50 protein-coding genes, 2 tRNA genes and 3 rRNA genes are annotated in these 52,928 nt (G+C 37.4%); 54 read left to right on the top strand and 1 reads right to left on the bottom strand.

Annotated elements, in window-relative coordinates; genetic code table 11:
- Nucleotides 1–9 precede the first annotated feature (9 nt).
- The 11 genes from ACYFX0_RS30035 (at nucleotide 10) to rsmI (ending at nucleotide 9,746) form a co-directional block, all read left to right on the top strand.
- A 23S ribosomal RNA gene (locus tag ACYFX0_RS30035) occupies nucleotides 10–2,931 on the top strand.
- 49 nt (nucleotides 2,932–2,980) lie between these two features.
- Nucleotides 2,981–3,096 (top strand): 5S ribosomal RNA (gene rrf / locus ACYFX0_RS30030).
- A 188-nt stretch (nucleotides 3,097–3,284) separates the two neighbouring features.
- Nucleotides 3,285–3,464, top strand: coding sequence for a sigma factor G inhibitor Gin (locus ACYFX0_RS30025; protein ID WP_000776279.1), 180 nt, complete (start codon nucleotides 3,285–3,287; stop codon nucleotides 3,462–3,464).
- A gap of 71 nt (nucleotides 3,465–3,535) precedes the next feature.
- Nucleotides 3,536–4,957 (top strand): aminotransferase class I/II-fold pyridoxal phosphate-dependent enzyme, encoded by a 1,422-nt coding sequence (locus ACYFX0_RS30020; RefSeq protein WP_106082527.1) that lies wholly within the window; start codon nucleotides 3,536–3,538, stop codon nucleotides 4,955–4,957.
- A 1-nt stretch (nucleotide 4,958) separates the two neighbouring features.
- Nucleotides 4,959–5,585 (top strand): dTMP kinase, encoded by a 627-nt coding sequence (gene tmk, locus ACYFX0_RS30015; RefSeq protein ID WP_000677218.1) that lies wholly within the window; start codon nucleotides 4,959–4,961, stop codon nucleotides 5,583–5,585.
- A 35-nt stretch (nucleotides 5,586–5,620) separates the two neighbouring features.
- Nucleotides 5,621–6,604 carry a DNA polymerase III subunit delta' gene (holB, locus tag ACYFX0_RS30010; protein ID WP_000978578.1) on the top strand — a complete coding sequence of 328 codons (984 nt, stop codon included), beginning with the start codon at nucleotides 5,621–5,623 and terminating at the stop codon, nucleotides 6,602–6,604.
- 5 nt (nucleotides 6,605–6,609) lie between these two features.
- Entirely contained in the window at nucleotides 6,610–7,437 is an 828-nt protein-coding gene (locus tag ACYFX0_RS30005; protein ID WP_000272429.1) for a PSP1 domain-containing protein, read from the top strand.
- A gap of 14 nt (nucleotides 7,438–7,451) precedes the next feature.
- Nucleotides 7,452–7,802, top strand: coding sequence for a DNA replication initiation control protein YabA (gene yabA / locus ACYFX0_RS30000; RefSeq protein ID WP_000412064.1), 351 nt, complete (start codon nucleotides 7,452–7,454; stop codon nucleotides 7,800–7,802).
- 82 nt (nucleotides 7,803–7,884) lie between these two features.
- Nucleotides 7,885–8,625 (top strand): tRNA1(Val) (adenine(37)-N6)-methyltransferase, encoded by a 741-nt coding sequence (locus tag ACYFX0_RS29995; protein WP_001055358.1) that lies wholly within the window; start codon nucleotides 7,885–7,887, stop codon nucleotides 8,623–8,625.
- Nucleotides 8,612–8,902, top strand: a complete 291-nt coding sequence (locus tag ACYFX0_RS29990) for a GIY-YIG nuclease family protein (protein WP_000414353.1) — start codon at nucleotides 8,612–8,614, stop codon at nucleotides 8,900–8,902. Before ACYFX0_RS29995 ends, ACYFX0_RS29990 begins: the two co-directional genes overlap by 14 nt.
- On the top strand, nucleotides 8,871–9,746 hold the full coding sequence (rsmI, locus tag ACYFX0_RS29985) for a 16S rRNA (cytidine(1402)-2'-O)-methyltransferase (protein ID WP_000267816.1): 876 nt from the start codon (nucleotides 8,871–8,873) through the stop codon (nucleotides 9,744–9,746). The genes ACYFX0_RS29990 and rsmI overlap by 32 nt, the downstream gene beginning before the upstream one ends.
- Before the next feature lie 20 nt (nucleotides 9,747–9,766).
- Here rsmI and ACYFX0_RS29980 read toward each other — a convergent pair whose 3' ends face one another.
- Nucleotides 9,767–10,051: an AbrB/MazE/SpoVT family DNA-binding domain-containing protein gene (locus tag ACYFX0_RS29980; RefSeq protein WP_000843036.1), complete on the bottom strand. Its 285-nt coding sequence runs from the start codon at nucleotides 10,049–10,051 to the stop codon at nucleotides 9,767–9,769.
- Between the two features lie 486 nt (nucleotides 10,052–10,537).
- Between ACYFX0_RS29980 and metG the strand changes: the two genes are divergently transcribed.
- The 43 genes from metG (at nucleotide 10,538) to ACYFX0_RS29765 (ending at nucleotide 52,913) form a co-directional block, all read left to right on the top strand.
- Nucleotides 10,538–12,520 (top strand): methionine--tRNA ligase, encoded by a 1,983-nt coding sequence (gene metG, locus ACYFX0_RS29975; RefSeq protein ID WP_000134138.1) that lies wholly within the window; start codon nucleotides 10,538–10,540, stop codon nucleotides 12,518–12,520.
- Nucleotides 12,521–12,686: 166 nt separating this feature from the next.
- Nucleotides 12,687–13,454, top strand: a complete 768-nt coding sequence (locus ACYFX0_RS29970; protein WP_000895845.1) for a TatD family hydrolase — start codon at nucleotides 12,687–12,689, stop codon at nucleotides 13,452–13,454.
- 215 nt (nucleotides 13,455–13,669) lie between these two features.
- Complete coding sequence (gene rnmV, locus ACYFX0_RS29965; RefSeq protein ID WP_000692842.1) at nucleotides 13,670–14,227, top strand: ribonuclease M5; 558 nt, start codon at nucleotides 13,670–13,672, stop codon at nucleotides 14,225–14,227.
- The gene (rsmA, locus tag ACYFX0_RS29960) at nucleotides 14,224–15,102 is read left to right on the top strand and encodes a 16S rRNA (adenine(1518)-N(6)/adenine(1519)-N(6))-dimethyltransferase RsmA (protein ID WP_000651548.1); all 879 of its coding nucleotides are present in this window, start codon (nucleotides 14,224–14,226) and stop codon (nucleotides 15,100–15,102) included. Before rnmV ends, rsmA begins: the two co-directional genes overlap by 4 nt.
- A gap of 110 nt (nucleotides 15,103–15,212) precedes the next feature.
- A complete protein-coding gene (yabG, locus tag ACYFX0_RS29955) occupies nucleotides 15,213–16,076 on the top strand; it encodes a sporulation peptidase YabG (protein WP_001173734.1) in 864 nt (287 codons plus the stop codon).
- Between the two features lie 226 nt (nucleotides 16,077–16,302).
- The gene (gene veg, locus ACYFX0_RS29950; protein WP_000044347.1) at nucleotides 16,303–16,563 is read left to right on the top strand and encodes a biofilm formation stimulator Veg; all 261 of its coding nucleotides are present in this window, start codon (nucleotides 16,303–16,305) and stop codon (nucleotides 16,561–16,563) included.
- Nucleotides 16,564–16,654: 91 nt separating this feature from the next.
- Nucleotides 16,655–16,834 (top strand): acid-soluble spore protein SspF, encoded by a 180-nt coding sequence (sspF, locus tag ACYFX0_RS29945; RefSeq protein WP_002094215.1) that lies wholly within the window; start codon nucleotides 16,655–16,657, stop codon nucleotides 16,832–16,834.
- 196 nt (nucleotides 16,835–17,030) lie between these two features.
- Nucleotides 17,031–17,900: a 4-(cytidine 5'-diphospho)-2-C-methyl-D-erythritol kinase gene (gene ispE, locus ACYFX0_RS29940; RefSeq protein WP_000772104.1), complete on the top strand. Its 870-nt coding sequence runs from the start codon at nucleotides 17,031–17,033 to the stop codon at nucleotides 17,898–17,900.
- Nucleotides 17,901–17,954: 54 nt separating this feature from the next.
- Nucleotides 17,955–18,803: a pur operon repressor gene (purR, locus tag ACYFX0_RS29935; protein WP_000702467.1), complete on the top strand. Its 849-nt coding sequence runs from the start codon at nucleotides 17,955–17,957 to the stop codon at nucleotides 18,801–18,803.
- Nucleotides 18,804–18,923: 120 nt separating this feature from the next.
- Complete coding sequence (locus ACYFX0_RS29930; protein WP_000869823.1) at nucleotides 18,924–19,298, top strand: RidA family protein; 375 nt, start codon at nucleotides 18,924–18,926, stop codon at nucleotides 19,296–19,298.
- 152 nt (nucleotides 19,299–19,450) lie between these two features.
- Nucleotides 19,451–19,744 (top strand): septation regulator SpoVG, encoded by a 294-nt coding sequence (gene spoVG, locus ACYFX0_RS29925; protein WP_000454041.1) that lies wholly within the window; start codon nucleotides 19,451–19,453, stop codon nucleotides 19,742–19,744.
- A 311-nt stretch (nucleotides 19,745–20,055) separates the two neighbouring features.
- Nucleotides 20,056–21,435: a bifunctional UDP-N-acetylglucosamine diphosphorylase/glucosamine-1-phosphate N-acetyltransferase GlmU gene (glmU, locus tag ACYFX0_RS29920; protein ID WP_000071039.1), complete on the top strand. Its 1,380-nt coding sequence runs from the start codon at nucleotides 20,056–20,058 to the stop codon at nucleotides 21,433–21,435.
- 18 nt (nucleotides 21,436–21,453) lie between these two features.
- Nucleotides 21,454–22,407, top strand: coding sequence for a ribose-phosphate diphosphokinase (locus ACYFX0_RS29915; RefSeq protein WP_000107420.1), 954 nt, complete (start codon nucleotides 21,454–21,456; stop codon nucleotides 22,405–22,407).
- A 72-nt stretch (nucleotides 22,408–22,479) separates the two neighbouring features.
- Entirely contained in the window at nucleotides 22,480–23,040 is a 561-nt protein-coding gene (gene pth / locus ACYFX0_RS29910) for an aminoacyl-tRNA hydrolase (RefSeq protein ID WP_106082528.1), read from the top strand.
- 70 nt (nucleotides 23,041–23,110) lie between these two features.
- Entirely contained in the window at nucleotides 23,111–23,335 is a 225-nt protein-coding gene (locus ACYFX0_RS29905) for an anti-sigma-F factor Fin family protein (protein WP_000399438.1), read from the top strand.
- A 105-nt stretch (nucleotides 23,336–23,440) separates the two neighbouring features.
- Complete coding sequence (gene mfd / locus ACYFX0_RS29900; RefSeq protein WP_000579721.1) at nucleotides 23,441–26,971, top strand: transcription-repair coupling factor; 3,531 nt, start codon at nucleotides 23,441–23,443, stop codon at nucleotides 26,969–26,971.
- A 136-nt stretch (nucleotides 26,972–27,107) separates the two neighbouring features.
- On the top strand, nucleotides 27,108–27,644 hold the full coding sequence (gene spoVT, locus ACYFX0_RS29895; RefSeq protein WP_000648306.1) for a stage V sporulation protein T: 537 nt from the start codon (nucleotides 27,108–27,110) through the stop codon (nucleotides 27,642–27,644).
- Between the two features lie 230 nt (nucleotides 27,645–27,874).
- Complete coding sequence (locus ACYFX0_RS29890) at nucleotides 27,875–29,476, top strand: putative polysaccharide biosynthesis protein (protein ID WP_106082525.1); 1,602 nt, start codon at nucleotides 27,875–27,877, stop codon at nucleotides 29,474–29,476.
- Nucleotides 29,477–29,488: 12 nt separating this feature from the next.
- Nucleotides 29,489–30,949: a bifunctional methyltransferase/pyrophosphohydrolase YabN gene (gene yabN, locus ACYFX0_RS29885; RefSeq protein WP_061666994.1), complete on the top strand. Its 1,461-nt coding sequence runs from the start codon at nucleotides 29,489–29,491 to the stop codon at nucleotides 30,947–30,949.
- A 14-nt stretch (nucleotides 30,950–30,963) separates the two neighbouring features.
- Nucleotides 30,964–31,239, top strand: coding sequence for an RNA-binding S4 domain-containing protein (locus tag ACYFX0_RS29880; RefSeq protein ID WP_001234876.1), 276 nt, complete (start codon nucleotides 30,964–30,966; stop codon nucleotides 31,237–31,239).
- Nucleotides 31,240–31,297: 58 nt separating this feature from the next.
- Nucleotides 31,298–31,606 carry a sporulation protein YabP gene (gene yabP, locus ACYFX0_RS29875; RefSeq protein WP_001059105.1) on the top strand — a complete coding sequence of 103 codons (309 nt, stop codon included), beginning with the start codon at nucleotides 31,298–31,300 and terminating at the stop codon, nucleotides 31,604–31,606.
- On the top strand, nucleotides 31,603–32,256 hold the full coding sequence (yabQ, locus tag ACYFX0_RS29870) for a spore cortex biosynthesis protein YabQ (protein WP_000059770.1): 654 nt from the start codon (nucleotides 31,603–31,605) through the stop codon (nucleotides 32,254–32,256). Before yabP ends, yabQ begins: the two co-directional genes overlap by 4 nt.
- Complete coding sequence (divIC, locus tag ACYFX0_RS29865; protein ID WP_001208739.1) at nucleotides 32,253–32,612, top strand: cell division protein DivIC; 360 nt, start codon at nucleotides 32,253–32,255, stop codon at nucleotides 32,610–32,612. Before yabQ ends, divIC begins: the two co-directional genes overlap by 4 nt.
- Nucleotides 32,613–32,699: 87 nt before the next feature.
- A complete protein-coding gene (locus ACYFX0_RS29860; protein ID WP_000021451.1) occupies nucleotides 32,700–33,185 on the top strand; it encodes a S1 domain-containing RNA-binding protein in 486 nt (161 codons plus the stop codon).
- Nucleotides 33,186–33,344: 159 nt separating this feature from the next.
- Nucleotides 33,345–33,418: transfer RNA gene (locus tag ACYFX0_RS29855), tRNA-Met, on the top strand.
- A 13-nt stretch (nucleotides 33,419–33,431) separates the two neighbouring features.
- Nucleotides 33,432–33,503: transfer RNA gene (locus ACYFX0_RS29850), tRNA-Glu, on the top strand.
- A gap of 258 nt (nucleotides 33,504–33,761) precedes the next feature.
- The gene (gene spoIIE / locus ACYFX0_RS29845; protein ID WP_001123551.1) at nucleotides 33,762–36,233 is read left to right on the top strand and encodes a stage II sporulation protein E; all 2,472 of its coding nucleotides are present in this window, start codon (nucleotides 33,762–33,764) and stop codon (nucleotides 36,231–36,233) included.
- A 230-nt stretch (nucleotides 36,234–36,463) separates the two neighbouring features.
- Nucleotides 36,464–37,894, top strand: coding sequence for a tRNA lysidine(34) synthetase TilS (tilS, locus tag ACYFX0_RS29840; protein ID WP_106082524.1), 1,431 nt, complete (start codon nucleotides 36,464–36,466; stop codon nucleotides 37,892–37,894).
- Nucleotides 37,891–38,433, top strand: coding sequence for a hypoxanthine phosphoribosyltransferase (gene hpt, locus ACYFX0_RS29835; protein WP_000981846.1), 543 nt, complete (start codon nucleotides 37,891–37,893; stop codon nucleotides 38,431–38,433). Before tilS ends, hpt begins: the two co-directional genes overlap by 4 nt.
- Nucleotides 38,434–38,518: 85 nt before the next feature.
- Complete coding sequence (gene ftsH, locus ACYFX0_RS29830) at nucleotides 38,519–40,420, top strand: ATP-dependent zinc metalloprotease FtsH (protein WP_001079668.1); 1,902 nt, start codon at nucleotides 38,519–38,521, stop codon at nucleotides 40,418–40,420.
- A gap of 244 nt (nucleotides 40,421–40,664) precedes the next feature.
- A complete protein-coding gene (locus ACYFX0_RS29825) occupies nucleotides 40,665–41,453 on the top strand; it encodes a type III pantothenate kinase (RefSeq protein WP_000578366.1) in 789 nt (262 codons plus the stop codon).
- A 6-nt stretch (nucleotides 41,454–41,459) separates the two neighbouring features.
- Complete coding sequence (gene hslO / locus ACYFX0_RS29820) at nucleotides 41,460–42,335, top strand: redox-regulated molecular chaperone HslO (protein ID WP_000656369.1); 876 nt, start codon at nucleotides 41,460–41,462, stop codon at nucleotides 42,333–42,335.
- A gap of 104 nt (nucleotides 42,336–42,439) precedes the next feature.
- Nucleotides 42,440–43,363: a cysteine synthase A gene (gene cysK / locus ACYFX0_RS29815; protein ID WP_106082522.1), complete on the top strand. Its 924-nt coding sequence runs from the start codon at nucleotides 42,440–42,442 to the stop codon at nucleotides 43,361–43,363.
- Between the two features lie 222 nt (nucleotides 43,364–43,585).
- Nucleotides 43,586–44,983, top strand: a complete 1,398-nt coding sequence (trpE, locus tag ACYFX0_RS29810; RefSeq protein WP_106082521.1) for an anthranilate synthase component I — start codon at nucleotides 43,586–43,588, stop codon at nucleotides 44,981–44,983.
- Between the two features lie 5 nt (nucleotides 44,984–44,988).
- Nucleotides 44,989–45,576: an aminodeoxychorismate/anthranilate synthase component II gene (gene pabA / locus ACYFX0_RS29805; protein WP_000602284.1), complete on the top strand. Its 588-nt coding sequence runs from the start codon at nucleotides 44,989–44,991 to the stop codon at nucleotides 45,574–45,576.
- Nucleotides 45,570–46,442, top strand: coding sequence for an aminodeoxychorismate lyase (gene pabC, locus ACYFX0_RS29800; protein ID WP_000909860.1), 873 nt, complete (start codon nucleotides 45,570–45,572; stop codon nucleotides 46,440–46,442). The genes pabA and pabC overlap by 7 nt, the downstream gene beginning before the upstream one ends.
- Nucleotides 46,417–47,277 (top strand): dihydropteroate synthase, encoded by an 861-nt coding sequence (gene folP, locus ACYFX0_RS29795; RefSeq protein WP_002084136.1) that lies wholly within the window; start codon nucleotides 46,417–46,419, stop codon nucleotides 47,275–47,277. Before pabC ends, folP begins: the two co-directional genes overlap by 26 nt.
- Complete coding sequence (gene folB, locus ACYFX0_RS29790) at nucleotides 47,278–47,640, top strand: dihydroneopterin aldolase (RefSeq protein WP_000358066.1); 363 nt, start codon at nucleotides 47,278–47,280, stop codon at nucleotides 47,638–47,640.
- Nucleotides 47,637–48,152, top strand: coding sequence for a 2-amino-4-hydroxy-6-hydroxymethyldihydropteridine diphosphokinase (folK, locus tag ACYFX0_RS29785; protein ID WP_001059447.1), 516 nt, complete (start codon nucleotides 47,637–47,639; stop codon nucleotides 48,150–48,152). Before folB ends, folK begins: the two co-directional genes overlap by 4 nt.
- Nucleotides 48,104–48,307 (top strand): helix-turn-helix domain-containing protein, encoded by a 204-nt coding sequence (locus ACYFX0_RS29780; RefSeq protein ID WP_000387030.1) that lies wholly within the window; start codon nucleotides 48,104–48,106, stop codon nucleotides 48,305–48,307. The genes folK and ACYFX0_RS29780 overlap by 49 nt, the downstream gene beginning before the upstream one ends.
- Nucleotides 48,308–48,330: 23 nt before the next feature.
- Complete coding sequence (dusB, locus tag ACYFX0_RS29775; protein WP_000912244.1) at nucleotides 48,331–49,329, top strand: tRNA dihydrouridine synthase DusB; 999 nt, start codon at nucleotides 48,331–48,333, stop codon at nucleotides 49,327–49,329.
- A gap of 159 nt (nucleotides 49,330–49,488) precedes the next feature.
- A complete protein-coding gene (lysS, locus tag ACYFX0_RS29770; protein WP_460272044.1) occupies nucleotides 49,489–50,988 on the top strand; it encodes a lysine--tRNA ligase in 1,500 nt (499 codons plus the stop codon).
- Between the two features lie 373 nt (nucleotides 50,989–51,361).
- Nucleotides 51,362–52,913 (top strand): 16S ribosomal RNA (locus ACYFX0_RS29765).
- The last annotated feature ends 15 nt before the right edge of the window (nucleotides 52,914–52,928 follow it).

Genomic DNA, 52,928 nt, shown 5'->3' with positions numbered 1-52,928 from the left:
TTTTAGTTTGGTTAAGTTAGAAAGGGCGCACGGTGGATGCCTTGACACTAGGAGTCGATGAAGGACGGGACTAACGCCGATATGCTTCGGGGAGCTGTAAGTAAGCTTTGATCCGAAGATTTCCGAATGGGGAAACCCACTATACGTAATGGTATGGTATCCTTACCTGAATACATAGGGTATGGAAGACAGACCCAGGGAACTGAAACATCTAAGTACCTGGAGGAAGAGAAAGCAAATGCGATTTCCTGAGTAGCGGCGAGCGAAACGGAACATAGCCCAAACCAAGAGGCTTGCCTCTTGGGGTTGTAGGACATTCTATACGGAGTTACAAAGGAACGAGGTAGACGAAGCGACCTGGAAAGGTCCGTCGTAGAGGGTAACAACCCCGTAGTCGAAACTTCGTTCTCTCTTGAATGTATCCTGAGTACGGCGGAACACGTGAAATTCCGTCGGAATCTGGGAGGACCATCTCCCAAGGCTAAATACTCCCTAGTGATCGATAGTGAACCAGTACCGTGAGGGAAAGGTGAAAAGCACCCCGGAAGGGGAGTGAAAGAGATCCTGAAACCGTGTGCCTACAAATAGTCAGAGCCCGTTAATGGGTGATGGCGTGCCTTTTGTAGAATGAACCGGCGAGTTACGATCCCGTGCAAGGTTAAGCTGAAGAGGCGGAGCCGCAGCGAAAGCGAGTCTGAATAGGGCGTTTAGTACGTGGTCGTAGACCCGAAACCAGGTGATCTACCCATGTCCAGGGTGAAGTTCAGGTAACACTGAATGGAGGCCCGAACCCACGCACGTTGAAAAGTGCGGGGATGAGGTGTGGGTAGCGGAGAAATTCCAATCGAACCTGGAGATAGCTGGTTCTCCCCGAAATAGCTTTAGGGCTAGCCTTAAGTGTAAGAGTCTTGGAGGTAGAGCACTGATTGAACTAGGGGTCCTCATCGGATTACCGAATTCAGTCAAACTCCGAATGCCAATGACTTATCCTTAGGAGTCAGACTGCGAGTGATAAGATCCGTAGTCAAGAGGGAAACAGCCCAGATCGCCAGCTAAGGTCCCAAAGTGTGTATTAAGTGGAAAAGGATGTGGAGTTGCTTAGACAACTAGGATGTTGGCTTAGAAGCAGCCACCATTTAAAGAGTGCGTAATAGCTCACTAGTCGAGTGACTCTGCGCCGAAAATGTACCGGGGCTAAATACACCACCGAAGCTGCGAATTGATACCAATGGTATCAGTGGTAGGGGAGCGTTCTAAGTGCAGTGAAGTCAGACCGGAAGGACTGGTGGAGCGCTTAGAAGTGAGAATGCCGGTATGAGTAGCGAAAGACGGGTGAGAATCCCGTCCACCGAATGCCTAAGGTTTCCTGAGGAAGGCTCGTCCGCTCAGGGTTAGTCAGGACCTAAGCCGAGGCCGACAGGCGTAGGCGATGGACAACAGGTTGATATTCCTGTACCACCTCTTTATCGTTTGAGCAATGGAGGGACGCAGAAGGATAGAAGAAGCGTGCGATTGGTTGTGCACGTCCAAGCAGTTAGGCTGATAAGTAGGCAAATCCGCTTATCGTAAAGGCTGAGCTGTGATGGGGAAGCTCCTTATGGAGCGAAGTCTTTGATTCCCCGCTGCCAAGAAAAGCTTCTAGCGAGATAAAAGGTGCCTGTACCGCAAACCGACACAGGTAGGCGAGGAGAGAATCCTAAGGTGTGCGAGAGAACTCTGGTTAAGGAACTCGGCAAAATGACCCCGTAACTTCGGGAGAAGGGGTGCTTTCTTAACGGAAAGCCGCAGTGAATAGGCCCAAGCGACTGTTTAGCAAAAACACAGCTCTCTGCGAAGCCGTAAGGCGAAGTATAGGGGGTGACACCTGCCCGGTGCTGGAAGGTTAAGGAGAGGGGTTAGCGTAAGCGAAGCTCTGAACTGAAGCCCCAGTAAACGGCGGCCGTAACTATAACGGTCCTAAGGTAGCGAAATTCCTTGTCGGGTAAGTTCCGACCCGCACGAAAGGTGTAACGATTTGGGCACTGTCTCAACCAGAGACTCGGTGAAATTATAGTACCTGTGAAGATGCAGGTTACCCGCGACAGGACGGAAAGACCCCGTGGAGCTTTACTGTAGCCTGATATTGAATTTTGGTACAGTTTGTACAGGATAGGCGGGAGCCATTGAAACCGGAGCGCTAGCTTCGGTGGAGGCGCTGGTGGGATACCGCCCTGACTGTATTGAAATTCTAACCTACGGGTCTTATCGACCCGGGAGACAGTGTCAGGTGGGCAGTTTGACTGGGGCGGTCGCCTCCTAAAGTGTAACGGAGGCGCCCAAAGGTTCCCTCAGAATGGTTGGAAATCATTCGTAGAGTGCAAAGGCATAAGGGAGCTTGACTGCGAGACCTACAAGTCGAGCAGGGACGAAAGTCGGGCTTAGTGATCCGGTGGTTCCGCATGGAAGGGCCATCGCTCAACGGATAAAAGCTACCCCGGGGATAACAGGCTTATCTCCCCCAAGAGTCCACATCGACGGGGAGGTTTGGCACCTCGATGTCGGCTCATCGCATCCTGGGGCTGTAGTCGGTCCCAAGGGTTGGGCTGTTCGCCCATTAAAGCGGTACGCGAGCTGGGTTCAGAACGTCGTGAGACAGTTCGGTCCCTATCCGTCGTGGGCGTAGGAAATTTGAGAGGAGCTGTCCTTAGTACGAGAGGACCGGGATGGACGCACCGCTGGTGTACCAGTTGTTCTGCCAAGGGCATAGCTGGGTAGCTATGTGCGGAAGGGATAAGTGCTGAAAGCATCTAAGCATGAAGCCCCCCTCAAGATGAGATTTCCCATAGCGTAAGCTAGTAAGATCCCTGAAAGATGATCAGGTTGATAGGTTCGAGGTGGAAGCATGGTGACATGTGGAGCTGACGAATACTAATAGATCGAGGACTTAACCATATAATATGTAGCAATGTTATCTAGTTTTGAAGGAATATGCCTTCAATAGTTTGGTGATGATGGCAGAGAGGTCACACCCGTTCCCATACCGAACACGGAAGTTAAGCTCTCTAGCGCCGATGGTAGTTGGGACCTTGTCCCTGTGAGAGTAGGACGTCGCCAAGCAACTAAAACACGAGTCATTTGACTCGTGTTTTTTTGTATTGTTAAAAAGAATGGGAAAGAAGTAATGGTAATACAAACACGTTGCCCAAGAGTTAATCATATTATATAAGAGATGGGTGTATATTTTTCTGGAAATTGTTAAGGATTAGAAGTATAAAATAGGTTCACTTAAATAGGGAGGGAAGGTTATGAAATTACAAAGTGAAGTTTGTATTGTTTGTGAGACAAAAAGAAAAGAAGGTATATATGTTTATAATAATTTAATATGTTATGAATGTGAAAAGGATATGGTGAACACAGAGACAGATGATCCAAAATATATACATTATTTAAAGCAACTTCGAAAATTAGAAGTATCATATTTTTAAATAGGCATATGCCTATTATTTTTTTTGTTCTGTATAATAGATGGAGAATGAATTATAAGGAAGAGATGTAGATGAATCAAAATCATATGCCTTTATATGAGGCGTTAATAGAGTTTAAAGAAAGAGGGTCGTTATCTTTTCATGTTCCAGGTCATAAGAATGGTTTAAACTTCCCTCAGAAGGCAATAAGAGAGTTTAAAGATATTCTATCTATTGATGTAACTGAGTTAGCAGGACTGGATGATTTGCATAGTCCGTTTGAATGTATAGATGAGGCACAACAATTATTGACTGAAGTGTATGATACAAAGAGAAGTTATTTTTTAATTAATGGTTCAACAGTCGGGAACTTAGCAATGATTTTGTCTTGTTGCAGGGAACATGATATTGTTCTTGTACAAAGAAATTGTCATAAATCAATTATTAATGGTTTAAAACTAGCGGGAGCAAATCCCATTTTTTTAGATCCATGGATTGATGAAGCTTATAACGTACCAGTGGGAGTTCGTAATGAAATTATTAAGAAAGCAATTGGAAAATATCCAAATGCGAAAGCACTCATTTTAACGCATCCTAATTATTATGGTATGGGGATGGATTTAGAGGCAATCATTGCTTTTGCACATGCACATAAAATCCCTGTTTTGGTAGATGAGGCACATGGGGCACATCTTTGTTTGGGAGAACCATTCCCAAAATCAGCATTAACATATGGTGCAGATATTGTAGTTCATTCTGCACATAAAACATTACCCGCAATGACAATGGGTTCCTATTTACATATAAATAGTCACTTAGTAGACGAAGAGAAGGTTACTACTTATTTAAGTATGCTACAATCTAGTAGTCCATCGTATCCAATTATGGCTTCCTTGGATATAGCACGCTTTACAATGGCGCGTATAAAAGAAGAAGGACATGGTGAAATTGTTGAGTTTTTACGGAGATTTAAGGAACAGTTACGTTCTATTCCACAAATCGCCATTTTAGAATATCCGTTGCAAGACGAGCTAAAGGTTACCGTACAAACTCGTTGTCAGTTATCAGGGTACGAATTACAGTCCGTATTTGAAAATGTCGGTATATATACAGAGATGGCTGATCCGTACAATGTCCTATTTATTTTACCCCTGCAAGTAAATGAGGAGTATATGAAGGTTATAGAGATGATCCGAGTAGCATTGCAACATTATGACGTGAAAGACAAGAGGGAATCTATTCGTTATACTTATAAAGGTGAATTCTCTCCTTTGCCGTATACGTATAAACAACTAGAAGGATATGGAACAAAGATAGTATCTATAGAAGAGGCTGTTGGAATGATAGCGGCGGAAATGGTAATTCCGTATCCACCTGGAATTCCATTGGTTATGTATGGAGAGAGAATTACTTCAGAGCATAAAGAGCAAATTATGTATTTAGAGAGAGCAGGAGCTCGTTTTCAAGGTAATACGAAATATATGAAAGTGTATGATATAGAAAGTAGGTTTTAGGATGAAGGGATTATTTGTAACAATTGAGGGTCCAGAAGGTTCAGGTAAAACAACGTTAATTAAAAGCTTATTACCATATTTTGAACAAAAAGCACAAAAGGTAATGGCGACAAGGGAACCAGGTGGTATTGCAATTTCTGAGGACATTAGGACGATTTTACATAAACAAGAATATACGATGATGGAAGCACGTACAGAAGCGCTTCTTTATGCTGCTGCGCGCAGACAGCATTTAGTAGAAAAAGTTATGCCAGCACTTAATGAGAACTATCTCGTGCTATGTGATCGTTTTATAGATAGTTCTTTAGCATATCAAGGCTATGCAAGAGGGTTGGGTATGGATAAGGTATTTGAAATAAATCGTTTCGCAACAGAGGACTGTATGCCTAGTTTAACAATTTATCTAGACATTGAGCCTGAGGTTGGTTTGGCTCGAATTGAAAAAGATGCAGGACGTGAAGTAAATCGACTAGATATGGAAGATATCTCTTTCCATAAACGTGTGCGCGAAGGGTATTTACAAGTTGTAGAACGTTTCTCGGATCGTATTGTATTGGTAAATGCTGATCAGCCGATGGAAAAACTTATAGAAGAAGTTGTTCAGATTATAGAAGATAAATTGTTATAATAGAAGGAAAGAATGAAATAAGTGAGGTATGCATTATGATGAAGACGTGGGAGCAGCTTTCTGCTATACAACCCATCGGTGTAAAAATGTTGATGAATAGCATTGCAAAAGAGCGTATATCCCACGCTTACTTGTTAGAGGGAGGGAAAGGTACGGGAAAGTTTGCGACAGCAATTCAAATGGCAAAGAGTTTCCTCTGTTCTCAGCGGAATGGAGTAGAGCCCTGCCATGTATGCACAAATTGTAAGCGAATTGATTCAGGTAACCACCCTAACTTACATATTGTAAAACCAGACGGATTATCTATTAAGAAGCAGCAAATTCATGATTTACAAGAAGAGTTTTCAAAAACAGGATTAGAGGCAAATAAAAAATTATATATTATTGAGCACGCAGATCGTATGACAGCAAATGCGGCAAATACACTTTTGAAATTTTTAGAAGAACCAAGTAGTGATACAACCGCTATTTTACTTACTGAACAAAGTCATCAAATTTTAAATACGATTTTATCTCGCTGCCAAGTTGTTACGTTTAGACCGTTACCTACGGAATCTTTAATTAGAAGATTACAGGAAGAAGGTATTACAGCATCTTTATCGACACTTGCTGCTCAACTCACAAATAGTTTTGATGAAGCTTTAGCTTTATGTAGTGATGAATGGTTTGCACAAGCACGAGCTTTAGTGATAAAATTATGTGAAGCGCTCGAAAAAGATAAAACCTCTATTTTTTTTGTACAAGAAAAATGGGGAAAACACTTTGGAGAGAAAGAACAATTACAACAAGGTTTAGATATGTTACTCCTTATTTATAAGGATTTACTATATGTTCAACTTGGAGAAGAAGATCGTCTTGTTTTTCATGAGCAGAAAGAGATGTTTGAATCGTTTTCCTATGCTCAGAAGCGCATTGTATCAGCTCTCTTTAATATATTAGAGGCAAAAAATAGAATCAACGCTAATGTAAATGCGCAGCTTGTGTTCGAACAGTTAGTGTTGCGGTTGCAGGAGGGATGACCGTTTTGTATGATGTAGTAGGTGTTCGCTTTAAGAAGGCCGGAAAGGTATATTACTTTGATCCAAATCAGTTCGATATCTCTGAAAATGAGTTTGTCATTGTAGAAACGGTAAGAGGTATTGAATACGGAAAAGTAGTTATTACCAAAAAGCAAGTTGATGAAAACGACGTTGTATTACCGCTAAAAAAGGTTATTCGTATTGCAAATGAAAATGATCGTACCATTGTTGAAGAGAACAAACATGCTGCAAAAGAAGCATATCAAGTCTGTCAACAAAAGGTAGTAGAGCATAATCTTGATATGAAACTTGTAGATGTAGAGTATACATTCGATCGTAATAAGATTATTTTCTATTTTACTGCGGATGGTCGGATCGATTTCCGCGAACTAGTGAAGGACTTAGCGGCAATTTTTAGAACAAGAATTGAACTAAGACAAATTGGTGTTCGTGATGAAGCGAAGATGCTAGGTGGTATTGGTCCATGTGGTCGTATGCTTTGTTGTTCTACTTTTTTAGGAGATTTTGAACCTGTATCCATCAAAATGGCAAAGGATCAAAATTTATCATTAAATCCTGCAAAAATCTCTGGTTTATGTGGTCGCTTAATGTGTTGCTTAAAATATGAGAATGATGAATATGAGGCAGCAAAGGAACAACTTCCTGATTTAGATCAACGTATACAAACCCCGCATGGTACTGGCCGTGTTATCGGATTAAATATTTTAGAAAGATTAATTCAAGTGGAACTAGTAGACAAGGAACGGATAGTAGAATATACGTTAGATGAGTTAGTGAATAAAGGGGTCGTTTCGAGTCAAACCACAGATTAATGAGGTGGGTGCTTGTGGAGAAAAAAGATATTTTTGAATCGGTTTCTAGTATGGAAGAGCAAATTGGACATTTATACAAACAGTTGGGAGAGTTAAAACAGCATCTTGCAGAGTTGTTGGAAGAAAACCAGCATATAAAAATGGAAAATAACAATTTGCGACGCCGTTTTGAAGAAGTGCAGAATAAAGAAAAACAAAAACCTCAAAAACGTAAAGAAGTGAAGCCGAAAACAGATATTGGTGAGGGCTATGACAATTTAGCGAGACTGTATCAAGAAGGTTTTCATATTTGCAATCTACATTATGGAAGTGTACGTAAAGAGGGAGATTGTTTGTTCTGTCTGTCATTCTTAAATAAAAAGTGAAATTACCTTTCCAATTATAATTGGAAAGGTAATTTTTTATACATGAAATAGGGTAGGTTAAGGGTAAGAAAAGGAGCAGTATATGAATTTATATGAAGATGAACGTTTAGATTACTTATTAGCGCAAGACATGAAGATTATACAAAGCCCATCAGTATTTAATTTTTCTTTAGATGCGGTTTTACTTGCGGATTTCGCATGGGTACCAATTCAAAAGGGGAATTTACTTGATTTGTGTACAGGTAACGCGGTTGTCCCCCTTTTATTAAGTACAAGAACAAAAGGAAAGATTACTGGTGTGGAAATTCAAGAACGCTTATATGATATGGGAGTAAGAAGTGTTCAATATAATGGGCTGAAAGAAAGAATTCACCTCATACATGGAGATTTGAAAGATATGCCAGAGAAACTCGGGCGTCACCAATATGATGTTGTTACATGTAATCCACCATATTTTCAAACACCTCAAACTTCAGAGAAAAATATGAATGAACATTTAGCGATAGCTCGTCATGAAATTATGTGTACATTAGAAGATGTTGTATCTGCAAGTAGTCAGTTAGTAAAACAAGGCGGGAAAGTAGCATTTGTACATCGTCCAGGACGATTACTCGACATCGTCACATTAATGCGTAAATATAAAATTGAACCAAAGCGTGTGCGATTTGTTTATCCTAAGGTTGGAAAAGAAGCAAATACATTGTTAATTGAAGGAATTAAGGATGGGAATGCAGATTTGAAAATTTTACCACCCCTCGTTGTATACGAGAACAATAACGAATATACAAAGGAGATACGTTCAATTTTATATGGAGAAGAATAAGCATTTTTTTTATGTGGTAGAGTGCTCTGATGGAAGTTATTATGCTGGATATACAAACCATATCGAAAAACGAATTCAGACTCATAATAGCGGCAAAGGAGCTAGGTATACACGCGTCAGGCGTCCTGTCGTTTTAAAGTATGTAGAGACCCACGATGATAAGCGTACAGCTATGCAAGCGGAGTATTATTTTAAGCAATTAACGAGAAAACAAAAAGAGGCATATATGCAAAAAGGAGAACGCTATGTGGCAACAAAAAAGCTTTCAACAAAATGAAAAGGGAGTTTTATATTTAGTACCAACTCCTATTGGAAATCTAGAAGATATGACATTTCGTGCAATCCGAATTTTAAAAGAAGTTGATTTAATTGCTGCTGAAGATACGAGACAAACGAAAAAACTTTGTAATTATTTTGAAATTGAAACACCTGTCACGAGTTATCATGAGCACAATAAAGAAGTAAGTGGGAAGAAAATATTAGAGAAATTAGAGGATGGAAAGAATGTAGCACTTGTTAGTGACGCTGGTATGCCGTGTATTTCTGATCCAGGTTACGATATTGTTGTTGAGGCAGTAGCTGAGCAATATCATGTAATTCCGCTTCCTGGAGCAAATGCAGCCCTTACAGCATTAATTGCATCTGGTCTTGAAACAAAGCAGTTTTATTTCTATGGTTTCTTGCAGAGAAATAAAAAGGAACGAAAGATGGAGTTAGAAAAGCTTCGTTATGTACAAACTACAATGATGTTTTATGAAGCGCCTCATCGTTTAGATGATACTTTAATTTCGATGCAGGAAGTGTTGGGAAATAGAGAGATTGTATTATGTCGGGAGTTAACGAAAAAATTTGAGGAATTTATTCGAGGAACAGTCGAAGAAGCAATTGAGTGGACGAAGCAAAATGAGGTACGTGGTGAGTTTTGTATTTTAGTAGCTGGTTCGACAGAAGAACCTGCTCCAGAAGAACAATGGTGGGAATCTCTTTCAGTATATGATCATATTGAACACTATATAAATGAAAAAGGTATGAATTCAAAAGAAGCGATTAAAACAGTCGCTAAAGATCGAGATTTGTCGAAAAGAGATGTATATCAAATCTATCATGTCGATAAAAAATAAGCTTCTCATAATTGAGAAGCTTATTTTGCTGTTTCGATATAATCTTGAAGTTCGTTTAAGATTTGCTCAGCGCCTTCTTTGCTTAAGATGATTTTACCTTCAGCTAAAGAAAGGTTACCGTCAGATACTTCACCAGTTACTTGGCAAGTCATGTTTGGTTTATATTTTTTTAAGATGATTTTCTCGTCATCAACATAGATTTCAAGAGCATCCTTTTCTGCAATACCTAAAGTACGGCGTAATTCGATTGGAATTACTACACGACCTAATTCATCAACTTTACGAACAATACCAGTAGATTTCATAATTTTTTTCCTCCTAAATAAATAGTTTATAAGTTTCGAGTCTATTTTTAGATTCGTCATTTTTCGACAAAATACCCTATGGACATATGATACCAATCATTTACATTTCCGTCAATTCTTAAATTCTATATTTTTTAAAAAGATTTATAGATTTCTTATTTCTTATATATAATAGATTGAGAGGAAATTCCACAATTATTTACATTGTTTTCTGAAAAATTAACAAATTTTAAGTGGAGATTGTATATTTTTTTGGAATATGAGCAATAGATGATAAAGATATCGAGCATTAAGAACCCAAATTCAAAATTAGGTTGGGGTAAAGAAGATAAGTGAGATTCGGGCTGCTCGTAAAAGCCCGATTGATGTGGGCTAATAATCAGTGGGGATGAACAAAAACCCCGCTGATTAAAGTTTCACTTTATATATGAGTTTTTGATATACTGTTTATAAATACATATGAGGTTATTCGGGAGGTCCAAAACAATGACAGAGGAAAATAAGTCCTTTTATATTACTACCCCAATTTATTATCCAAGTGGAAAATTACACATTGGACATGCTTATACGACAGTAGCAGGAGATGCAATGGCACGATATAAGCGTATGCAAGGATACAATGTTCATTATTTAACAGGAACTGATGAGCATGGACAGAAAATCCAAAAAAAAGCAGAAGAATTAAATATTACACCACAAGCATATGTGGATAATATTGTTGCAGGAATTAAAGAACTTTGGGAGAAGATGGATATCTCTTATGATGATTTTATTCGTACAACTGAAGATCGTCATAAAGATGTTGTTGAAAAAATCTTTAAGCAACTAGTAGATCAAGGTGATATTTATCTTGATGAATATGAAGGTTGGTATTCTGTACAAGATGAGACATTCTATACGGAGCATCAATTAGTAGATCCAATTATGGAAGGTGACAAAGTAGTTGGAGGAAAAAGTCCAGATAGTGGTCATGATGTAGAACTTGTTCGTGAAGAATCATATTTCTTTAGAATGGGTAAATATGTCGACAGACTATTAAAATTCTATGAAGATAATCCACATTTCATTCAGCCAGAGTCTCGTAAGAATGAAATGATTAATAACTTCATTAAACCAGGCTTAGAAGATTTAGCAGTTTCTCGTACTTCATTTGACTGGGGAGTTCGTGTTCCAGGTAATCCGAAACACGTTATTTACGTATGGGTTGACGCATTATCTAACTACATTACAGCATTAGGTTATGGAACAGAAAATGAAGAGATGTATAAGAAATTCTGGCCGGCAGATGTGCATTTAGTTGGAAAAGAAATCGTTCGTTTCCATACAATTTATTGGCCAATCATTTTAATGGCATTAGATTTACCTCTTCCGAAAAAAGTCTTTGCTCATGGCTGGATTTTAATGAAGGATGGAAAGATGAGTAAGTCAAAAGGAAACGTAGTAGATCCAGTTACATTGATCGATCGTTACGGATTAGATGCATTACGTTATTACTTACTTCGTGAAGTTCCATTCGGATCTGACGGTGTATTCACACCAGAAGGATTTGTGGAGCGTATTAATTTCGATCTAGCAAATGACTTAGGTAACTTATTAAATCGTACAGTAGCTATGATTGATAAGTACTTTAACGGAGAAATCCCTGCATTTAAAGCGAATGTAACGGAATTTGATGAAACGTTAGTAACGTTTGCAAAAGATACATTGAAAAAAGTAGAAGAGGCAATGGAGAATATGGAGTTCTCTGTAGCGTTAGGATCTATTTGGCAATTGGTTAGTCGTACGAACAAATATATTGATGAAACACAACCATGGGTATTAGCGAAAGATGAGAATGATCGTGAAAAGTTAGCTTCTGTAATGGCTCATTTAGCAGAAGTACTTCGTCAAACAGGTATTATGCTTATGCCATTCTTAACAGTAGCACCAAGCAAGATGTTCGCTCAGCTTGGCCTTACTGATGAGGCTCATAAATCTTGGGAAAGTCTATCTACAATTGGCTGTATTCCAGCTGGAACAAAAGTAGAAAAAGGAAACCCAATTTTCCCTCGCTTAGAAATGGAAGTGGAAGTAGAGTACATTAAGGAACAAATGAAAAGCTCTGCTCCTAAAGTAGAAGAGAAAAAAGAAGAAGAACCGAAGGCAGAAGAAATTACAATTGATGATTTCTTTAAAGTAGAATTACGCGTAGCTGAAGTACTATCTGCTGAACCTGTGAAAAAAGCAGACAAGTTGTTAAAAATTCAACTAGACTTAGGCACAGAAAAGCGTCAAGTTGTTTCTGGAATTGCGAAATTCTATTCGCCAGAGGACCTAAAAGGTAAAAAGGTTATTTGTGTAACAAACTTAAAACCTGTAAAATTACGCGGTGAATTATCGCAAGGTATGATTTTAGCGGGTGAAGAGAATGGCGTATTGTCATTAGCATCAATTGATCAAAATCTACCAAATGGTACAAAAATCAAGTAATTAAGACAAGAAAAGAGATGTTTCACGTGTAACATGTGTGAAGCGTCTTTTTTCTTTTTACACTCTCTATTTTTGCATTAAGATTGTAGTATTGTTATCGTTAAGTTATTAAAGAACTTATTTTTGTAGAATAAACTTGATTTCAATATAAAAGGAGTTATGTATTATGTTGTTTGATACACATTCACATTTGAATGCAGAGCAATTCGAAGAAGATTTGCAAGAAGTTATTGCCCGAATGAAAGAAGCGGGAGTTACTTATACAGTTGTTGTTGGTTTTGATGAAGTAACGATAAAAAAGGCGATGGAATTAGCTGAAGCCTATGATTTTATTTACGCTGCGGTTGGATGGCATCCAGTTGATGCAATTGACATGACAGAAGAACATTTAGCTTGGTTAGAAGAACTTGCTTCTCATCCTAAAGTCGTTGCACTTGGAGAAATGGGTTTAGATTATCACTGGGATAAGTCTCCAAAAGAAATACAGAAAGAAGTATTCCGTAAACAAATTACATTAGCTAAAAAAGTGAAATTGCCGATTATTATACATAACCGCGATGCAACTCAAGATATTGTTGATATTCTAGAAGAAGAGAATGCAGCTGAAGTAGGAGGCATTATGCATTGCTTTAGCGGCAGCGTAGAAGTAGCAGAGCGATGTGTTGATATGAACTTTTTAATTTCGTTAGGCGGACCAGTTACATTTAAAAATGCTAAGAAGCCGAAAGAGGTTGCTACGGAGATTCCATTAGAGAAATTGTTAATAGAGACGGATTGTCCGTATCTAACGCCGCATCCATTTCGAGGGAAACGAAATGAACCGAGTTATGTAAAACTCGTAGCAGAAGAAATTGCGAATTTAAAAGGAATTTCTTATGAGGAAGTAGCAGAAATGACAACCAAAAATGCAAAATTTTTATTTGGTGTTGAATAAAAAAGAATGGGGAAACCTGTTCTTTTTTATTTTGAAAAAACACTAGTAGAAGTGATGAAGAAAATAAATGTGAATGATGAAGTGTTACAATAAGGACAGAGAACAAAGATTTTTCTATTCTATTTTTTAAAATATAAGAATGGGGAAAATAATAATGGAAAAGTCGTCATTTTTTTGTTTTACTAAGTAGAGACGAAACGAGTGTGGAGGCAAGCATGAAAATAAAAGAGATTATCGTTGTAGAAGGTAAAGATGATACAGTTGCGATTAAGCGTGCTGTTGATGCGGATACAATTGAAACGAACGGTTCAGCAATCGGTGATCATGTTATTGAGCAAGTTAAATTAGCGCAACAAAAAAGGGGCGTTATTATTTTCACAGATCCGGATTATCCTGGAGAGCGTATTCGAAAAATTATTTCTGACAAGGTTCCCGGCTGTAAGCATGCCTTTTTACCGAAGGAAGAAGCGCTTGCTAAAAGGAAAAAGGGAGTTGGGATCGAACATGCTTCTAATGAGTCGATCCGCCGTGCTCTAGAGAATATACATGAAGAAATGGAAGTTTATACAAGTGAAATTAGTTGGAGTGATTTAGTCGATGCAGGCTTAGTGGGCGGAGAAATGGCAAAGAGCCGCAGAGAAAGAATGGGTAAGCTATTAAAGATTGGTTATACAAATGCAAAACAGTTACATAAACGATTACAGATGTTTCAAGTTTCAAAGGAATCATTTGGAGAAGCTTATAAGCAAGTAATACAGGAGGAAAAAAAATGAAGGATATCGCAACGCCAAATCGTACAAAAGACATTGTTGAAAAGTATGGATTTTCATTCAAAAAAAGTTTAGGACAAAACTTTTTAATTGATACAAATGTATTAAATCGTATTGTCGATCATGCTGAAATTGGTTCAGAAAGTGGTGCAATTGAAATTGGACCAGGTATCGGTGCATTAACAGAGCAATTAGCGAAGCGTGCTAAAAAAGTAGTGGCTTTTGAAATTGATCAAAGACTATTACCAATTTTAGATGAGACGTTAGCACCATATGGTAACGTTACAGTTATTAATAAAGACGTACTAAAAGCGGATGTACATGAAGTATTTAATGAGCAATTTGAAGAAGGGCAAGATGTAATGGTAGTAGCTAACTTGCCATACTATATTACAACGCCAATTTTATTTAAATTGCTTGAAGAAAAGTTACCAGTTCGTGGATTTGTTGTTATGATGCAAAAAGAAGTTGGAGATCGTTTAGCTGCTAAACCTGGAACGAAAGAGTATGGTTCTTTATCGATTGCCATTCAGTATTATACAGAAGTTGAAACAGTTATGACTGTACCGCGTACAGTGTTTGTACCACAGCCAAATGTTGATTCTGCAATTATTCGCCTTCTAAAGCGTCCGAAACCGGTTGTAGAGGTGACAGATGAAACATTCTTCTTTGAAGTAGTACGAGCAAGTTTCGCACAGCGCCGTAAAACTTTAATGAATAATTTATCAAATAATTTAAATGGTTTCCCGAAAGATAAGGAATTATTGGATCGAATTTTAACAGAAGTAGGAATTGATCCAAAGCGAAGAGGCGAAACGCTATCTATTGAAGAGTTTGCAACATTAAGTAATGCATTGGTTCTTCATAAATTATCATAAGAATATGAAAGGGACAGTTCAACTTGAACTGTCCCTTTTGTCACCTTTCTCCCTCTAAATTCATATTTTAAAAACAGGTAAGATGGCCTAATGAGTTTGGAGGTAGGAGAATGGCTTTACATGTTGGAGAATTAGTGGAACGATATTCTCATAAGAGGGATATTCTTTTTCGTATTATAGAAATAAAAGGCGAGATAGCTATATTGTTTGGAGAGGAAATTAGACTGGTGGCGGATGCGCCACTTGAAGATTTAATTAGTATAGATCAACGAGAACATAAAAAAAGGGTGAAGCGTGAGAAAGAAACAATGGAGCGCACGTATCGTTTGTTTCAACAAGATTATGTGTTAATGAAACAAAGGCATGAACATACTTCAACTGGTGGATACACAAGTGAGGTGAATTATTTTCAAATGCCGGGACGTGTATTGCATATAGATGGAGACCCTTTATATTTGCGCAAGTGCTTAGACTTATATAACAAAATTGGCGTTCCTGTACAAGGTATTCATTGTAAAGAAACGGAGATGCATGAAAAAGTAGTAGACTTAATAGATCACTTTCGCCCAGACATTCTCGTTATTACGGGGCATGATGCATATACAAAATCGAAAGGAGTGAAGGGAGATTTAGCGGCATATAGGCATTCAAGGCATTTTGTACAGGCTGTTCGAGAAGTGCGAAAAAAATATCCATCATTGGATCAACTTGTTATTTTTGCTGGGGCATGTCAATCGCACTTTGAGGCACTAATTCGTGCAGGGGCCAATTTCGCTAGTTCACCATCTAGAATTAATATTCATGCACTAGATCCCGTATATGTAGTTGGTAAAATTAGTTTTACTTCATTTATGGAGAGAGTCAATGTATGGGATGTCGTACGTAATACAATTACTGGTGAAAAGGGACTAGGTGGAATTGAAACGAGAGGGATTTTACGAACGGGATTACCTTTTCAACATTACGAAGAGTAAGCAGGGTACATATGTATCTTGCTTTTTTGTATGGAAGGATTTAAATGAATTTGGATAAAAAGAGGCAAGAACGTACAGACTACGTAATGATACTTTTACAATATAGTATTTCTTCTATCTATTCAAACGCAAGATGATATTAGCTGTGAATCGCGGTTAATAATTAGGATAGATATATAGTGCTTTAAGTGTTCAATCTAAATTACAGCGAGGTGTAGCGAAGTATATGTCAAAACGTTTAGATGAAATTAAAAGCGAATTAGATCACCATCTTGGACAGCGACTTATGTTAAAAGCAAATAGTGGAAGAAGAAAAACTGTGGAGCAATCAGGTGTACTAGCAGAAACATACCGTTCTGTTTTTGTTGTACAATTGGATCAACAAGAAGATGCGTTGCAACGTGTATCTTATAGTTATGCAGATGTTTTAACAGAGACAGTAGAGTTAACATTTTATGGAGACCCTCATAATGAGGTCATTTTATAATCCATATATCATTACATATATTCCCATAAATGAAAAGCTATATTATTTTGCATACTAACTATACCGTAGCAAAATAAGGAGGGACTCTGCATTGAGTAGACGAAGAGGTGTCATGTCAAACCAATTTAAAGAAGAGCTAGCAAAAGAGCTTGGCTTTTATGATGTTGTTCAGAAAGAAGGATGGGGCGGAATTCGTGCGAAAGATGCTGGTAACATGGTGAAACGTGCTATAGAAATTGCAGAACAGCAATTAATGAAACGAAACCAGTAGTTGTAAGATACTTTCTATGCTACGGTAGCCGAGGAGACATTCCTCGGCTTTTTGTACTCTAAAAGGTGCCATCATTTTACATAAGTAGTTTCATTCTGAATGCTTTTCGTTATAATTAGGGAAGTGTCATCGTCTTACTATAAATTTATGGTAAAATAAACGATAAAAGATTGAGTACATAGAGTGGGTGAATAGATTGAAGCTACTAGTGAAAGCACCAGCAAAGATTAATCTGTCGTTAGATGTACTGGGAAAAAGACAAGACGGATATCATGAAGTGAAAATGATTATGACAACCATTGATTTAGCAGATCGTCTAGAACTAACGGAATTAGCAGAAGACCGTATTGAAATTTTATCCCATAATCGGTATGTCCCAGACGACCAACGAAATTTAGCTTATCAGGCAGCGAAATTATTAAAAGAGAAGTTTAATGTAAAAAAAGGTGTATCTATTACTATTGAAAAAACGATTCCAGTAGCAGCTGGATTAGCAGGTGGAAGTAGTGATGCAGCAGCGACATTACGTGGTCTTAATAAATTATGGAATTTAGGGCTTACAATTGATGAGTTAGCAGAGCTTGGCGCAGAAATTGGATCAGATGTATCGTTCTGTGTATACGGCGGCACAGCAATTGCCACTGGAAGAGGAGAGAAAATTGAGCATATAAAGACTCCGCCTTCTTGTTGGGTTATTTTAGCGAAACCACATATAGGTGTATCTACTGCTGATGTGTATGGAAATTTAAAGTTAAATCGAGTTACACATCCAAATGTAGATAAAATGGTTGATGTCATAAATTCTGGAGATTATAAAGGGATTTGTGATACTGTTGGTAACGTTTTAGAAGATGTAACATTTGGAATGCATCCTGAAGTTGCACGTATTAAATCACAGATGAAGCGATTCGGAGCGGATGCTGTATTGATGAGTGGAAGTGGTCCAACTGTATTTGGACTTGTACACCATGATTCTCGAATGCATCGCATTTATAACGGGTTAAAAGGATTTTGTGAACAGGTCTATGCGGTACGTTTATTAGGAGAGCGAGAAACGCTTGAATAAAGACGTATAATACGTTATGATTTGTTTAGAATATTCGTGATTTGAGGTGAGAGTATGAAAATTAGAAGAAGTACAAGATTAGTCGATATGACTTATTACTTGCTACAAAACCCTCGTCAGCTAGTATCTCTCACTTTTTTTGCTGAAAGGTATCAATCGGCTAAGTCTTCCATTAGTGAAGATTTAGTTATTATTAAGCAAACGTTTGAACAACAAGGGGTCGGCACATTGCAAACGATACCAGGAGCAGCAGGAGGAGTGAAATATATACCGTATATAAGTGAAGAAGAGGCAGATCTAATTATTGATGAGCTTTGTGGCTTATTTGAAAATCCAGATCGTATTTTGCCTGGCGGTTACTTATACATGACAGATTTATTGAGTAATCCTCGCCATATTAATGGCGCAGGTCGTTTGTTTGCTTCTGTTTTTGCTAGGCAATCAATTGATGCGGTTATGACGGTGGCAACGAAAGGGATTCCACTTGCTTATGCAGTGGCAAATTACTTAGATGTACCAGTTGTAATTGCAAGGAAAGATAATAAGGTAACAGAAGGTCCGACTGTTAGTATTAACTATGTGTCGGGTTCTTCTAAACGAATTCAAACAATGACATTAGCAAAACGCAGCCTTCCAGAAGGATCGAATGTTTTAATTATTGATGACTTCATGAAAGCTGGTGGAACGATTCAAGGTATGATGAGTATGTTAGAAGAGTTCAAGGCTAATGTTGTTGGTATTGGTGTATTAGTAGAATCCACAGATATTGAAGAACGACTAATTAATAATTTTGTATCATTAATTCGTCTATCGGAAGTTGATGTGAAAGAAAAAACGATTCAAGTGGAAAAAGGGAATTATTCTCTTGCACCATTTGATGAAGGGCTTGTAGAGGCTGAATAAAAGGTAGAGCAGATAGCTCTATCTTTTTTTATTTTATTTATAGATTATAAAATAGATGGACAAACTGCCTTTCGTACACTATTTTTAAAGAGTAAAATAAATAATAAAAGGGTGAAAAGTATGAAAGTTGTTCAAACAAGCAAGGCACCACAAGCAATTGGACCTTACTCACAAGGGATTATTGTAAATAATATGTTTTATAGCTCAGGACAAATTCCATTAACGGAAAATGGGGAGCTTGTAACAGGAGATGTAACAGTACAAACAGAACAAGTATTTCAAAATTTACAAGCGGTATTAGAGGAAGCAGGTGCTTCATTTGATACAGTCGTAAAAACAACAGTATTTTTAAAGGACATGGATGATTTTAATGCAGTGAATGAAGTATATAGCTCTTATTTTTCTACTCATAAACCAGCTCGATCTTGTGTGCAAGTAGCAAAATTACCGAAAGATGTTTCCGTTGAAATTGAAGTAATCGCCCTAGTTAAGTAACCTTTTGTAAGCGATAACCTCCACTAATCTCTATATTCAACTACATTAAAAATTTTTATCTTAAAAATTTTTAAAAAATTAAAGGGAAAATAGAAAATTTGTGGAATTTATACAAATATATCGCTTATTTAGAAAAGGGTGGTGAACACAAGATGGAAGTGACTGACGTAAGATTACGCCGCGTAAACACAGAAGGCCGCATGAGAGCAATTGCCTCTATTACTTTGGACCATGAATTTGTTGTTCATGATATTCGTGTAATTGATGGTAATAATGGATTATTTGTAGCAATGCCAAGTAAACGTACTCCAGATGGAGAGTTCCGTGACATTGCACATCCGATTAATTCTGGTACACGCTCTAAAATTCAAGATGCGGTTTTAACAGAGTATCATCGTTTAGGCGAGTTAGAAGAGGTTGAGTTTGAAGAAGCAGGTGCTTCGTAAAATTCGAATGAAAAGGGCTTTGACGAAAAGCCTTATAATTTTGTAGCAAACTCCTGTAAGCATTTACAGGAGTTTGTTTTTTTTACTTTATATTTGTAAATTTCACAATTCATTAATATAAAAAGAAGAAACTACTAATTTTTTCAAAATCATTTTAAATAGTATAGCTTATTTCTTAAAAAAGATACTAAAGAGTAAAACATCTTATAAGAATTATGGTAAAATTTAATAGTTAAAATGTGTTTCTTGAAATATATGATGATTTAGGATAATATCTTTAATGGATAAATAGGTTGCGATGGAGGGTCTATATGTCAAACAGATTTGCAGTGATTCTAGCTGCAGGTAAAGGCACACGTATGAAGTCTAAGCTATACAAAGTGCTGCATCCTGTATGTGGAAAACCCATGGTACAACACGTAGTCGATCAAGTATCTCAATTAGGATTGCAGAAACTTGTAACGGTTGTTGGACATGGTGCTGAAATGGTACAAGAACAGCTAGGAAACGTAAGTGAGTTTGCATTACAAGCAGAACAACTTGGTACAGCACATGCTGTAGATCAAGCTGCAAGTGTACTTGCAAATGAAGAAGGAACAACTTTAGTTATTTGTGGTGATACGCCGCTAATAACTGCTGAAACGATGGAAGCATTACTTCAGCAACATAAAGAAGCAGGAGCAATGGCGACGGTGCTAACAGCGTACATAGAAGAACCTGCTGGATATGGCCGTATTGTTCGTAATGAGAATGGTCATGTTGAAAAGATTGTTGAGCATAAAGATGCAAATGAGAAAGAATTAGCTATTAAAGAAATCAATACAGGTACGTATTGTTTTGATAATAAGGCTTTATTTGCTTCACTTTCTAAAGTTTCAAATGATAACGTACAAGGTGAATATTACCTTCCAGATGTTATTGAGATTTTAAAAAATGAAGGTCATATCGTATCAGCTTATCAAACAGAGCAGTTCGATGAAACGTTAGGTGTTAACGACAGAGTCGCTCTATCGCAAGCGGAAATTATTATGAAAAACCGTATCAACCGAAAGAACATGGTAAATGGTGTTACAATTATTGATCCAAGTAACACTTATATTTCTGCTGATGCAATTATCGGTAGTGATACAGTTCTTCATCCAGGAACAATTATTGAGGGGAACACTGTAATTGGTTCTGATTGTGAAATTGGACCGCATACAGTAATTCGTGATAGTGAAATTGGAGATCGTACGACAATTCGTCAATCTACTGTACATGATAGTAAACTTGGTACAGAAGTATCGGTTGGTCCATTTGCACATATTCGCCCAGATTCAGTTATTGGAGACGAAGTACGCGTTGGAAACTTCGTGGAAATCAAAAAAACTGTCTTTGGTAATAGAAGTAAAGCTTCACACTTGAGTTATATCGGGGATGCACAAGTTGGAGAAGACGTGAATCTTGGTTGTGGTTCAATTACGGTGAACTATGACGGTAAGAATAAATTCAAAACTGTGATTGGTAATGGGGTATTTATTGGATGTAATTCAAACCTTGTTGCTCCAGTAACAGTTGAAGATGGTGCTTATGTGGCAGCAGGCTCTACAATTACAGAGAATGTTCCATCAAAAGCATTATCGGTAGCACGTGCACGTCAAGTTAACAAAGAAGACTATGTTGATCAATTGCTGAATAAGAAAAAATCATAATGTGGAGGGTTAATCTAGATGTCGACTCAATATCTAAATTCTAATTTGAAAGTATTCTCTTTAAACTCTAATAAGGAACTTGCTGAGCAGATTGCAAAGCATATTGGAGTAGGACTAGGAAAATGTTCTGTTGATCGTTTTAGTGATGGAGAAGTTCAAATTAACATTGAAGAAAGTATCCGTGGTTGCGATGTATTCATTATTCAATCTACAAGCTTCCCAGTAAACGAACATATCATGGAATTACTTATTATGATCGATGCATTAAAACGTGCATCTGCGAAAACAATTAATATTGTTATTCCTTATTATGGTTATGCGCGTCAAGACCGTAAAGCGCGTTCTCGTGAACCAATTACATCGAAACTTGTAGCAAACTTGCTTGAAACAGCAGGTGCAACTCGTGTAATCACTCTAGATTTACATGCTCCACAAATTCAAGGGTTCTTTGATATCCCAATCGACCACTTAATGGGTGTACCGATTCTTTCTGATTACTTTGAAACAAAAGGTCTTAAAGATATCGTAATCGTGTCTCCTGATCATGGTGGTGTAACTCGTGCAAGAAAAATGGCAGATCGTCTAAAAGCGCCAATCGCTATTATTGATAAGCGTCGCCCTCGCCCGAACGTATCAGAGGTAATGAACATTATCGGTAATATTGAAGGCAAAACAGCGATTTTAATTGATGACATCATTGATACAGCTGGTACAATTACATTAGCAGCAAACGCTCTTGTTGAGAACGGTGCTTCTGAAGTATATGCTTGCTGTACACACCCAGTATTATCTGGTCCAGCAATTGAACGTATTCAAAATTCAAATATTAAAGAGTTAGTTGTAACGAACTCTATCGTATTACCGGAAGAGAAGAAAATCGACAAAGTACATGAACTTTCAGTTGCTCCATTAATCGGAGAAGCAATCATTCGTGTATACGAAGAAGAATCTGTGAGTGTATTATTCAATTAATTGGATAGAATGAGACGTAACCAAAATTGGTTACGTCTTTTCGTATCGAAAAAAGAAAGTAGTGGTACAAGAATGAAATTGATAGTAGGACTTGGGAACCCAGGTAGAGAATATGAATTAACAAGGCATAATGTTGGATTTATGGCCATTGATGAACTTGCGAAGCGTTGGAACATTTCTTTGAATGAACAAAAATTTAAAGGTGTATTTGGTGCAGGGTTTGTTAATGGAGAAAAGGTAATCTTATTAAAGCCGCTAACATATATGAATTTATCTGGAGAAAGTATTCGTCCACTCATGGATTATTATAAAATTGATGTTGAGGACTTCGTTGTTATGTACGACGATTTAGACATTCCTGTAGGTAAATTGCGTCTTCGCATGAAAGGTAGTGCTGGTGGACATAATGGTGTAAAGTCAACGATTTCACACCTAGGAACACAAGAATTTCAACGTATCCGTATGGGAATTGATCGCCCGAAAAATGGAATGAAGGTAGTCGATTATGTATTAGGACGCTTTACATCTGAAGAGATTCCGGATGTTAACCATTCTATTGAAAAAGCAGCGGATGCATGTGAAGAGTGGCTAAATAAGCCTTTTCTCCAAATCATGAATACTTTCAATAGTTAAAAATGAGATTAGGAATATTTCTTTTTTGTTTTACCCATACTAGTAGTAATTTAATTTTTAGGAGGCTAGTATGGAAGGGTATTATTATTGCAGACACTGCGGAGGTAATGTAGGCTCCATTAACGCAGAAAAAGTATATAGCGACGTTTTATTTCAACTAACAGAGCAAGAAGTAGTAGAGATGATTCATTTTCATGAGAATGGAAATATATATATAAAAACGATTTGTGAATCGTGTCAAGAAACGCTCGCATCTTATCCTGAGTATTATGAATATGAAAAATTTCTGCAATAAAATGTTGTCGCTTTGGCATGTCCAAAGCATTTTTCTGTTTTCCTTTTCCGAAATATTTGCATAAAATAGAATGGCTTGCTCTTTATGTTGAGAGGAGTTTTAAAAATGATAGGTTTATTAGAGCAATTTTATAAAAATAAAGAGATACAATCAGTTATTAATGGATTAGAAGATGGGTTAAAGGAACAACTTATATCAGGGATGGCAACGTCTTCTCGTTCATTATTAATGGCGGCGTTATATAAAAAAACAAAAAAATCACAATTAATCGTGACACATAACTTATACCAAGCGCAAAAAGTACATGAAGATTTAGTGGCGTTACTTGGTGAAAAAGATGTGTGGCTATATCCAGTGAATGAACTTATAGCATCGGAAATTGGGGTTGCAAGTCCAGAATTGAAGGCGCAACGTATAGAAGTGTTAAATCGCTTGGCTGCTGGAGAGAATGGAATCATTGTAGCTCCAGTGGCAGGATTGCGTAGATTTTTACCAATAAAAGAATTGTGGAAGCAAAAGCAAGTTGAAATCAATCTAGGGCAAGAGATTGATTTAGATGCGCTCTTGCATACTTTACATCATATTGGCTATGAACGTAAGTCGATGGTAGAAGCTCCAGGGGAGTTCAGTTTGCGCGGGGGAATATTAGATATTTATCCTTTAACTGAAGAACTACCATTTCGTATTGAATTCTTCGATACAGAAGTCGATTCTATTCGATTATTTGATGTGGATGAACAGCGTTCTCAAGGAAAAAAAGAAAGCGTTAAGTTTGGTCCGGCAACAGAGTTTTTATTTTCACAGGAAGAATTAAAATCAGGAATTCAGCATCTTGAAGAAGGTTTGACTAAGACGATGCAAAAACTTTCTGATGATAAACTAAAGACTACAGTACTTGAGACGGTAAGTCATGAAATTGAGATGTTGAAAAACGGGCAAAGTATAGAACAGATGTTTAAATACTTATCTATTTTCTATAAAGAACCTGCTAGTCTGATAGATTATTTACCAGAAGACGGTGTTGTAATTTTAGATGAGATTTCCCGTATTCAAGAAACAGCATCACATCTGGAAACAGAAGAGGCGGAATGGTATATATCACTTCTTGGTGAAGGAACAATTATTCAAGATTTATCTTTCTCTCACGCATTCGAGGGATTTCTTCATCATAAAAAAAGAAATTTTGTATATTTAACGTTATTCTTGCGTCATATTGCACACACACATCCGCAAAATATTGTGAATGTAACATGTAAAACAATGCAAGATTTCCATGGACAGATGAATTTGTTAAAAACAGAAATTGATAGATGGAATGAAGGGCATTTTACGACTGTTGTACTTGGAACAGATGATGAACGTGTGAAAAAATTACAACATATTTTAAGTGATTATGATATTGAGGCAGATATTGTGGAAGGTACAGATATCTTATTGCCTGGAAGGTTACAAATTGCTGTAGGTGATTTACATGCAGGATTTGAAATGCCGATGCAAAAGCTTGTTGTCATTACTGAAAAGGAGCTTTTTCATAAGAAAGTTAAAAAATCACAACGTAAACAAAAGTTATCGAATGCTGAACGTATTAAAAGTTATTCGGAATTAAAAGTTGGAGATTATGTAGTTCATGTAAATCATGGTATAGGTAAATTTTTAGGTATTGAGACATTAGAGATTAATGGTGTTCATAAAGATTATTTAAATATTAAATATCAAGGTAATGATAAGTTATACGTTCCAATTGAACAAATTGATCAAGTCCAAAAATATGTAGGGTCTGAAGGTAAGGATCCAAAAGTTTACAAATTAGGTGGTAATGATTGGAAGAAGGTTAAAACGAAAGTTGAAAAATCTGTACAAGACATTGCGGATGACCTAATTAAACTATATGCTGAACGCGAAGCTTCAAAAGGCTATGCATATACGCCAGATACAGCAGAACAACAAGAGTTCGAATCATCTTTCCCATATCAAGAGACAGAGGATCAGTTACGTTCTATTGACGAGATTAAAAAAGATATGGAACGCGGACGCCCGATGGATAGGCTCCTTTGTGGTGATGTAGGGTATGGAAAGACTGAAGTGGCTATTCGTGCGGCATTTAAAGCAATTATGGATGAAAAACAAGTTGCAATTTTAGTACCGACAACGATTCTTGCGCAGCAACACTATGAAACAATTCGAGAGCGTTTTCAAGATTATCCAATCAATATAGGATTATTAAGTAGATTCCGTACGAGAAAACAACAAAATGAAACGATTAAGGGTTTAAAGGATGGCACAATAGATATTGTAATCGGAACACATCGTATTTTATCTAAAGATGTTACTTATAAAGATTTAGGGCTTCTTATTATTGATGAAGAACAAAGATTTGGTGTGACGCATAAAGAGAAAATTAAACAATTGAAGGCGAATGTTGACGTATTAACATTAACGGCAACTCCGATTCCACGGACGCTTCATATGTCTATGCTTGGTGTGCGCGACTTATCTGTTATTGAGACACCGCCAGAAAATCGTTTCCCAGTCCAAACGTATGTAGTAGAGTATAATCCAGCATTAATGCGAGAGGCGATAGAGCGAGAGCTTGCAAGAGGCGGTCAAATTTACTTCCTATATAACCGTGTAGAGGATATTGAAAGAAAAGCAGATGAAATTTCGATGTTAGTTCCAGATGCCCGTGTAACATACGCACATGGGAAAATGAACGAAAGTGAATTAGAGTCTGTTATGCTATCATTTTTAGAAGGACAGCATGATGTTCTTGTAAGTACAACAATTATTGAGACGGGTGTAGATATTCCGAATGTAAATACGTTAATTGTATTTGATGCAGATCGTATGGGATTATCACAGTTGTATCAGCTTCGTGGGCGTGTTGGACGTTCTAATCGTGTTGCATATGCATACTTTGCCTATAAACGTGACAAAGTGCTGTCAGAGGTTGCAGAGAAGCGTCTGCAAGCAATTAAAGAGTTCACGGAACTTGGATCTGGTTTCAAAATTGCGATGAGAGATTTATCTATTCGTGGAGCAGGTAATTTGTTAGGGGCAGAGCAGCATGGATTTATTGATTCTGTCGGATTTGATCTATATTCTCAAATGTTAAAAGATGCAATTGAACAGCGTAGAGGAACAGATGGGGCTGAAAATACAGTTAATGTTGAAATTGACTTAGAGGTAGATGCATACTTACCAGATGCTTATATTTCAGATAGTAAGCAAAAAATTATGATGTATAAACAATTTAGAGGTGTTTCTGCAATTGAGGATATTGAAGAATTGCAGGAAGAAATGATCGATAGATTCGGTGATTATCCACAAGAAGTCGGTTATTTATTACAAATTGCAAATATTAAAGTGTTGGCAATGAAAGAACAAATTGAGTTAATTAAACAGAATAAATTTGAAGTAACATTCCTGTTTTCTGAACAAGCAAGTCAAAATATTGATGGTGGAAAATTATTCATGCTTGGAAATAGTTTTGGACGTATGATCGGTTTAGGAATGGAAGGATCACAATTGAAAATTGTTATGAAAACAAATGGTTTAGAGACATCGAAGTGGTTAACAATTGCTGAAAATTTATTAAAAGGCTTACCAGATGTAAAAAAAGAAGTAATAAATGCCTAAAATAAGATAAAAAAATACAATTCGACGTGCATAGAAGAACTAATGTGTAAAATACTATGTCTAACAGTTGGTGATTTTTACATGAACAGGTAAATTCACCACTTTGATCATCAGTAGAAAGTGAGGCAGCATTAGAATGAAAGCAACTGGAATCGTACGTCGAATTGATGATTTAGGCAGGGTAGTAATCCCGAAGGAAATTCGTAGAACTTTACGTATTCGAGAAGGAGACCCACTAGAAATATTTGTTGATCGCGATGGAGAGGTAATTTTAAAGAAGTATTCTCCAATTAGTGAACTAGGTGATTTTGCAAAAGAATATGCTGAGGCTTTATATGACAGCTTAGGACATAATGTGCTTGTCTGTGATCGAGATTCTATCATCGCAGTATCAGGCGTATCGAAAAAAGAATACTTAAATAAAAGTGTTGGCGATTTAATCGAAAAAACGATGGAAGAACGAAAGTCTGTTATTATGACGGACGAAAGTGATATTTCCATTATCGATGGTGTAACAGAAAAGGTTCATTCTTATACAGTTGGACCGATTGTTGCAAACGGAGACCCGATTGGAGCTGTCATTATTTTTTCGAAAGAAGCTATTATAAGCGAAATCGAGCATAAAGCAGTTAATACTGCTGCCAGTTTCTTAGCAAAACAAATGGAGCAGTAAGGGTGTATAATTTTAGAAGTAGCAATTTTTCCTAATTATGATCTTTCTTTTTGAGAAATCAATTATTTGGAGATATATGTATATTGAATGAAGGTAGCGCTTTGCTACCTTTTTTCGTTGAGTATTTTTAACGGTGCAGGAACCTATTATTACCCGTGGTGGTAAGGCAGCTTGTTCATTTCTTTATGATATAATACGAGAGGTGAGAATAGAAAAAGGAGTTTTCTTGTATGGAAGCGAAGAAGTATCAAGCCTTTTGGCGTGGGGCTATTATATTAACGATTGCAAGTTTTGTTACAAAAGTATTAAGCGCTTTTTACCGTATTCCATATCAAAATATAGCGGGTGATATTGGTTTTTATATTTACCAACAAATTTACCCGTTTTATGGATTTTGTTTAATTTTAGCTACTTATGGGTTTCCTATTATCATTTCGAAAATGGTTGCAGAACGACTAGAGCGGGGAAAACAAAAAGAAGCAGAAGAAATTATTTGTGTATCTTTTTGGTTTTTATTGGGAATTGGTTTTATAGGCTTCTTTACATTGTTTTTTGGGGCCAAAACAATTGCGATAGCTATGGGCGATATATACTTAGATAAGTTACTACGTGTTATTTCATTTTCATTCTTATTGATGCCGTTTTTGTCTGTAGCAAGAGGGTATTTTCAAGGCTTCAATAATATGATGCCAACAGCTGTTTCGCAAGTAATAGAACAAACAATTCGAGTTTCTATTATTGTATTTTTATCGCTATTCCTAATTGCTCACGGATTTGATTTATATACAGTTGGTGCAGGGGCTATGTTAGGCTCAATTGCGGGTGGACTTATTGGGATTATTGTACTTATGTTGTATATGCGTCGAGATTTTCGTTCTATATTTTTCAAAAGTGTAGCGAGAATTAAGGGCAAAAGGAGGATAATTAAAATCCTTTTTTGGCAGGGGTTAGCGATTTGTGTTAGTAATTTAGTGCTTATTTTTATACAGATGGCAGATTCAATATCCTTGTACACCTTACTTATTGGTGCGGAAGAACAGGTTGAAAGTGCAAAGGTATTAAAGGGTGTTTATGATAGAAGTATTCCGCTAATGCAATTAGGTACTGTTGTGACGACTTCTTTCTCGTTGTCACTTATTCCAATTATTACAGCGGCGAAGGAAAGAGGAGATCTTTCCTTTATTCAAGAAAAGGTAAAGTTAGCAATGAAAATAACACTTGTTATTGGACTTGCAGCAGCTATTGGACTAACTTGTATTATTCAACCTACGAATATTATGTTGTTTGAAAATAGTGATGGATCAGATGTTTTATCTATTTTATCTTTATCTATTTTATTTAGTTCGTTGTCAATTACGACGGCTTCTATTTTACAAGGGTTGGGACAAACATTTAAGCCAGCGTTATTTGTTGTATTTGGAGGTTGCTTAAAGTTAGCGTTAAATTATATATTTATGCCTTATTTTGGTGTGAAAGGGGCAGCCTTTGCGACTTTGTGTGCGTTAATTATAATTTCTGGGCTAAATAGTTTGTTGCTTATGAGAGCTGTATCAGGATCGCTTATCAATAAGCGAAATATGTTAGGTGTAGTGATTAGTGGTATCTGTATGGGATTTGTATTAATGATGTTCACACGTGTGTTGCAGGTGTCTGGATTAGTAATTGATACGGAACATAGAGGAATCGCGACGCTTGAAGCGTTGCTAGGTGTAGTTGTCGGCGGATTGACATATATGTTTTTAATTTTGAAATTACGTGTATTTACAAAAAAAGAATTAGGAACCGTTATGAAACAAGAGAAAAAAGAAGGTTCATTGAAGAAGAGTGGATAGAGGTGACAGATTGTGAGTGGAATCATTACTATTTTAGGTTTAGGTGCTGGTGAATTAGATCAGCTAACGATGGGTGTATATCGAAAGATAAAAGAAGCAGATCATCTGTTTGTTAGGACGAAGGAACATCCAGTTATAGAAGAATTGGAGAAAGAAGGCGTACAATATACGGCTTTTGATGATGTATATGAAGCGCATGATACGTTTGAAATTGTATATGAAACAATTGCGAATAAATTGCTAGAACAAGCTGAAGGTACAGAAATTATCTATGCTGTTCCAGGGCATCCGCTTGTAGCAGAAAGAACAGTTCAGCTACTGTTGGAAAAAGGTGAAGATTCAAATGTTGAAGTGCGAATTGAGGGTGGACAAAGTTTCCTTGATCCTATGTTTGCAAGCCTAAAGATTGATCCAATTGAAGGATTTCAATTACTTGACGCTACATCATTTAAAAGAGGACAATTAGAATTACGTCAACATCTAATCTTTTGCCAAGTATATGATGCATTCGTTGCATCTGATGTGAAATTAACATTAATGGAGATGTTGCCGGATGATTATGAAGTGTATATCGTAACAGCTGCAGGAACTTCATTTGAACAAGTAAAGAAGGTACCGTTGTATATGTTAGATCATGAAACGGAATTGAATAATTTAACGAGTGTGTATGTGCCGCCAGTTCAGGAGCGTGCATCCTTGTATCAACAGTTCGATGTACTTAGAGAAATTATTGCAGAACTTCGAGGCCCAAATGGTTGTCCGTGGGATAAAAAGCAAACACATCAATCATTAAAGAAATATTTAATTGAGGAAGCTTATGAAGTATTGGAAGCAATTGATGAAGAGGATGATGATCACTTAGTAGAAGAATTAGGTGATATATTATTACAAGTTATGCTTCATGCTCAAATTGGAGAAGATGAAGGTTGGTTTTCTATAGATGATATCATTCGAACTCTATCTGAGAAAATGGTTCGTCGCCATCCACATGTATTTGGAAATACGGATGTAAACAATGCTGATGAAGTGATTGCCAATTGGGAAGAAATTAAAAAACAAGAAAAAGGATTCGTGAAAGAATCTGTTTTAAATGGCGTTCCAAAAAGTTTGCCGCAGTTACTACGCGCCTATGAAATTCAGAAGAAAGCCGGTAAGGTTGGATTTGATTGGGTTGATGTGCAGCCTATGATAGAGAAAGCTTTGGAAGAATGGCAAGAGTTCCAACAAGAAGTTACAAACATGGATGAGGAAAAGATGCTAGGTGAGTTTGGTGATTTACTATTTGCATTTGTTAATATAGCTCGTCATTATAAAATAGATCCAGAAGAGGCGTTACGTTCAACTAATGAGAAATTTACTGGTCGTTTTTTATACATGGAGGCAAAAGTAGCTGAAATGAATAAAGAGATGGAAGATTTATCATTAGAACAGTTAGATGTTTTATGGGAAGAAGCGAAACAAACAGAGCGTTAATAGGGGGATTTGAGATGCGTCTAGATAAGTTTTTAAAAGTGTCACGTTTAATTAAAAGAAGAACATTAGCGAAAGAAGTAGCTGATCAAGGAAGAATATCTATTAATGGTCAAGTGGCAAAAGCAAGTTCGGATGTGAAAGTAGCTGATGAATTAACAATTCGTTTTGGTCAAAAAATAGTGACTGTAAAAATAAATGAATTGAAAGAAACAACTAAAAAAGAAGATGCAGCAAATATGTATAGCTTAGTTCGCGAAGAAAAAGTAAAAGCGGAAGAAGGCTTGTTCTAAAATCATTTATCCCCTCATACATTACTATTAGCTAGTAAAAACCTATGGGGGGATTTACGTGAATAATGGTTACTCACCTACGTCTTCTAATCAACAAAATGTTTCTGTGGAGCATGATATTATTATGCGTGGAAGGCGTGTAATTGATATTACTGGTGTGAAGCAGGTAGAGAGTTTTGATAGCGAAGAGTTTTTACTCGAAACCGTAATGGGTTTTTTAACGATTCGTGGTCAAAATTTACAAATGAAAAATTTAGATGTAGAAAAAGGTATTGTGTCGATTAAAGGGAAAGTTCATGAGATGCTGTATATTGATGAAAATCAAGGAGAAAAAACTAAAGGTTTCTTTAGTAAGTTGTTTAAATGAGCTTAACAATTCAGTTGTATACAATGCTTTCAATGATTGGAATGGGTGCTTGGATTGGAGCATCTTTAGATACATATCAACGTTTTTTAAAGCGTCAAGAACGTAAACGTTGGCTTGTATTTATACATGATATACTATTTTGGATTGTCCAAGCATTATTTGTCTTTTATGTATTGCTTCTCGTAAATGAAGCTGAGTTACGTATATATGTGTTTTTGGCATTATTATGTGGTTTTGCGGCATATCAAAGCTTACTGAAAGCACTATACATGAAGCTGTTAAATTTTCTCATCTATATTTTTATGCAAACAACATATTTTTTTGTTCGAATTATACAGCTACTCATGATAAAACCTGTTATTATTATAGCGCAGCTATTTATTGCATTTATATTATTCTTATTTCGTATACTGCTTTCAATTGGACATGTGTTATGGAAAATGGTGATTTGGATATTACTTTTCATATGGAAAGTTTTTTTCTGGCCTGTTCGATTTATTGCTTCGCTCATATGGAAACTTCTCCCTAATCGTGTTAAACTTTTTATAGTGAAACATATAGGGTTCCTGCAATATATAGCAAAATTGAAGGGACATATCTTCCAAATATGGGAGCGTATAAAAAAGAAGTTAGGGGGACCTCGGAAATGAGGGAACTGAGACAAAGAACAATCGAAAAACAGAGTCCAAATCCTGTTAAAGAGCATATAATACAAACGGATGAGAACAGGAAGCGACTTTATCGCCGTTTAGCGGTTTTTCTTGTCTTTACTTTTACAATTATTGCGAGTATTAGTGTAACGTTTTATCAACAAAACAGTTCCATTAAAGCAAAAGAAGCAAAAGTTAAGGACATGAAAAAAGAACTGGATTCATTAACGAATAAAGAAAAAAGTCTAAAAGACGAAGTTCAAAAGTTAAATGATGAAGAGTACGTATTAAAGATTGCTAGAAGGGATTATTTCTTCTCTGGTAAAGGGGAGATAATTTTTCCTGTTTCGAAGTAGAGTATGTCTTATTGACACTATATTTTAGGATTATATATAATAAAGTAAAATTTGACTTTTTAACCACTAAGGAGGAGCATTTTTTTTATGTCAATCGAGGTAGGCAGCAAGTTACAGGGTAAAGTAACAGGTATTACAAATTTTGGGGCTTTTGTGGAGCTGCCAGAAGGCTTAACTGGTCTTGTTCATATTAGTGAAGTTGCTGATAACTATGTAAAAGATATTAACGATCACTTAAAAGTGGGCGACCAAGTAGAAGTAAAAGTTATTAATGTTGAAAAAGATGGAAAGATTGGTTTATCTATCAAAAAAGCGAAAGAACGTGAAAAAACAGAAGGAGATCGTCCACGCGGTGAATACCAACGCGGTGGTGATCAACAACGTTCTGGACGTCCACAACGTAATAATCGCTCTTTCAACAGAGATAATCGCGGTGGCGGTAACGACCGAGCTCCAAAAGAAACATTTGAGCAAAAGATGGCACGCTTCTTAAAGGATAGCGAAGATCGTTTAACTTCTTTAAAGCGTAACACAGAGTCTAAACGTGGTGGCCGTGGCGCACGTCGCGGATAATAAGACCGTTTAGTTTTTAACATATAGAGAGGTACCCAGAGTGATGGCTCAGGGTACTTTTTTATATGTGAAAATATATTTTAAAAAAGTTTTCAAGATATGTTGACTTTAAATAATATCTGATGTAAGATACTAATTGTCCGTTAAATACGACGACATGGCGGTGTAGCTCAGCTGGCTAGAGCGTACGGTTCATACCCGTGAGGTCGGGGGTTCGATCCCCTCCGCCGCTATATTTAATTTAACGGCCCGTTGGTCAAGTGGTTAAGACACCGCCCTTTCACGGCGGTAACACGGGTTCGAATCCCGTACGGGTCATCTAAAAAGATCATGCAAATTTGCATGATCTTTTTTTGTTAAATGGATTAAGATATACAATACTTCTACAAAATCACCCTATATTTTCTGAATATTTAATTAAAAAATTGAAATAACTTACATACCGTGTATATCTGTAGAGTTATTTCGAATAAAAAGTCGAACGATTATAAAAGTGAAAACTGTTGTTTTGACAAAAATCCCAACAATCATCTTTTATAATGACAGTAATTAAACTATGCAGGTGGTGTTAAAAGTATGCCTAAAGCAGGAAGGAATACTATGAATACAAGTGCATTGGCAATGAATGAGAGTCAGCTTGGAGGAATAAAGTGGACGAGTAAGTTGCGAATGAAATTTGAACAAGTTTTCTTTAGATGGGGATTTATTATTGTTGTTATTGGTTTTCTTTTGGGAAGAGCATATATATTAACAAATATCTTACCGTTTGCACTACCATTTTTTGCTGCTGTTTATGTTATGAAGCGGGATAAGATGCCGCTAGCATTTTTAGCTCTAATGGGAGGAGCTCTTTCAGTCTCGATAGATAATTTGTTTTTTACTTTTGCATCTATCTTTACTTTCTTCATTTATAATATCTTCTTTAGTAGATTCACACGTAAAACCGTTGGACTTGTTCCATTTCAAGTATTTATCTCCGCATTAACCGCACACTTAGTTGTTGTATATTTTGCACAACAAACTGTCACCATGTACGATTTACTCGTTAGTACCATTGAGGCTGGGCTTAGTTTTGTATTAACTATGATATTTTTACAAAGTGTTCCGCTTTTAGTAGAAAGGAAAGGAAAACAACAGGCGTTAGAGACGGAAGAAATTGTTTGTTTGATTATATTACTAGCATCTGTTTTAACGGGTACAACAGATTGGTTTGTATATGATGCTTCTATTCAACATATTTTTACACGGTATTTAGTACTAGTATTTGCATTTATTGCGGGTGCTGCTACAGGATCTACAGTGGGGGTCGTAACAGGTTTGATATTAAGTTTAGCAAATGTATCTAGCTTGTCCCAGCTTAGCCTTCTTGCTTTTTCTGGATTGCTTGGTGGGTTGTTAAAAGAAGGGAAGCGTTTAGGTGTTAGTTTAGGTTTATTAATTGGGACAAGCTTAATTACATTATATGTAGACAAACAGACAAATATTGTAACGACTTTAATTGAGTCAGGCGTAGCGATTGCTATCTTCTTATTAACGCCAAAGCTTGTTTTAGATCGTATTGCTAAATTTATGCCAGGTACACAAGAGCATTCGCAAGATCAACAACAATATTTAAGAAGGATGCGCGATGTTACAGCGAACAAAATCAACCAATTTGCAAATGTATTTGCTGCTTTATCTAATAGCTTTTCTGTATATGGGTATGTAGAGGAAGAAGATAAAGAGACAGAAGCAGATTTGTTTTTGAGTACAATTACTGCGAAAACATGTCAAACATGCTTTAAAAAGGATCAATGCTGGGTAGTGAATTTCGATAAAACGTACGATTATATGAAACAAATAATGAGTGAAACGGAAGAAGGAACCCTGCAACATAATCGTAAATTAGTTCGTGAGTGGGACAAGCATTGTGTGAGAGGGAAAAAAGTGACGGATTTAGTAGCGGGTGAATTAGATCATTTCTATGAGGGACAAAAATTACGAAAACAAATGAAGGAAAATCGTAGAATAGTTGCGGAGCAACTATTAGGTGTATCAAAGGTTATGGAGGATTTTGCTAAGGAGATACAACGAGAGCGTGAAAATCATCAGGTGCAGGAAGAACAGATTATGCAAGCGTTCCGTGATTTTGGTGTCGAAGTAGAGCATGTTGATATTTATTGTTTAGATAGAGGAAGTATTGATATTGAAATGTTGATTCCCGTTGCATCTAATGAACATGGTGAATGTGAAAAGTTAGTTGCACCGATGCTTTCGGATATCCTTAAAGAAAATATTGTCGTTAAACATGAAGAAAAGTCTTCTTATCCGAATGGCCACAGTTTAATATCATTCGGTTCGGCGAAGACGTATTCTCTTGATACGGGATTGGCCACAGCCGCAAAGGGCGGTGGATTTGTTTCGGGTGACTCTTATGCGATGATGGATTTAAGTGTTGGCAAATATGCACTTGCGATTAGTGATGGTATGGGGAATGGGCAAAGAGCTCATATGGAAAGTAAGGAAACGGTGAAATTATTACAAAAAATACTCCAATCCGGTATTGACGAAGAAATAGCGATTAAGTCTATTAATTCAATTCTTTCTTTGAGAACGACGGAAGAGATGTTTACGACATTAGACTTAGCTATGGTAGATTTGCGAGATGCGAGTGCAAGGTTTTTAAAGATCGGATCAACGCCGAGTTTTGTTAAACGCGCGAATAATATTTTGAAAATTGAAGCAAGTAATTTGCCGATGGGAATCATCGAAGATGTTGAAGTTGATGTGGTGGGTGAACAATTAAAAACGGGCGATATCCTTATTATGATGAGCGATGGGATTTTTGAGGGAGCGCAGCATGTAGAGAATCATGAATTGTGGATGAAACGAAAAATTAAAGAATTGCAAACCGAAGACCCGCAAGAAATTGCTGATATCATTATGGAAGAAGTGATTCGCTCTTGTGATGGTTATATAAATGATGATATGACTATTGTAGTGGCAAAAGTGAAGAAAAATATGCCGAAGTGGGCTACGATTCCGATTGTAGGCATGCAGGCGCAGTAAAATGTAAGTGGAATGTTTATCTAAAATTTGATTTTAAAAACCTAGGCGAATACCTAGGTTTTTTTGTGGGAAAAGGTAATGCTATTGATTTTGTGAATACAGACGGAGGATGTAAGATAAAAATGTAATTTTTGTATATCTTTTTTTTGCACAATGTTTGTAAAAGTTGTACCATTATAGACAAGGCGACTAATGTTGCTGTTCTTGTTTAATGAAAGGTGATTGCGAAGTTGAAAGATACATTTGTTGAAAAAGTAGATGACTTTGTAAAGCAGCATGATGTATTAAAGAATGATTCAACAATTGTTGTGGGAGTTTCTGGTGGTCCTGACTCGTTAGCCCTTTTATATTATTTATTAGAAAAAAGAGCGGAAAAACAGTTGGAAATTGTAGTAGCTCATGTCGATCATATGTTTAGAGGTGATGAATCTCATGAGGATTTACAGTTTGTGCAGGACCTTTGTGAAGAACTGGGAATTATTTGTGAAACGATAAGAATTAATGTATCACAATATCAACAGCAATACGGGATGAATGCACAGGTTGCTGCTAGGGAATGCAGATATGCATTTTTGGAAAGAATAATGAAGAAATATGATGCAAGATATGTTGCTCTTGGACATCATGGAGATGATCAAGTAGAGACGATTTTAATGCGTCTTGTAAGAGGGAGTACTCCGAAAGGATATGCAGGAATTGCAGTGAAGCGTCCTTTTCATAATGGATATTTAATTAGGCCGTTACTTGGGGTAACGAAGGAAGAAATTGTTGATTACTGTAATAAGCTAAATTTAATTCCACGTATAGATCCGAGTAATAAAAAGGAAGTATATACAAGGAATCGATTACGTAAATATGTCCTTCCTCACTTAAAAGAAGAAAATCCACAAATGCATGAGAAATTCCAAAAATTTAGCGTGCAGATGCAAGAGGATGAGGCTTATTTGCAGGAATTAGCTTTTGAGAAAATGAATAAAGTAATTACAAAAAAAAGTGATAAACAAATTAGCTTATCAATTCCTGCCTTTGAATCCATGTCTATGCCTTTACAAAGAAGAGGGATTCAACTAATATTAAACTATCTTTATGAATATAAGATTCCATCTTCTCTTTCTTCTATACATATTGACAAGGTGATTGAGTTTTTTAAGCGGACACAACCTTCAGGTTCACTTGATTTTCCAGGTGATTTGAAAATTGTTCGTACATACGAGGAGTGTAGCTTTAGATTTAAACAAGAAATTGTCTCTCCTTTTTTGCAAGATTTATCAGTACCCGGGATCATTACGCTATTGAACGGGGATGAATTTGTAACAGAGGTGAGCGAAGATATACCAAGTAACATGAATGAAACAGTATTTGTTGCTAAGTATAATGATATATCATATCCACTTCGTATTCGTTCTAGGGAAAATGGAGATCGCATGTCAATACAAGGTATGGATGGCACGAAAAAGATAAAAGCTATTTTTATCGAAGCGAAAGTACCAAAAGAAAAAAGGGAAGAATGGCCGGTCGTTTGTGATGCAAGTGGGAACATTATTTGGGTACCCTTGTTGAAGCGATCTGCATTTGCAATTTCGAAAGAGATGGCAAAGAAGGATAAATATATGATTATTCACTACAAAAGCAAGGAGTCTTCCGGGAGGATAATGAAATGATGAATCAAGATATCGAAAAAGTATTAATTTCTGAAGAACAAATACAAGAAAAGGTGCGCGAACTAGGTGCAGTTATTGCAGAGGATTATAAAAACACAGTACCCCTTGCAATTGGTGTATTAAAAGGCGCAATGCCATTTATGGCAGATTTATTAAAGAGAACAGATACATATCTTGAAATGGATTTTATGGCTGTATCTAGTTATGGTCACTCTACAGTTTCAACAGGCGAAGTGAAAATTTTAAAAGATCTTGATACTTCTGTAGAAGGTCGCGATATTTTAATCGTCGAAGATATTATTGATAGTGGTCTTACACTAAGCTACTTAGTAGACTTATTCAAATATCGTAAAGCGAAGTCTGTAAAAATTGTTACATTATTAGATAAGCCAACAGGCCGTAAGGTTGATCTGAAAGCGGATTATGTTGGATTTACTGTTCCACATGAATTTGTAGTAGGATATGGATTAGATTATAAAGAGCAGTACCGTAATCTTCCTTATGTAGGCGTATTAAAACCAAGCGTTTACTCAAATTAATTAAATACAGGCTTTACAATTGTATAGGAAAGTTTTTCTATGTTACGATTTACTATAGTGTTTATGCCGTGAGAGGAGGTTAGGAATGAATCGTATCTTCCGTAATACCATCTTTTATTTACTGATATTCTTAGTAGTAATTGGAATCGTGAGCTATTTTAATGGTTCGACACAAAAAACGACATCAGTTAGCTACGACAAATTCATTACTAAACTAGAAAGCGGTGAAGTGCGTAATGTGCAACTTCAACCGAAAAATGGTGTATTTGAGGTAAAAGGACAATTCAATAACTCTAGCCAAGGAGAACAATTTGTTACTTATGCACCAAATACTGAGGAATTACAAAAGAAAATCAATGATAAAGCGAAAGGTGCCGAAGTTAAGTATCAACCAGCAGAAGAAACAAGTGCTTGGGTAACATTCTTTACTTCAATCATTCCGTTTGTCATCATCTTCATTTTATTCTTCTTCTTATTAAACCAAGCTCAAGGCGGCGGTAGCCGTGTTATGAACTTCGGGAAAAGTAAGGCGAAGTTATATAATGATGAAAAGAAAAAAGTTCGTTTCAGAGATGTTGCTGGGGCGGATGAAGAGAAACAAGAACTTGTTGAGGTAGTTGAATTCTTAAAAGACCCTCGTAAGTTTTCTGAAGTTGGTGCCCGTATTCCAAAGGGTGTCCTATTAGTTGGACCTCCAGGTACAGGTAAAACTTTATTAGCACGTGCTGTTGCAGGTGAGGCTGGCGTTCCATTCTTCTCTATCAGTGGTTCTGACTTTGTAGAGATGTTTGTCGGTGTCGGTGCATCACGTGTACGTGATTTATTTGAAAATGCAAAGAAAAATGCTCCTTGTATCATTTTTATTGATGAAATTGATGCAGTAGGTCGTCAACGTGGCGCAGGTCTTGGTGGTGGTCATGATGAGCGTGAGCAAACATTGAACCAGTTACTTGTTGAAATGGATGGATTCGGTGCAAACGAAGGTATTATTATCATTGCTGCGACAAACCGTCCAGACATTCTTGACCCAGCGTTATTACGCCCAGGTCGTTTTGACCGTCAAATTACAGTAGATCGTCCAGATGTAAATGGCCGTGAAGCTGTACTGAAAGTACATGCGCGTAATAAACCGCTTGATGAGCATATTAATTTAAGAGCAATTGCGACTCGTACACCAGGATTCTCTGGTGCGGATCTTGAAAACTTATTAAACGAAGCTGCTTTAGTAGCTGCACGTCGAGATAAGAAGAAAATTGATATGAGTGATATCGATGAAGCAACGGATCGTGTTATTGCAGGTCCAGCTAAGAAAAGTCGTGTTATCTCTGAAAAAGAACGTAATATCGTTGCTTTCCATGAAGCAGGCCACACTGTAATTGGTGTTGTTCTTGATGAGGCTGATGTCGTTCATAAAGTAACAATTGTCCCTCGTGGTCAAGCTGGTGGATATGCGGTAATGCTTCCGAAGGAAGATCGTTACTTCATGACAAAGCCAGAGTTACTTGATAAAATCACTGGTTTACTTGGTGGTCGAGTAGCTGAGGAGATTGTATTTGGTGAAGCAAGTACAGGTGCTCACAACGACTTCCAACGTGCGACTGGTATTGCAAGACGTATGGTTACGGAATTCGGTATGAGTGATAAGCTTGGACCGATGCAATTTGGTAGCTCACAAGGTGGTCAGGTATTCTTAGGAAGAGACTTCCATTCAGAACAAAACTACAGTGATGCAATTGCGCATGAAATTGATGTGGAAATGCAAACGATTATTAAAGACTGTTATGCTCGTGCGAAACAAATTCTTACTGAAAAACGAGATAAGCTTGATATTATCGCAAAAACGTTACTTGAAGTAGAAACATTAGATGCAGAGCAAATTAATCATTTATATGATTATGGCAGATTACCTGAGCGTCCAACATCTTCAGATGATGTGAAAGTAAACATCAATATGAAGAAAGACGATGAAGATAAAGAAGATAAGTAAGAAATGAAGGAGTGACTATCGTCACTCCTTTTTTATTTGTTAAGATTTTTGCTAATTACTATTGAGGGCTTAGTGGATAAAGTAATTTAAGTAAAACTAGTATTAAAAATTGAAATAGAGAGCAATCTTTTTGTAAAATGATGAGGATAGGAAAGCTGATTATATAAGTATGTGTGATATGATGTTTTTATAAGTTTTATACATACTACACAAATATAGATTAAATAAGATAAGTGGTGAGAATATGATTTTTGTATTGGATGTAGGGAACACAAATGCTGTACTAGGCGTGTTTGAAGAGGGAGAACTTCGTCAGCATTGGCGCATGGAAACAGATCGTCATAAGACAGAAGATGAATATGGAATGCTTGTAAAACAGTTACTTGATCATGAGGGTCTCTCGTTTGAAGATGTGAAAGGTATTATTGTGTCTTCAGTCGTACCACCAATTATGTTCGCTTTAGAACGTATGTGTGAAAAATATTTTAAAATTAAACCGCTTGTAGTAGGACCTGGAATAAAAACGGGGCTAAATATTAAATATGAAAATCCACGTGAAGTAGGCGCAGATCGAATTGTAAATGCAGTAGCAGGAATCCAATTGTATGGAAGTCCACTTATTATTGTTGATTTTGGTACGGCTACTACATATTGTTATATTAATGAAGAAAAGCATTATATGGGTGGAGTTATTACGCCAGGAATTATGATTTCAGCAGAGGCTTTATATAGTAGGGCGGCAAAACTTCCTCGTATTGAAATTACAAAACCGAGCAGTGTTGTTGGGAAGAATACAGTAAGTGCGATGCAATCAGGTATTCTTTATGGTTATGTAGGACAAGTGGAAGGTATTGTTAAGCGTATGAAAGAGGAAGCTAAACAAGAACCGAAAGTTATTGCAACAGGTGGATTGGCGAAATTAATTTCAGAGGAATCGAATGTAATTGATATTGTAGATCCATTTTTAACGTTAAAAGGCTTGTATATGTTATATGAGCGTAATGCAAATTTACAGCAGGAGAAAGGTGAATAAATAAGTATGAAAGATTATTTAGTAAAAGCGTTAGCGTTTGATGGAGAAGTACGTGCGTATAGTGTACGTACAACAAATACAGTAAGTGAGGCACAAAGACGTCATGATACATGGAGGACAGCTTCGGCGGCACTTGGCCGTTCTTTAACTGCAGGTACAATGATGGGTGCGATGTTAAAAGGTGATCAAAAGTTAACGATTAAGGTAGAAGGTAATGGTCCGATTGGCCCTATCTTAGTGGATGCTCATGCAAATGGAGATGTACGTGGCTACGTAACGAATCCACATGTTGATTTTGAAGGAACGGAACAAGGGAAATTACGTGTATATCAAGCGGTAGGTACAGAAGGTTTTGTAACAGTAATTAAAGATATTGGTATGCGTGAGCCGTTTATCGGTCAATCCCCAATCGTTTCGGGAGAACTAGGGGAAGATTTCACGTATTATTTCGCAGTTTCTGAGCAGACGCCTTCTTCTGTTGGTGTCGGTGTCCTTGTAAATGGAGATGACAGCGTATTAGCGGCGGGTGGATTTATCCTTCAAATTATGCCGGGCGCACAAGAAGAAACAATTTCATTCATTGAAGATCGTTTGCAAAAAATCCCGCCTGTATCAACATTGATTGAACGAGGCCTTTCTCCAGAAGAGCTACTATATGCAGTCCTTGGAGAAGATAAAGTAAAAGTATTAGAAACAATGGATGTTCAATTTAATTGTACGTGTTCACGTGAGCGTATTGAGAGTGTGTTAATTAGTTTAGGTAAAACAGAGTTAGAGCAAATTCGTGAAGAAGAAGAAGAGACAGAAGTTCATTGCCATTTCTGTAATGAACGATACAAGTTCTCTAAAGAAGATATTACAAATTTAATTGAGAATTTGTAATAAGGGGATTAACCCTCCGAATAGATTGACAAACAGGGAATTTTCTGACAAAATCTAAATATAGATAAAACCAATAAAAATACTCGGTGTTAGGAGTGACAGGAATGCGAGTGGCACAATCAGTTTCAGAATTAATCGGGAAAACGCCGATCGTTAAGTTGAACCGCATCGTAGAATCAGACAGCGCAGATATATACTTAAAACTAGAATTTATGAATCCGGGGAGTAGCGTTAAAGATCGTATTGCACTAGCTATGATTGAAGATGCTGAAAAAAAGGGATTGTTAAAAGAGGGCGATACAATCATTGAACCAACAAGTGGTAACACAGGTATTGGTTTAGCGATGGTAGCGGCTGCTAAAGGATATAATGCAATTTTAGTAATGCCAGAAACAATGAGTATTGAGCGTCGTAATTTATTACGTGCTTACGGTGCTGAATTAGTATTGACTCCAGGTCCTGAAGGGATGGGTGGAGCAATTCGTAAAGCAACTGAATTAGCAAAAGAGCATGGTTACTTTATACCGCAACAGTTCCAAAATCAATCGAATCCACAAATTCACCGTTTAACAACAGGTCCAGAAATTGTTGAACAAATGGGTGATCAATTAGATGCGTTTATTGCAGGTATTGGTACAGGTGGAACAATTACTGGTGCTGGTGAAGTGCTGAAGGAAGCATATAAAGGTATTAAAATTTATGCAGTAGAACCTGCGGATTCACCAGTGTTATCTGGTGGGAAACCAGGTCCACATAAAATCCAAGGAATTGGGGCGGGATTTGTTCCAGAGACATTGGATGTAGAAGTATATGATGAAATTATTCAAGTGAAAACAGAGCAAGCATTTGAATATGCGAGAAGAGTGGCTAAAGAAGAAGGTATTTTAGTTGGTATCTCTTCAGGAGCAGTTATTTATGCAGCAACAGAAGTTGCGAAAAAGTTAGGTAAAGGGAAAAAGGTACTCGTTATTATTCCAAGTAACGGTGAACGTTATTTAAGTACACCACTTTATCAATTTGAATCATAATTAAATGTGATTGAAAAAGCATCCTTGAAAAAGGATGCTTTTTCTTTTTGGATTGGAAATAGGAAAAGAGTGAATGACTAGAAAACTTCATGTAAAATAAGAGGTAGTATAATTAAATTATTTTCACTAGCCTTCGAGTATAATCAATCTCTATATAAATAACTTATGTAGTTTGAGGTGGTTCATCTAAGAGGGTGGAATAAAAGAAGACGGGGTGTTGATATGCAACGAAGAAAATCTTTAGCGCTTTCTATTCCATATCAGTTAGATTTCTTTAAGCAATATAAATTTCTTTCTCAGGATAAGCCGCAACATATTTTGCTGGAAAGTGGACGTGGCGGTCGTTATAACATAGTGGGTTTAAACCCGGTAGCGGTAATCCAAGGAAAGGGTGAAAAGTTACATATAAGTGAAAGTGGTAAGGAAACAATAAAAAAAGGGAATCCATTAGATTTAATGCAAGAATATATAGAGAAATGGAAAACAGACTACAATCCAGAGTACCCGCCTTTTCAAGGTGGTGCAATGGGCTACTTTAGTTATGATTGTATCCGTTATATCGAAAAACTCCCTTCTCTTGCAGAGGATGATCTGAATATACCCGATATATACTTTTTATTATTTGATGATGTGTTTGTCTATGATCAAAAAGAAAAGGTATTGTGGATTATTACACATTATGTAGATAAGCATGCAGAAGCGGAAGAACGTTTAAATGAATGGAAGGATCTTTGGACGGCAGAAGTGCCTGAAGTGACTATGCCGTTTGAATGTCCTAAAAAGAAAAATGAAGCGGTTGCCTTTACAGAAGCAGGCTTTATGAAGGCTGTTGAACGTATTCAAGAGTATATTGGAAATGGTGATGTGTTTCAAGTAAACTTGTCGACAAGACAGGAAAGAACTTTACAAACGCATCCACTAGAAATTTATACAAGTCTTCGTAAAATTAATCCATCTCCATATATGGGTTACTTAGAGCTTGGGGATTTTCAAATTGTTAGTGCTTCGCCTGAATTGCTGATTAAAAAACAAGGACAAGAAGTAAGTACACGACCAATTGCAGGTACAAGATCCCGAGGTGCAAATGAACAAGAGGATCAAGACTTAGCAAGGGAATTAATTGAGAACGAAAAGGAACGAGCAGAGCATGTGATGCTTGTAGATTTAGAGCGAAATGATTTAGGACGTGTTTGTAAATATGGCACTGTAGAAGTCGATGAATTTATGGTAATTGAAAAGTACTCACATGTTATGCATATCGTTTCCAATGTGCGTGGTGAGGTGGAAGAAGATAAGGATGCTTTCGATTTAGTGAAAGCTGTATTTCCTGGTGGAACAATTACTGGTGCACCGAAAATACGTACGATGGAGATTATAGAAGAATTAGAGCCTGTTCGTCGAGGGATTTATACAGGTTCAATTGGTTGGATTGGTTATTCTGGAGATACGGAATTAAATATTGTCATTAGAACGCTTCTTGCGAAAGATGGGCAAGCACATGTGCAAGCTGGAGCGGGAATTGTAATTGATTCAAATCCGAAAAATGAATATAAAGAGTCGTTAAAAAAGGCAATTGCTTTATGGCGTGCAAAAGAAAGTAGCGAAGAAACGGTTAGGTGAGAGAAATGATATTAATGATTGATAATTATGATTCTTTTACATTTAATTTAGTACAGTTTCTTGGAGAACTTGGACAAGAGCTTGTTGTTAAGCGTAATGATGAAGTGAGTATTGCAGATATTGAGAATATGAAACCAGATTTCTTAATGATTTCGCCAGGTCCATGTAGTCCTAATGAAGCGGGGATTAGTATGGAAGTTATTAAATACTTTGCTGGGAAGATTCCGATTTTTGGAGTTTGTCTTGGGCATCAATCGATTGCACAAGTATTTGGTGGAGAAGTTGTTCGTGCAGAGCGATTAATGCATGGAAAAACGTCACTTATGCATCATGATGGGAAAACGATTTTCTTAGATATTCCTAATCCATTTACTGCAACGCGTTATCATTCCCTGATTGTTAAGAAAGAGTCATTGCCAGATTGTTTAGAGGTAACATCTTGGACAGAGGAAGGGGAAATTATGGCGATTCGTCATAAGACACTGCCGATAGAGGGTGTGCAATTCCACCCAGAATCTATTATGACTTCTCATGGGAAAGAGTTACTACAGAACTTCATTCGTAAATATAGTCCAAGTGTGACATCATGTTAATTTACGTAAATGGCGAGTATGTAGAAGCGAATGAAGCGAAAATCTCCCCTTATGACCATGGTTATTTATATGGGCTGGGAGTTTTTGAGACATTTCGTATTTATAATGGTCATCCTTTTTTGTTAGATGATCATTATAACCGTTTAATAGGTGCGCTAGATGCATTGCAAATTAAATGGACAATGACAAAAGATGACGTGATGCTTATTTTGAAAAATCTACTCGCTAAGAATGAATTGGAACATGCGTATGTACGTTTTAATGTATCAGCAGGTGTAGATGAAATAGGATTACAAACGGAAATGTATGAAGACCCTTCGGTTATTGTTTTTATAAAACCTTTAACAGCTCCAGGAGATGTAGTAGAAAAAGAAGGGGTTATTTTAAAACAAGTGCGAAATACACCAGAAGGAGCATTTCGTCTGAAGTCTCATCATTATCTAAATAATATTTTAGGGAAGCGTGAAATTGGAAATGTAGTGAGCAAGGAAGGTATTTTCCTTACTGAAGCAGGTTATGTTGCAGAGGGGATTGTTTCGAATCTCTTTTTTGTGAAAGGTGATGTTTTATATACACCTTCGTTAAAAACAGGGATTTTAAATGGTATCACTCGTGCGTTTATTATAAAAAGTGCTGAAGAATTGAATATAGAAGTAAAGGAAGGTTTCTTTACAAAAGATGAATTACTTTCAGCAGATGAAGTCTTTGTAACAAACTCAATTCAAGAAATTGTTCCGCTTTATCGTATAGAAGCGCAGGATTTCCCGGGTAAAGTAGGAGTGGTTACAAAAAGTTTAATGTACCTTTATGGAATGCAGAGAGAGAAATTATGGAGCAGAAATGAATTACGAAGAGGAGATGTGTAGTTTGAAGTGGGATTATGATTTACGCTGCGGCGAATATACATTGAATTTAAATGAAAAGACATTAATTATGGGGATTTTAAATGTAACACCAGATTCGTTTTCTGATGGTGGGAGTTACAACGAGGTAGATGCTGCGGTACGTCATGCAAAAGAAATGCAAGGTGAAGGTGCTCATATTATTGATATTGGTGGCGAATCTACTCGCCCGGGTTTTGCTAAAGTATCAGTAGAAGAAGAAATAAAGCGAGTTGTCCCGATGATTCAAGCGGTTTCAAAAGAAGTGAAATTGCCTATATCTATCGATACATATAAAGCTGAAGTTGCAAAGCAAGCAATTGAGGCTGGTGCTCATATTATTAATGATATTTGGGGAGCGAAGGCGGAGCCAATAATTGCTGAAGTCGCAGCTCATTATGATGTACCTATCATTTTAATGCATAACCGCGATAATATGAATTATCGTAATTTAATGGCGGATATGATTGCTGATTTGTATGATAGTATCAAAATTGCTAAAAATGCTGGTGTGCGAGATGAGAATATTATTTTAGATCCAGGTATCGGTTTTGCTAAAACACCTAAGCAAAACTTAGAGGTGATGCGTAATTTAGAACAGTTAAATGTGCTAGGTTATCCGGTTCTCTTAGGTACATCGAGAAAGTCCTTTATTGGGCACGTATTAGATTTGCCAGTAGAGGAACGCCTTGAGGGAACGGGAGCTACTGTTTGTCTTGGTATTGAAAAGGGTTGTGAGTTTGTTCGTGTCCATGATGTGAAAGAAATGGCGCGTATGGCTAAAATGATGGATGCAATGATTGGTAAGGGGGTAAAGTAATTGGATAAAATTTATATCCATGATATGGAGTTTTACGGTTATCATGGTGTGTTCCCGGAGGAAAATAAATTAGGTCAGAGATTTAAAGTTGACTTAACGGTGGAGTTGGATTTAAAGCGTGCAGGGGAAAGTGATGAATTAGAGCATTCGGTCAATTATGGAGAGCTTTTCGAATTATGTAGAAAAGTTGTTGAAGATAGAAAGTATAAGCTTGTGGAGAGTATCGCTGAAAATATTGCTGCAGATATATTAAAACAATATGAAAGTATTTCACGATGTACAATTAAGGTAATTAAGCCGGATCCACCGATACCAGGTCATTATCGTGCTGTAGCAGTAGAAATTACGAGAGAACGTCCATGAATAATATAGCATACATTGCATTAGGGTCAAATATTGGAGAGCGTTATACGTATCTAACCGAAGCGATTCAGTTCTTAAATAAAAATCCTTATATTCAGGTTGATGATATTTCATCTGTATATGAAACTGAGCCAGTTGGCTATACTGACCAAAGTTGCTTTTTAAATTTAGTTATAAAAATTTCTACCAATTTATCACCACAAGAATTATTGAAAGTAACACAAAAAGTAGAAAATGACCTAGGAAGAAAAAGGGAAATTAGGTGGGGGCCGAGGACTATCGACCTTGACATTTTACTTTATAATCAAGAGAATATTGAAGCAGAGAATCTTATTGTTCCGCATCCGCGGATGTTTGAAAGAGCTTTTGTTATCGTTCCGTTGTTAGAGATTAATCAAGACATAAAACAAAACATTTCATGTTCACAAGTAGAAGAAATGAAAAGGCGAGAGGGAGTAACGGTATGGAAGCAGAAAAATGGGGAAGACGCATTCGTGCTTTTCGAAAGCTAAAAGGCTACACGCAAGAAGGTTTTGCTAAAGAATTAGGGGTATCTGTATCTGTTTTAGGTGAAGTTGAGAGAGGGAATCGATCACCTTCTCAAGATTTTGTAGTAGAAGTTGCTAAGGCATTAAATGTTTCGATAGATGAATTAATGCCAAAGTGACTGTGCAGGAAGGAGTAGGTTGATTGTTAAAGATTGCAAATATTGAGATGAAAAATCCGGTTGTATTAGCACCGATGGCGGGAGTGTGTAATTCTGCATTCCGTTTAACAGTGAAAGAATTTGGTGCAGGTCTAGTTTGTGCTGAAATGGTAAGTGATAAGGCAATATTACTGAATAACAAAAGAACATTAGATATGTTATATATCGATGAGAGAGAAAAACCATTAAGTTTACAAATTTTTGGTGGAGAGAAAGAAACTCTTGTAGATGCTGCGAAATACGTAGATAAATATACGACAGCAGATATTATTGATATCAATATGGGTTGCCCAGTACCGAAAATCGTAAAATGTGATGCGGGGGCAAGGTGGCTTTTAGATCCCAATAAAATATATGAAATGGTAGCAGCAGTTGTAGATGCCGTTGAAAAGCCGGTTACAGTTAAAATGCGTATCGGTTGGGATGAAGAACATATTTTCGCAATAGAAAATGCTAGAGCTATTGAGCGTGCTGGTGGACAAGCTGTGGCGGTTCACGGACGTACGCGAGTGCAAATGTATGAAGGTAAAGCGGATTGGGATATCATTAAACAAGTAAAGCAAGCTGTGAATATCCCGGTTATCGGAAATGGTGATGTCGAAACACCGCAAGATGCGAAGCGCATGCTTGATGAGATTGGTGTAGATGGTGTTATGATTGGCCGTGCGGCTCTTGGGGATCCATGGATGATTTATCGTACAGTAAAGTATTTAGAGACAGGTGAATTAATGCCGGAACCAACAGTGCGCGAGAAAATTGATGTATGTATGTTGCATCTAGATCGTCTTATCGACTTAAAGAACGAAAGTGTCGCTGTAAGAGAGATGAGAAAACATGCAGCTTGGTATTTAAAAGGTGTTCGTGGTAATGCGAGTGTACGTAATGGTATTAATGCTTGTAACACACGTGAAGACCTTGCGAATGTGTTAGGTGCATTTGTAGAAGAAGTAGAAGCGAAACAACAAACAATTTACGTTGGTTAATAAGGAACATAGGAGATTGACATTCTTCTATACACTTCCTATAATTACGTGAAAGAAAGAAGAACTGCCAGTTAGTTGCTGGCAGTTTTTCTAGTTGAGTAGAAAATGCTATACTGTATATATTGTAAAAATTAATAGAGCTGGAGTGATATCAATATCATGGATAACATGAACCACGAAGAATTAAACGACCAATTGCTTGTTCGTCGTGAAAAGCTACATAATTTACGTGAGCAAGGAATCGATCCGTTCGGTAAACGATTTGAACGCACAAATTCAATGACCGACTTAGTAAGTTTATATGGAGAATTCTCTAAAGAAGAATTAGAAGAGAAAGAAATCACTGTTTCTATCGCTGGTCGTATTATGACAAAACGCGGTAAAGGAAAAGCTGGATTCGCGCACATTCAAGATTTACACGGACAAGTTCAAATTTACGTTCGTAAAGATACTGTTGGAGATGAAGAGTACGAGTTATTTACGACAGCAGATTTAGGTGACTTAGTAGGTATTGAAGGTAAAGTGTTCAAAACAAACGTTGGAGAACTTTCAGTAAAAGCAACGGGATTTACGCTTTTAACGAAATCTCTCCGTCCGTTACCGGATAAATATCATGGATTAAAAGATGTTGAACAACGATACCGTCAACGTTACTTAGACTTAATTACAAGTATGGAAAGTCGTGAAACATTTGTTACTCGCAGTAAAATTATTCGTGAAATGAGAAGATATTTAGATGACAACGGTTATCTTGAAGTAGAAACGCCTATGATGCACGCGATTGCAGGTGGAGCATCTGCTCGTCCTTTCACTACGCATCATAATGCGTTAGATATGGAATTATATATGCGCATCGCAATTGAACTTCATTTAAAACGTCTTATTGTGGGCGGATTAGAAAAAGTTTATGAGATTGGCCGTGTATTCCGTAATGAGGGTGTATCAACTCGTCATAACCCTGAGTTTACGATGATTGAATTATATGAAGCGTACGCTGATTATAATGATATTATGAAACTAACAGAAAATATGGTTGCTCATATTGCGAAAAAAGTATTGGGTACAACAACAATCCAATATGGTGATTATGAAATTAATCTAGAACCAGAATGGACACGTCTTCATATGGTAGATGCAATTAAGCAACACTCTGGAGCGGATTTCTGGAATCCGATGAGTGTAGAAGAAGCGCGTGAGCTTGCGAAAGAACATAATGTAGAAATTAAGGATACAATGGAAGTTGGTCATATTATTAATGAGTTCTTCGAGCAAAAAGTAGAAGATAAATTAATCCAACCAACATTTATTTACGGTCATCCGGTAGAAATTTCGCCACTTGCGAAAAAGAATGATGAAGATCCACGATTCACAGATCGTTTCGAATTATTTATCGTTGCACGTGAACATGCAAATGCATTTACTGAGTTAAATGATCCGATCGATCAAAAAGAACGTTTTGAAGCGCAATTAAAAGAGCGTGAACAAGGTAATGACGAAGCACATATGATGGATGACGATTATATTGAAGCTCTTGAGTACGGTATGCCTCCTACGGGTGGATTAGGAATTGGTATTGATCGTCTAGTTATGTTATTAACAAATGCACCATCTATTCGTGATGTATTATTATTCCCTGCTATGCGCCATAAACAAGACTAAGCTTTGGAGATTTCTCCAAAGCTTTTTTTATTTGAGTATGAGTTGCGTGGGTATAATAGATCTTGATGGTGCGAGAAATTATACTTATATAGAAGAAATGTGCTGTTTTTATACTTTTTTACTAAGTTAAAAATTTTATTAGAAAAACTATTGCATTTTAATAATCAAACTGGTATATTTATATTCGTTGCCACGAAAGGTAACAAGCAAAACAAACGAAAAACAACTTATTGAAAAAAGTTGTTGACGAGAATGTAACGAAATGTTATATTGATAAAGTCGCTTCTGAGCGACCAAGTAGTTCTTTGAAAACTGAACGAAACAAACAACGTGAAACGTCAATTTTTATTTTTAGATGCTAGACAAACTAACTTTATTGGAGAGTTTGATCCTGGCTCAGGATGAACGCTGGCGGCGTGCCTAATACATGCAAGTCGAGCGAATGGATTGAGAGCTTGCTCTCAAGAAGTTAGCGGCGGACGGGTGAGTAACACGTGGGTAACCTGCCCATAAGACTGGGATAACTCCGGGAAACCGGGGCTAATACCGGATAACATTTTGAACTGCATGGTTCGAAATTGAAAGGCGGCTTCGGCTGTCACTTATGGATGGACCCGCGTCGCATTAGCTAGTTGGTGAGGTAACGGCTCACCAAGGCAACGATGCGTAGCCGACCTGAGAGGGTGATCGGCCACACTGGGACTGAGACACGGCCCAGACTCCTACGGGAGGCAGCAGTAGGGAATCTTCCGCAATGGACGAAAGTCTGACGGAGCAACGCCGCGTGAGTGATGAAGGCTTTCGGGTCGTAAAACTCTGTTGTTAGGGAAGAACAAGTGCTAGTTGAATAAGCTGGCACCTTGACGGTACCTAACCAGAAAGCCACGGCTAACTACGTGCCAGCAGCCGCGGTAATACGTAGGTGGCAAGCGTTATCCGGAATTATTGGGCGTAAAGCGCGCGCAGGTGGTTTCTTAAGTCTGATGTGAAAGCCCACGGCTCAACCGTGGAGGGTCATTGGAAACTGGGAGACTTGAGTGCAGAAGAGGAAAGTGGAATTCCATGTGTAGCGGTGAAATGCGTAGAGATATGGAGGAACACCAGTGGCGAAGGCGACTTTCTGGTCTGTAACTGACACTGAGGCGCGAAAGCGTGGGGAGCAAACAGGATTAGATACCCTGGTAGTCCACGCCGTAAACGATGAGTGCTAAGTGTTAGAGGGTTTCCGCCCTTTAGTGCTGAAGTTAACGCATTAAGCACTCCGCCTGGGGAGTACGGCCGCAAGGCTGAAACTCAAAGGAATTGACGGGGGCCCGCACAAGCGGTGGAGCATGTGGTTTAATTCGAAGCAACGCGAAGAACCTTACCAGGTCTTGACATCCTCTGAAAACCCTAGAGATAGGGCTTCTCCTTCGGGAGCAGAGTGACAGGTGGTGCATGGTTGTCGTCAGCTCGTGTCGTGAGATGTTGGGTTAAGTCCCGCAACGAGCGCAACCCTTGATCTTAGTTGCCATCATTAAGTTGGGCACTCTAAGGTGACTGCCGGTGACAAACCGGAGGAAGGTGGGGATGACGTCAAATCATCATGCCCCTTATGACCTGGGCTACACACGTGCTACAATGGACGGTACAAAGAGCTGCAAGACCGCGAGGTGGAGCTAATCTCATAAAACCGTTCTCAGTTCGGATTGTAGGCTGCAACTCGCCTACATGAAGCTGGAATCGCTAGTAATCGCGGATCAGCATGCCGCGGTGAATACGTTCCCGGGCCTTGTACACACCGCCCGTCACACCACGAGAGTTTGTAACACCCGAAGTCGGTGGGGTAACCTTTTTGGAGCCAGCCGCCTAAGGTGGGACAGATGATTGGGGTGAAGTCGTAACAAGGTAGCCGTATCGGAAGGTGCGGCTGGATCACCTCCTTTCTATGGAGAATTGAT

It is taken from the genome of Bacillus sp. NEAU-Y102 (assembly GCF_054788175.1).
Note: the sequence above shows the minus strand (reverse complement) of the source record. Positions and strands in the feature narration are given on the sequence as shown.

Coding starts and splice junctions, on each gene's coding strand:
- rnmV (WP_000692842.1), top strand. CDS start 13,670: ATGAAAATAAAAGAGATTATCGTTGTAGAAGGTAAAGATGATACAGTT.
- ACYFX0_RS29905 (WP_000399438.1), top strand. CDS start 23,111: ATGGAAGGGTATTATTATTGCAGACACTGCGGAGGTAATGTAGGCTCC.
- spoVT (WP_000648306.1), top strand. CDS start 27,108: ATGAAAGCAACTGGAATCGTACGTCGAATTGATGATTTAGGCAGGGTA.
- spoVG (WP_000454041.1), top strand. CDS start 19,451: ATGGAAGTGACTGACGTAAGATTACGCCGCGTAAACACAGAAGGCCGC.
- ACYFX0_RS29890 (WP_106082525.1), top strand. CDS start 27,875: ATGGAAGCGAAGAAGTATCAAGCCTTTTGGCGTGGGGCTATTATATTA.
- pabA (WP_000602284.1), top strand. CDS start 44,989: ATGATATTAATGATTGATAATTATGATTCTTTTACATTTAATTTAGTA.
- rsmA (WP_000651548.1), top strand. CDS start 14,224: ATGAAGGATATCGCAACGCCAAATCGTACAAAAGACATTGTTGAAAAG.
- pabC (WP_000909860.1), top strand. CDS start 45,570: ATGTTAATTTACGTAAATGGCGAGTATGTAGAAGCGAATGAAGCGAAA.
- ACYFX0_RS29825 (WP_000578366.1), top strand. CDS start 40,665: ATGATTTTTGTATTGGATGTAGGGAACACAAATGCTGTACTAGGCGTG.
- hpt (WP_000981846.1), top strand. CDS start 37,891: ATGATGAATCAAGATATCGAAAAAGTATTAATTTCTGAAGAACAAATA.
- pth (WP_106082528.1), top strand. CDS start 22,480: ATGAAATTGATAGTAGGACTTGGGAACCCAGGTAGAGAATATGAATTA.
- ACYFX0_RS29970 (WP_000895845.1), top strand. CDS start 12,687: ATGTTGTTTGATACACATTCACATTTGAATGCAGAGCAATTCGAAGAA.
- metG (WP_000134138.1), top strand. CDS start 10,538: ATGACAGAGGAAAATAAGTCCTTTTATATTACTACCCCAATTTATTAT.
- lysS (WP_460272044.1), top strand. CDS start 49,489: ATGGATAACATGAACCACGAAGAATTAAACGACCAATTGCTTGTTCGT.
- hslO (WP_000656369.1), top strand. CDS start 41,460: ATGAAAGATTATTTAGTAAAAGCGTTAGCGTTTGATGGAGAAGTACGT.
- spoIIE (WP_001123551.1), top strand. CDS start 33,762: ATGCCTAAAGCAGGAAGGAATACTATGAATACAAGTGCATTGGCAATG.
- tmk (WP_000677218.1), top strand. CDS start 4,959: ATGAAGGGATTATTTGTAACAATTGAGGGTCCAGAAGGTTCAGGTAAA.
- rsmI (WP_000267816.1), top strand. CDS start 8,871: ATGTGGCAACAAAAAAGCTTTCAACAAAATGAAAAGGGAGTTTTATAT.
- ACYFX0_RS29880 (WP_001234876.1), top strand. CDS start 30,964: ATGCGTCTAGATAAGTTTTTAAAAGTGTCACGTTTAATTAAAAGAAGA.
- yabQ (WP_000059770.1), top strand. CDS start 31,603: ATGAGCTTAACAATTCAGTTGTATACAATGCTTTCAATGATTGGAATG.
- trpE (WP_106082521.1), top strand. CDS start 43,586: ATGCAACGAAGAAAATCTTTAGCGCTTTCTATTCCATATCAGTTAGAT.
- folK (WP_001059447.1), top strand. CDS start 47,637: ATGAATAATATAGCATACATTGCATTAGGGTCAAATATTGGAGAGCGT.
- holB (WP_000978578.1), top strand. CDS start 5,621: ATGATGAAGACGTGGGAGCAGCTTTCTGCTATACAACCCATCGGTGTA.
- ACYFX0_RS29990 (WP_000414353.1), top strand. CDS start 8,612: ATGGAGAAGAATAAGCATTTTTTTTATGTGGTAGAGTGCTCTGATGGA.
- glmU (WP_000071039.1), top strand. CDS start 20,056: ATGTCAAACAGATTTGCAGTGATTCTAGCTGCAGGTAAAGGCACACGT.
- purR (WP_000702467.1), top strand. CDS start 17,955: ATGAAAATTAGAAGAAGTACAAGATTAGTCGATATGACTTATTACTTG.
- ACYFX0_RS29780 (WP_000387030.1), top strand. CDS start 48,104: ATGGAAGCAGAAAAATGGGGAAGACGCATTCGTGCTTTTCGAAAGCTA.
- ACYFX0_RS29995 (WP_001055358.1), top strand. CDS start 7,885: ATGAATTTATATGAAGATGAACGTTTAGATTACTTATTAGCGCAAGAC.
- ACYFX0_RS29915 (WP_000107420.1), top strand. CDS start 21,454: ATGTCGACTCAATATCTAAATTCTAATTTGAAAGTATTCTCTTTAAAC.
- ACYFX0_RS29930 (WP_000869823.1), top strand. CDS start 18,924: ATGAAAGTTGTTCAAACAAGCAAGGCACCACAAGCAATTGGACCTTAC.
- ACYFX0_RS30020 (WP_106082527.1), top strand. CDS start 3,536: ATGAATCAAAATCATATGCCTTTATATGAGGCGTTAATAGAGTTTAAA.
- folP (WP_002084136.1), top strand. CDS start 46,417: ATGAATTACGAAGAGGAGATGTGTAGTTTGAAGTGGGATTATGATTTA.
- divIC (WP_001208739.1), top strand. CDS start 32,253: ATGAGGGAACTGAGACAAAGAACAATCGAAAAACAGAGTCCAAATCCT.
- ACYFX0_RS29860 (WP_000021451.1), top strand. CDS start 32,700: ATGTCAATCGAGGTAGGCAGCAAGTTACAGGGTAAAGTAACAGGTATT.
- yabG (WP_001173734.1), top strand. CDS start 15,213: ATGGCTTTACATGTTGGAGAATTAGTGGAACGATATTCTCATAAGAGG.
- cysK (WP_106082522.1), top strand. CDS start 42,440: ATGCGAGTGGCACAATCAGTTTCAGAATTAATCGGGAAAACGCCGATC.
- ACYFX0_RS30025 (WP_000776279.1), top strand. CDS start 3,285: ATGAAATTACAAAGTGAAGTTTGTATTGTTTGTGAGACAAAAAGAAAA.
- mfd (WP_000579721.1), top strand. CDS start 23,441: ATGATAGGTTTATTAGAGCAATTTTATAAAAATAAAGAGATACAATCA.
- ACYFX0_RS29980 (WP_000843036.1), bottom strand. CDS start 10,051: ATGAAATCTACTGGTATTGTTCGTAAAGTTGATGAATTAGGTCGTGTA.
- ftsH (WP_001079668.1), top strand. CDS start 38,519: ATGAATCGTATCTTCCGTAATACCATCTTTTATTTACTGATATTCTTA.
- veg (WP_000044347.1), top strand. CDS start 16,303: ATGTCAAAACGTTTAGATGAAATTAAAAGCGAATTAGATCACCATCTT.